The following is a 51,635-nucleotide window of genomic DNA, read 5'->3' on the forward strand; positions in this document are numbered from 1 at the left end:
CTCTTGCCCTGTAAAAAATTCTGTACGAGCGGATTGTCCGATTGCCAAAATGTATCGGCCGGCGCATCCGCGATAAAACGCCCCTGATGTAAAAACGCGAGTCGATCGGCGACGGTTCGCGCCGAATCGAGCTCGTGCGTAACGACCACGCCGCTCGTGCCATATTGCCGCTGCGCGCGGCGGATCAGGCGATCGACGGTCGCCGCGCTGATCGGATCAAGCCCCGCCGTCGGTTCGTCATATAAAACGACTTTCGGTTCAGTCGCCAGCGCGCGCGCCAACGCGACGCGTTTTTTCATGCCGCCGGACAACTGCTGCGGCAACGCATCTTGCCAGTCCGCGAGCCCCACCAGTTGCAAACGTTCGCGCACATGCGCTGCGATTTCATCTTTGCTCAATTCATTTTGCCGCACCAGACCGAAGGCGACATTTTCACCGACGGTCATGGAATCAAACAACGCGGAATATTGGAATACATAGCCCATGTGACGGCGCACTTCATTCCATTGCCGTTCGCTGTAATCCGTCACATCGACCCCGTCGATCAAAACGCGTCCCGAAGTCGGTTTGATCAAACCGATGAGGACGCGGAGAATCGTCGATTTGCCCGAGCCGGATGCGCCCAAAATAACGAGCGTTTCTCCCGCCGCCACGGTCAGATCCACGCCGCGCAGGATTTCGCGTTCGCCGAAGCGCACCGTCACGTCCTGTAATTCAATCATCTTCGCCTCTTAAAATAAAATACTCGACAACAAATAGTTGACGGCAAAAATCATCATAATGGAATACATTACGGTTTCGGTCGCCGCTTTACCGACGCCTTCCGCGCCGGCGGTCGCGAGCATGCCGCGGCTGCAGCCGACGATCGCGACAATCATCCCGAAGACGACCGCTTTAATCATGCCGAGGTAGACATCGCTCGGCGTGACAAACATCTCAATCGAACGCCAAAACGTGTAAGCGGAAATACCGTTATTCAATGTACAGACCAAAACGCCGCCGAAGGTGCCGATGATCAGTCCCAAGACATTTAAAAGCGGCAGCATGATCATGCACGCCGCCATGCGCGGCACCACGAGGTAGCTGATCGGATCGGTCGCCAGCACGCGCAAAGCGTCGATTTGCTCGGTGACTTTCATCGTGCCGATCTCGGCCGTGATCGCCGCGCCGCCGCGGCCCGCTAAGACGACGCCGCATAATACCGGCCCCAATTCTCGGCCCATCCCGAGCGAGACGATCGCGCCGATGGAAAATTGCGCGCCGAAACGCGACAGCTCGGTGGCGATCTGCAAGGTCAGCACCATGCCGGTGAACAACAGCGTCAGCGCGACAATCGGAAACGAGCCGACGCCCAGCAGCGCCATCTGTTTAACGGTCTGGCGCATATTGAGCGAAGTAATGCGCTGCCACGCCGCGATCAACAATTGAACGGCGGCGCCGATCTGCGCCAAAACATATATCGTTGAACGTCCGAGCGAGGTCAGAATTTCGTTCACAACGCGCTTCCTCCTAAATACACTATTATGATTTATTTTAGCACATTTAACGCCCCGACGTCCCCGTATAAAGCGCACTTTTCATTTTTCAGACAGGCGCGCCAGCCGTTTTTTCGAAATTTTAAAAGCAGCTGCGTAATAACAGCTGCTTTTGTATTATTTTGTCCCCGTTTCAGGAGATTAACGAAATGCCGCAATGAGGTCGGTAAACGTTTTTTCATTAATCGTTTCGACCTTGGCGGCTAACGGCTCTTCCGCAAGATCAATCAAATCTTCATAACTCGGACGATCTTTTTCTTCGTAGAGCACGCCGGTAATCAAACCTTCCCGTTCATTCAACAGCGTCAACGCGCGCGCTTTGTCAGCGGGATCGTAATCGGCCACATCGCTCACATCGGTGAGATGTTCTTTGAACCATTCATACGTATTGTATTTATTGTACGTAACGCAAGGCGTAAAGACATTGATGAAAGAGAAGCCGTGGTAATCCATGCCGCGCATGATGATATCCACGAGACCGCGCCGGTCCAGCGCGTATCCCTGCGCCACAAATCCCGCGCCGGCGGCGAGCGCCATCGACGATACCGCCAGCGGCGTTTCCACATTGCCGTGCGGCGTCGTCTTGGTCACGAAGCCGAGCGAACTGCGCGGACTGGTCTGGCCTTTGGTAAGACCGTAGACATGGTTATCGAAAACGATGTAGGTAATATTCAAATTACGCTTAATCGCATGGATGGTGTGTCCCATGCCGATCGCGTACGCGTCGCCGTCGCCCGAGCAGACCACCACTTCCAAGTCGCGGTTCGCCAATTTCACGCCCTGCGCGAACGGCAATGCGCGACCATGCGTCGTATGCGCGCCGTAGCAGTACAGGTAACCGCCGATGCGGCTCGAACAACCGATGCCGGAAATCAGCATTAATTTTTTAAAAGGAATATTTCGTTTCGAAGCGGCTTCCTGAATCGCCATCTGAATGCCGAAGTCGCCGCAGCCGGGGCACCAGTTCGGCTGAATCGCGTTTTTATACTCCCGTGCGTTCGCCATCAGAGCACCTCCTTGACGCGGGCTACAATCTGACTCGGCGTCAGTGTCAGTCCGTCATAACGTTTTAACATGGAAAACGGCGCCAATTCGGGCAAATGCATCGTCAGAAGCTTAGTAAGTTGCCCCGTCGCGTTTTGTTCGAGTACGAGCACTTTTTTCGCCTTTTCGACATACGGGCGCAAGGCTTCGGTCGGGAACGGCTCCAGGAGTCGCAAACCGATGCGATTGACTTTAACGCCTTCCTTGCGTAAAGGCTCCGCCGCCTCCGCGGCCGCGCCGCAGGCGGAATTGATCGAAATCAGCAGCACGTCGGCCTCTTCCGTCGGCGCATCGACGGCGAGCGGCGCGAAATGATCGGCCACTGTCGTGAATTTACGCAAACGTTTATCCGTCTGTACGACGCGATTCGACGGCGCTTCCGCCGGCTTGCCGACCGTGTCGTGTTCCAAACCGGTGGACAGGAACATGCCGTTCGGCGTGCCCGGAATCGTTCGCGGCGAAATGCCCGATTCGGTATCGGCGAAACGCGCGAAATAATCCGGTCGAACCAGTTCCGGCAAATCCTTCGTCTGCAAATTACCGCGTTCAATTTTGACGCGGCTGAGATCGAGCGCCGGTACGCTCTGTTTATTTAAACCCTGCTGCAAATCGGCCAAAACAATGACCGGGCATTGGTATTGCTCCGCGAGATTGAATGCTTCCGCCGTCACGTAGAAGCATTCCTCGGTGGAGGTCGGCGCGACGACAATTTTGCCCACGTCGCCGTGCGCGCTGTAAATCGCCGCCATGATATCGCTTTGTTCGACCTTGGTCGCCATGCCCGTCGACGGGCCGGCTCGCATGACATCAATAATGACCATCGGAATCTCCGCAATCGTCGCCAGCGAAATCGATTCCGCCATCAGCGACAAACCCGGGCCCGATGTCGCGGTGAACGCGCGGACGCCGGCGAAGTTCGCGCCGATCGCCATCATGCAAGACGCCAGTTCGTCTTCCGTTTGCACAACGGCGCCGTGCACGCGGTCAATCGCCTGAATCATGTATTCCATAATTTCGGACGCCGGCGTAATCGGGTAGCTCGCCATGAAGCGGGCGCCCGCCGCGAGAGCGCCGAGTGCGATCGCTTCGTTCCCCATCAAAAACAGCAGGTCGGCATCCGGCGGTTCAGGCAAGGTTCCGGGCGCGGCAAAGTTATCTTTCTGCTCGTCGACCAGACGCGCCCCTTCGTTGAATGCGCGCACGTTGGCCGCGATCACTTCCTGCGTCTTTTTCGCGAAACGTTCCGAAATCGCCGCGATGAAACGTTCGCGCGGGAATCCCAAGTACGCGACCGACATGCCGAGCGCCACAATGTTTTTCATTTGCAGCGAGCCGCATTCTTTGGCGGTATCCGTGATCGGCAAAGCCAGGAGCGTGACACCCGCCGGCAAACGATCGCCTTTCGGCGCAAACTTCGTATCGGCGATCAACACGCCGCCCGAACGCAATTCGTGGCCGTGCTGATCAATCGTTTCCTGATCAAGCGCGATTAAGTTGTCCACGCCTTCGCCGATCGTCCCCAACCGGTGACTGGCGATCCGCAATGCGAAGGTCGTATGACCGCCCTTGATGCGAGACGCGAATAAACGCTGGGAAAACAGGGAGTAGCCGAGCGCGGCGAGCACTTTGGCGAGAATTTCACCGCCGGATTCAATTCCTTCGCCCTGCTGGCCGCCCATCTTCCAGACAAAATCTTCTCTTGTCTGCAAAGTAAAACCCTCCTCCACTGACTGCTATGCTTCAGTTATGTTGCAAGCGCGCCGGAACGACGACTTCCAACACGCCCGTCGCGTACGGAGCAATTTGCGCCGGGTTGAAAATCACCACGGCGTCGCCGTGATCATTCAAATAGTACGGCAAATCATTGTAGACGGCCGTCGCTTTGGCAAGTTCTTCCGGCCAGTATTCGATCGCCCGCGCCGTTAGCGCGCGTTGCACGTAAGCGCGTACTAACCGATTCGTCGCGGCATTGGAGCGCTCTCCTAAAAAGTCCGCTAATGTAACCGTTTGTCCGTTTTGTTTATCAAACACCCAAGCCCGCCATTGCGTGTCTGGATGCGCGCCGCCGTCAAACGAGGTGCCTTTCGCCACCACGGAAAGATAGCGGTCGCTCTGGTAAGTCACTTGCTGGCTGTACATCTGCCAGTGGTCCAATACGGGACCCGTCGCCGGCGCTTCTTTAGCCAGTAATTGCGCACCCGCATGCTGCGCGCGCGCCACATCTTTCGCAAGCATCGCATTGATCTTCGCTTCCACGCGCGGCCGCTCGGAAAGGCTTACACTGACCCCCGCCACATCATTGTAATCGTTGGCGCTCGCCGTGCCGAGCGCGAGCGTCATCATGACGCCTGCCAAAAGAAATATTTTTTTCATAAAGTTCTCCCACTTTCTCTCATTCTATTTATTAATGACCGCCGCCAACAGGCGGCGCACCTGTCCGATTCATTTGCGCAGCGACGATACGTCGATGCTGATCAGTCCCGAAGCGTACGGCGCGATTTCATACTGATTGAACAGCAACATCGCGTGTCCCGCCTGATCGATATAGTAATTGTATGGATCATCCGTCGCGAGCGCCGCCGGCAACTCGTCTTCAAAGTACGCTACATTGCGCGCGTCCAAATCGTTGCGGACTACATCTCCCAGCAGCGTCCGCAACTCCGCGCGGGAGCGGCCGAGATATTGTTCCAGCGTGACTTTCTCGCCCGTCTTCGTGGCGAACACGAGTCCGCGCGTTTCGGTGTAGCCGTGCGGACCGCCTTCGTACGTATATTCCTGCGTCAAAAAGGAAATATATTGCTCCCCGCAGTACGTCGCTTTTTGCGTGTAGTTATGTTCATACGGCCAGCTGCGTTCTGGCATGCTTTGCGCTTCGGCCTGAATTTTTTCGCCATTTTGGCGCGCTTCGCTCGTATAATGAGCCAATGCTTCATTAATGCGCGCGGAAGCGACCGGTTGACCGGATATTTTTACCTCGCCCTGACTCCATGTCGTCGTAGTCGTCGGCATCGCGCAGGCGCTGAGTGAAACCGCGGTCAGTAAACCGCAAAGTAAAGTTAATTTACGTAGATTTTTCATGGGATTCCTCCGTTCTTTTACAAAACCTTCTCTTATAAGTGTACGCTATTTGAAGCAGGTATGCCACCCTAAAGAAATGCTGTAAAAAAACTTTTCATGCGGGCTCTTCGTCAATACGTGCCTAAGCTCGTTACTTTTATTTTACAATGATTTATTTCTTTTTCCAAAGTGGAACAACGGCGGCCGTTCTGTCCAACAGTGCGCGAATGACAAGCGCAGAATACAGCGCCGCTTTTACCCCCGCCGCAGGCGCTGCCCCGACATGCGCACATGATGCCCGGCAGAAAATAAAAAACAGACCGCAAAGGTCTGTTTTTTATTCTATTTATAACTTTGTACATTGCCGCATCGGTTGGCATCTACATTTGCCATAACGGCACGGCAAGCGCCCTCGCTGCAGCGATCGCCTCCGGCGTGACGGCGTCGAAATACACATGCAAAAGGCAGAGTCCCTGCGCCGGCGCGGTCATGCCGAGAAGGCGACGATCCTTGCTCTCCCCGATCGCGACAAGATCGGCCGGCGTTTTGCGGCCGCGTCCGCAATCGACAAGCGCCCCGACAATATTGCGCACCATTTTGTACAGGAAACCGTCGCCCGTCACGTAAATTTTCAGCAGGTCGCCCGCTTCCTCGAGATGAATATCGTAAATCGTACGCACCGGATTGCTCGGCACGGAATTATTGCCGCGATACGCCGTAAAATCATGCGTGCCGCATACTACTTGCGCCGCCGCGCGCATGGTCGCCACGTCAAGCGCGTACCCGAGCCGCCAGACGTAGCGATAACGAAACGGATCATCATCGCGGCCGCGTAAAATCTGGTAAAGATAGGTCTTGCCCGTATTTTGCCGACGCACGCTGTAATCTTCCGGCACTTCACGGCTTTTTCGCACGCGCACGGCCGGCGGTAAAAGCGCGTTCATCGCGGACGCGAACCGTTCGCCGGGAATCGTGCCGGTCGTATAAAACGTGCATTCCTGCGCCCACGCGTGCACGCCCGAATCGGTACGCGCCACGAAGTACAGCGTCGTTTTCTGTCCCAAGATGCGTTGCAGCACGTCTTCGATCACTTCCTGCACCGCCATGCCGTTCAGCTGTCGTTGAAAACCGACGAAGGGACTGCCGTCATACGCGACGGTGATGTGGATATTTCTCAGTGCAGCCATCGCAAAACCGCAAGCGCAAAAACGACCGCGACCGTAGCCGCAAACGCAACTATGTCCAGCTTTTCGTAATGTAATTCATGCAACCGCGTCCGATTTTCACCGCCGCGATAGCAGCGCGCTTCCATCGCGGTCGCGAGTTCATCCGCGCGCCGAAACGCACTCACAAACAGCGGCACCATCAGCGGCACCAACGCTTTGCCGCGGCGAATCAGGTTGCCGGATTCAAAATCGGCCCCGCGCGCTTTTTGCGCTTTCATGATGCGTTCGGTTTCCTGCAGCAATGTCGGGATAAACCGCAACGCGATCGTCATCATCATCGCCAATTCATGCGCCGGCACGCCGATGCCGCGGAACGGATTCAACAGCTGCTCAATGCCGTCGGTCAAAACGATCGGACTTGTGGTGTACGTGAGCAGCGCGGAAAAACTGATTAAATAGACCAGCCGCATCGTCATCATCGTGCCTTGCCGCAAGCCATCTTCCGTCACATGCAACCAACCCCATTGCCAAACGAGCGTGCCCGGAGTGGTGAAGACATGGATCACCATCGTGAAAACGATAATAATCCAAAGCGGTTTGACCGCCTTCCACACGAGGGATAACGGCAAATTCGAAAGCGCGATGCCCAGCAGTACAAATGCCGTCACCACGCCGTACGCGACCCAGGTATCGGCGAGAAAAATCCCGACGATGAAAATCATCGTGCAGAGAATCTTCGTGCGCGGATCGAGACTGTGCATGAATGATGTTGTCGGATAGTATTGTCCCAATGTAATATTGCCCAGCATCATTGTCTCCCCTGTCGCGCGCCGCGAGCCGCTTTGGGCCGCGGTGTTTTTCCAAGTGCCACCAAAATATTGGCCGTTGCTTCTTCCGGTTCAATCGCGCGTTCATCGACCGCGCAACCGCACTCATTGATGCGCGCTAAAAGTCTCGACACCGGAGGCGCTTCCACGCCCGCCGCGGCGAGTTCCGCGCTGTGGTTGATGAAAATATCCAACGGGTTGCCGTCGAGCATGATTTCCCCTTTGTTCAAGACAATCACGCGCGACGCCAAGCGGGAAATATCTTCCATATTATGAGACACCAAGATAACCGTAAAGCGCCGATCTTCATGCCACTCTTTCACGCGATCGAAAATCGCCTGCCGACCGATCGGATCCAAACCCGCCGACGGTTCATCCAAAACGAGGTAGCGCGGGTGCATCGCAATCACGCCCGCGATCGCCACGCGCCGTTGCTGACCGCCGGAAAGACGAAACGGTGAACGTTCCGCGAATTCATCATAAGGTAAACCTACAAAACGCATCGCCACGCGGACCCGTTCATCAATCTTCGCCGCGTCAAGCCCCAGGTTCGTCGGGCCGAACGCGATATCGGCGCGAATCGTTTCTTCAAAGAGCTGGTGCTCCGGATACTGAAATACCATGCCGACGCTGTGTCGCGCCTTGCGCGCCGCGGCATCCTTGCCGGCGAGGTTGACGCCGTCCACCGTGACCGTTCCCGATGTCGGCGACAGCAACCCGTTCAGATGTTGCACCAAGGTCGATTTTCCCGAGCCGGTATGGCCGATAATGCCGACGAATTCGCCTTCTTTAATTTCCAGATTAATATTGCGCAGGGCCTTCTTTTCATACGGAGTGCCGGCGCCGTAGGTATAATTCACCGCTTTGATTTGTATTGACATAGCGCCTCTCCCAATTCTTCATCCGTGATGATGTCTTCCCGCAAAGGCAGGCCCGCCGCGCGCAAATCGTGCGCCACTTCGGAGGCGACCGGAACATCGAGCCCGAGTTCCTTTAAGCGGTCCACATCGCTGAAAATTTCACGCGGCGTGCCGTCCATGACCAGTTCACCTTGGATCATGACGAGAATGCGATCCGCTTGCGCGGCCTCTTCCATAAAATGCGTAATGTACACGACGGTCATACCGCGTTTGTCATGCAAGGCCTGCACCGTTTGCATGACTTCTTCACGACCGCGCGGATCGAGCATCGCCGTCGGTTCGTCAAGAACGATGCATTCCGGTTGCATCGCCAACACGCCCGCGATCGCGACGCGCTGTTTTTGCCCACCCGAAAGCATATGCGGCGCATGCTTGCGATACGCCGTCATATCGACCGCCGCCAGAGCCGCATCGACACGCTCTTGCAATTGTTCCTGCGGCACGCCGAGATTTTCCGGGCCGAACGCCACATCTTCCTCGACGACAGCCGCGACAATTTGGTTGTCCGGATTTTGAAAAACCATGCCGACGCGGCTGCGAATATCCCAAACTCTCGCTTCATCGCGCACCGAGATGCCGTCCACCAAGACGTCCCCTTCCGTGGGCAGCAAAAGCGCATTCAAATGTTTGGCAAACGTCGACTTGCCGCTGCCGTTCGTACCGATGACAGCCACAAATTCGCCGCGTTTGATTTGCACGCTGACATCACGGATCGCGTACCCCGTGTTGCCCTCTTCATCGACATAGGCATGCGCCATATGATGAATATCAAACATTAACGGTTGTTCCATACCGTTCCTTTCCTTTAAAAACAAAATTATATCTTATCCATTTTACCACAATCAACATTAGAAGGTTGTAAAAGATAACAATTAAATAAAATATAAAAAAAGGAGGTCGTGACCTCCTTTTTTATTCTTCCGGTGAAATATCCGCTGAATCGTCTTCGGAAAGCAGCGGGAACTTGATGGTAAATGTCGTACCGGAACCGATTTCCGACGTAACTTCAATCGACGCGTGATGCATGTCGATGATGTCACGCGCGATCGCCAATCCCAAACCGGTGCCGCCTGTCGCTTTGGTTCGGGAGGAATCGACGCGATAGAAACGCGTGAAGATATTCGGTAAATCCGCTTCCGAAATGCCGACGCCTTCGTCCATGATCGCAACAATGTATTGTGCGGTCGTGACGGTTGCCGAAAGCATGATCCGTCGGCCTTCCGGCGTGTACTTCACCGCATTGTCGAGGAAAATGCGCAGCAATTGCTTGAAAAGCGCATCATCCGCCTCAATCAGCGCCGATTCATTCGCCGCTAAATACAGCTCGTGGTGCGGCCCCTGTCGATCCGCGATCTGCAGACCGTTCCACACTTCCCGCACAATCTCCGACGTTTCCAGCGGCCGCAAGCGAATATTGAGTTCGCCGGCGCTCGCGCGCGCGATAAAGAGCAAATGCTCAATCAGCTGCCGCATGTATTCCGTTTCCGCCTGAATCGCCGCCAGCGATTCCGAAAGCGTCTCGGGGTCCTGCGCCCCCCAGCGAATTAGCAGATCCGTATACCCGTTGATCACCGTAATCGGCGTACGCAACTCATGCGACGCGTCGCCGACGAACTGCCGCTGCTGCGCGACCCCGTGCTCGATACGATCGAGCGTGCGGTTAATCGTCACCGCCAATTCGTATTGCTCATCCCGCGATTCCGGCAACGGAATACGGTAGCCCATTTCATTGACTTCGATATGCTTCAGTGGTTCTTTCATCGCGCGCAGCGGGGCGAGCACTTTATTCGTCAGCACCACGCCCGCTAAAATCGTGACGCCCAAGCTGGCGAGTACCGTCACGAGAATCTGGCGGACCAAAAGCTCGATGAAAAAGCGCTCGCGTTGCGCGCTGCGGATAAACTGCAAGTAGTAGACCTTGCCGTCCGCTGATTCCCAGCGTTTGAGATAACGATAGGTCTGTTCATTTTCCGTATCAATAATCTCAAAGTGAGCGCCGGCGGGATCCGTTTCATTCAACTGATGCAGTTGCTCCGGCGTCAGCGACGGCCCGGGCTCGTAGCGGGTAATATTGTCAAGAATCGGCCGCCCTTTGGCGTTGTACACCACAAGATCAACATACGTCAGCACGTTTTGTCCCTGAAAAATACTCGCGTCCACCTGACCGTGATGATCCAGGTAAAAAACAGTTTGACGTGCGCTCATGCGCACGTCAAACTGAAGCTGTCGCATCAAGAGGTAATGAACGCTACCGATCGCAAGGAACGCGGTAAAAATCAGGATGAGAAACATCATCCCGCCGTACATAAACGTCAACTTGACAGACAACGATTGATTAAATTTTTGAAGTTTACGCAGCCATCCCTTAATCGCGGGCGACATAACCGATGCCCCGCACCGTATGGATGTATTTCTTGCCGACTACTTCATCCACCTTGCTGCGCAGATAACGGATATACACGTCGACGATATTGGTGTCGCCGACATAATCATAACCCCAAACATCTTCCAGAATGCGATCGCGTCCCAACACGATGTTTTTGTTTTTCGCAAGATACGTCAACAATTCGAATTCTTTTTTCGTCAAATTGATGATCGTCGTGCCGACCTGCACTTCATGCCGGTCCGGGAAAATATACAGATCTTTGATGTGGTACGAAGATTCGTTGAGTTTGTCGCCGCCGACCTTTTTGCGCAGCAGCGCGCGAATACGCGCCAAAAGTTCTTTGCTCGAAAACGGCTTGGTGAGATAATCATCCGCGCCGAGATCCAAACCTTTCACCTTGGAGTCGACATCGTCTTTCGCGGAAAGCACGAGAATCGGTATATTGCTCATCTCGCGCACGCGTTTGATAATCGAAAAACCGTCTTCCTCCGGCAACATTAAGTCCAGCAGAATCAAATCGAAGTGTCCCTGGCCGATATGGTCGATGACGGCGCCACCGGTAAAATCGAGCACGCATTCATAGCCGTCGTGTTCCAATTCCAGCTGTAAAAAGCGGGCGATTTTCTTTTCGTCTTCTACAATTAAAATTTTTCCGTTCATTTCGGTTCCTCCTAACAGGTTCCTACTCCGTTCCGAATAAGTAATAGCAATGATTCGATAATAGTCAGGGCATCTCCTGAGAAGTGCCGCTTCTGTGTTTACTATACCGAACCGCCGGCGATAATTCAATCGCATTTTTTAAAATTCGTTTGTTTATTAAAAAATATATGTTTACAATATTTTTATAAAAAAGCAGGGCGTAACCCTTTCATTCCTTATATTACGTGTCAAAAATAAGCGCCGCGGACTTTTTCCGGATTTATTTTCATCCCGCGAGGCAAATTGACCGGTGTATAATGAGCGTTTTTTCTCAGAAAAATATTCTTGACTTTTTATTTTATTTTACGATAAAAAATTTATTCACCGCAGCGGCCGCCCATATTTTACGCGCGCGTTTGCGTCCCACCACCGCGGCCGCTCTGCGTAACCGCGTTAGCAATAAAGCTTGCGCCGACGTTGCTTACCGTTTTCAGCCGTCGAAAACTCCGTTGGCGCACAATCTTGACTGCAGTCATTTTTTAACTTGGAAAAACGGCATTACTCGCTTCCCTTATATATTTATATAATATTATATATTTATATAATATTATACATTATTATCTGAATATAATTGCATTATTACGATCTTCATGTTATTATGCCTTTGGGCAGAAGGCAAGTGGAGAAAAAAGAGCATGTACATGCTCTTTTTTTCTGTCCCGATTTTTCCGAACGCCGCTTGCGGCGTTCGGAAAAATCGGGACAGAAAATGAAAAAGATTTCGCCTTTTTGTCTGCTATAATAATTCCGAAAGGAGGAGCGATGAGTACCACAACTTTGCATCAATATCTGCAACACTATTTCGGCTTCACATCATTTCGTCCGGCGCAGGCCGACATCGTGCAATCGCTCCTCGCGCGACGCGACACGCTCGCGATTTTACCGACCGGCGGCGGCAAGTCGCTTTGCTACCAATTGCCAGCGCTCGTGCAAAACGGGCTGACGCTTGTCATCTCGCCGTTAATCGCGCTGATGAAAGACCAGGTCGACGCCTTGGTCGCCAACGAAATTCCCGCGACGTATTTGAATTCCAGCTTGGACGATGAAACGTATCGGGAACGCATGCGCGCGCTTTTGCGCGGCGCGTATCGGCTACTCTATATCGCGCCGGAACGGCTGACCTCATCATCATTTCTCAATTTTCTCGGTAAACTCAATGTGACGATGTGCGTGGTCGATGAGGCCCATTGCATCAGCGAATGGGGCCACGATTTTCGACCGAGCTATCGCACCATCGCCGCCGCGTTGCAAACGTTGCCCGAGCGGCCGGTCATCGGCGCCTTTACGGCCACGGCGACACCACAGGTGCAACAGGACATCATGACGTTCCTGCAGTTAGAGAAGCCGGCGATTTTCGTGACCGGTTTTGACCGCCCCAATCTATATTTCGGCGTGGTGCGCGGCGCGAAGAAAAAAGATTACGTGCGCATGTATGTCGCGGCGCATCAAGGCGAGGCGGGCATTATTTATTGCGCGACACGCAAAGCCGTCGATGAAGTGTACCATGACCTCACCCGCGCCAATGTGCCCTGCGTTCGCTACCACGCCGGCTTAAGCGAGACGGTGCGCACGCGCGCGCAAAACGCGTTTGTGCGTGACAAAGCGTCCGTGATCGTGGCGACGAACGCGTTCGGCATGGGCATTGATAAACCCGATGTGCGCTACGTGCTCCATTACCAATTGCCGAAAAGCATCGAGGCGTATTACCAGGAAGCGGGTCGCGCCGGACGTGACGGCGCGCCGGCGGAATGCATTCTTTTGTACAGCGGTCAGGACGTGCGCACGCAACGATTTTTAATCGAACAAACGGAACAGGAAACCGGCGTTACCGATACCGCCGCCCGCGATCGTCTGGAGGAAATGGAAATGTATTGTCAGACGAACCGCTGCCTGCGCGCGCAGATTCTCCAACACTTCGGCGCGACCGACACCGCGCCTTGCGGTCATTGCAGTCAATGCGAAACCCCGACGGAAACCTGCGATGTGACGGGCGACGCGCGCACGGTTTTCAAAACCGTCGAAGAAATTAAAGAGCGCTACGGTATCGCGACCGTAGTTCGCATTTTACGCGGCGCGTTACAGGCCAAAGATCGCGCGCGCGAATTTGAATACTGCCGCTACTACGGCGCGCGCAGCGGAGAAAGCGAGCGTGATTTGCGCCGGGAAATCGAGCAGTATATCGCCGACGGTTATTTATATAAGCGCGGCGCCAAGTACCCGCTGCTGGCGCTGACCGTAAGCGGTGAAGAAGTATTACGCGGCACGCAGACGGTGACTATGCCGATCCCGCAAAGTCCGCGTCGACGCGGCGCAACGGCCCTGCCGAAAACGCACGCCGCGCCGCGTAAAGATCCGCTTTTCACCCGTCTCGCCGCGGCGCGCAAAACGCTGGCCGAAAAACGCAACGTCCCGCCCTACGTCATTTTCAGCGACGCGACGCTGCTCGAAATGTGCGAAAAACGGCCGCAAACGCTGAACGACATGGCGCAAGTCAGCGGCGTCGGTCCGTTTAAGCTGATTAACTACGCCCCCGTCTTTCTCGATCTTATTCAAAACCATCCGGAGGAATCCCTATGAGCCTTGCCGATCAGCAATACCTCAACATTGTCGAAGCCATTTTGAAAACCGGCGCACACGGCAACAACCGCACCGGCATGCCGGCCTATAAACTGCCGCACCAAATCATGCAATTTGATCTGGCGCGGGAATTTCCGATTCTCACGACAAAATTTGTCGCGTTCAAAACCGCCGTCAAAGAACTGCTCTGGATTTGGCAGAAGCAATCGAACGATGTGCGCGTTTTGCAGGATTGGAACTGCCACATTTGGGACGAATGGATGCAACCCGACGGCACGATCGGCAAAGCCTACGGCTACCAGTTAAAAAAATACGGTCAGGTCGACACGCTATTGCAAACGCTCCGCGAAGATCCGGAGAGCCGCCGCATGGTCGTGTCGCTTTGGAACGTGGAAGACTTGCCGGAAATGGCGTTATACCCCTGCGCGTTCCTCACCATGTGGGACGTCGCCGACGGCCGCCTGAATTGCATGCTCGTGCAACGGTCGGGCGACATGGGACTCGGCGTGCCGTTCAACCTCACGCAGTACGCTGTACTCGTGCACTTGATCGCGCGGCACGCGGGCTTGCAGCCGGGCTTGTTCACGCATGTCATCAACAACGCGCATATTTACGATAATCACGTCGACGCGCTCACCTCGCAACTCGCGCGCCGTGATCAGGCGCTGGCGGCGCCGCGGCTGGTCCTCAACCCCGACGTGCAAAATTTCTATGAGTTTACGCCGGACGATATTTATTTGGAAAATTATGAGCATCTCGGCAAATTGGCCATGGAGGTGTCCGTCTAATGTTGCACATCATCGTCGCGGTCGCGAAAAATCAGGCGATCGGCAAAGACAATCAACTGCTTTGGCACTTACGCGATGATTTGAAACGCTTTCAAAAAATAACGACCGGACACCCGATCATCATGGGCCGTAAAACCTTTGAAAGTCTGCCGGGCATGCTGCCGGGCCGCGCGCACTGGGTGCTCACCCGCGACCGCGACTGGGCCGCGGCGCACCCCGAGGTCCGATGTTTCGCGAGCGTCGACGAAGTGCTGCAGGCGCTTCAGCAAGACGAGGATTACTTCGTCATCGGCGGCGGCGAAATTTATCGCGCCTTTTTCCCGCACGCGGAGCAACTGCACATCACCGAAGTGGACAGCGAACCGGAGGCGGATACGTATTTCCCCGTCATTGACGAAACCGCCTGGGAAAAAATACGTGTCGAAGAAGGCGAAGTAAATGCCAAAAATCCGTTGGCGCATCGTTTCGTGACCTACATGCGCCGCGCATGAAAAAAGACCGCAACGCGGTCTTTTTTGTTTGTTTTTTTATGTAACAAGCTATAAAGTCAAAACGGCTTTCGCTAAATAGCGGGCAAAATATTCACGATCCGTATCGCTTACCAAAAGCAGCACGCCCGCCAACTGATTATCGCGGCGCACGAAGTAACATTGCGCATAGTACGGCAGCACCCAGCCGCCGTCAATCTCCGGCGCCAGCCGCGCGCCCACACGGTACATCACTTCATGCGCTTGCGTGACCGGCACGAGCGAATCGATCTCGCGGATGCGCACATAAAGGGGCGGCTGGTTTTGCATTTCGTTCGCGCCGCGTAACTGCGGATTGTCTTTCACCATACTCTCCCAGTGCGCGGCGATTTGCTGATTTAATTTCGTTTCCAAACCATAGAGCATACCATTAAAATGCGCCAATGCAGCGCGCTCGTTATCCCCCAATGGCGAACGGAAAAACGGCTCGAACTCAGCGGGGTCGTCCATCGGCACGGCAAAGCCAACCAGCCACGCCGTCGCCAATCCTTCCGGTCGCTCTGCCTGCAACTGGTAAACGGACCAATCTTCCGTTGGCGTCAAACTTTCAGCCGCCGCCATTGGCTCCTGCGCAAACGACCCTTTCTGCGAATCCATGAAGCCGTCCGTAAGGGACGCCGCCGTGATCGTATCCGGCCATTGCAATGTGCCCATCGGCGGCACCGCGATGGGCGTCGCCGCGTACGCGGCTGTCGTTAGCGCGAGCAAGCCGCTGAGCAGCCATGCCACTTTACGCATCGCGATCGCCTCCTATTCCCACATATCGGTTCCAAATTCGCGCGAAATACGCGTACTCCGTATCCGCCGTAATCAGCCACGTGCAATGAATATTGTCCGCCGTCTTGCGCACATCGGAAAATACGGCGATCGGCCAAACGACTCCACCCGTATCGATGACGAAGCGCATATGTTGCCCGTAGTAAACGCCGCCCTGCCCGTCACGATAACGAATCAGCGGCTGGTACGAACGCAGTGTCAATGTCGGCACGAGCGCCGCCGCCTCGGCGTTTGCCGCGACAAGCGAAGCCTTCGCCCGATCCAATTGCGCCTGCATCGCTTCTTTCGTGCGCGGTTGCGTCAAGAAATATTCCGGCAACTCCCGCGCGTCGGTATTTTCAAACGCGGTGGCCCAAAACTCGCCCGCGCGATTTCCTTTCGCGGCTTGGTTCTGCGCCATGAGATCCAACGGCACCTGCGCCGTCACCACGTACGCCACATGCACGCCGCGATGATCCTCCGCCTGCCACTGCGTCAACATCAGCGAATCCATTACCGCTTTGACGATACGCGGCGTAACTTCGTCCTGGCCTATTCCTCCACTGGCCGCGGCGGCAGATGAAAGCGCCGACGCGTACGCCATTTTGAATACGTCGCTTTGCCACAGTTGCTTACCCCAATAGCCGTCCGTCACGGCATACGTTTTCACCGGCGCCGGCGCGTCCTTCGGCAACGCCGCCTGCGCGCAGCCGTTGCCCAACAGCGCCAGCGCCAAGCTCACGCTCCAGAATATCCGATGCATGCCCGCTCCTCCTTTATCGCGATACGATTTGATGTAATTTCGTTTTGCAAGACGATCAACGCCTGCATCATATCGGTCTCTTAGCGTTTTCATCATACTCTATCGCTTTTCACATCGCAAATATAATACATGCAATAAGAAAAGCAAAAGACAAAAACGAACCGCTTACCTCTTGGTGGATGTGCCCTTTATTCGCGCGTTAAAGAATGTCCCTTGACACCTTTCAACAATCCGTGTATAGTAACGGTACTAGAGGTGACCGGCTCAACTAGGTGGTTTAAAACCCACTTTTGAGCGGTCGCCTCTTTTCTTGTTGCCCGATTATGTTTTATTTACCCGTTTTCTTGCTTTTATCCTTACTGTCGCCGTCAATGATGGTATACGCGATAGCCCAGCCGTCTTCTCGCGGGAACAATTGCGCAGTAATGGTCACGACCGCTTCCGCCGGCGGCACGCCCGGTTTCGTAATCACCCGCTCACGGTAGCGCGCGCTTTGCCCCCAATACGGCTGGCCGTTTGCCAAGCGGCGCGTCAGCGGCGTATACGCCGTGATTTTCGCATCGGCGATCGGCGCGAAATCGGCGCGCATTTGCAATATTTTTCCTTCGGTTCGGACCTGCATGAGCGCGGCGGCGAAAAGATCCTCCGTCAACCGTTCATTAAGGCGCTGCACCACGCGGTCCAGTTGTTTCTGCACGTCGTCGCGACTTGGCGCGAGCCTTGCGAGCACCTGCTTCGCGGATGCGCTCGGCGCCGGTCCCAAGCCGTCGCGCAAAGCCTGCGCGGACCGTTTTCCCAACGCCCGCTGAAATTCTGCGGTCGTCATGCGCATCACAAATACATCCGCCACGTTGCCGTCGGCGAATGTCGCTTGAAGCACCTCGGCGTTTTGCCAAAAGGTTTCGCGTTGCGCCGTCGTCATATATTGCTGCGGCGGCAACAAGCCGCTGTCGGCATATTCCGCCAGCGCGCGGGCCAATTCTTTACCCGCGTCGGGTCCCCGCCAAGCCGATTGAAAGTAGGTCGCTTTCATGTCCTGTTTACGCGTTACGACTTGCGGTCGTTGGGCTTGCCAAGCGGCTTGCCAGACGGTCTGCGCCGTCGCGTTTTCGCTCGCGTTCGCAACCGCCGCCGGTTCCATCACGACGACAGGCGCCGCCGCGTAACTCGCGTTGGTCGTGACCGCCAAGGCCGCGAGTAATGCCGCGGTAAGATATGTCAAATGCTTTGCCATGCATTGCCTCCTTTTCTCTTCATTATACAGAATTTTACCATTCCGCGAACGAAAAAAGCGTTGCCGCGCGGCAACGCTTTTTTCAATGCAGGCTATCGACCTGTTCGTGAATCAATTTCTCTTTCAATTGTTGCAATTTCGGAGAACGGTTAATTTCAAGTATTTCGGGATTGTCCAGGCGCGTGTATTCCGGCCAAAGCTGCTTGAATTGCGCTTCGGCATACGTCTTGATTGCAGCGAGGCTCGGCAGTTCGTACACGAGTTCGCCGCCTTGCATGATCGGCTCCAGCATGCGACGCACGTCGAACGAATTCGCCGCCAATTTTTTGCGCCGCCACGGATATTCGTACGTGATCAGTTCGTAATCTTCCGCCGGAGAAATGTCTTCATCCGCCAACGCCAACACATCGGTGATCAATTTCCCGTTGTCGCGATGGGAAATGCGGAATACTTCTTTACGACCCGGGTCCGTCATTTTTTCCGGCTGATCCGAGAACTTCATTTTCGGAATCAATACGCCGTTTTCTTCCTGTCCCGCCAATTTATAAATGCCGCCCAACGCCGAGGTACCGTCCGCGGTAATAATCTTGGTGCCGATGCCCCAGGAGTTAATCGCCGCCCCCTGCTGTTTCAAACTTAACACGGTGCGTTCATCAATGTCGTTTGATGCCGTAATGCCGGCCGTGGTAAATCCCGCCGCATCGAGCATTTCACGCGCCTTGCGGGAGAGGTAGGCGATGTCGCCGCTATCCAGACGGATACCGTATTTCTCCGGCAAACGATTCGCTTCCTGCAATTCCCTAAAGACGGTGATGGCGTTCGGCACGCCCGACTCGAGCGTGTTGTACGTATCGGCGAGCAGCGTCGCGTTATCGTACTGCCGCGCGTATTCGCGGAACGCGGTGAGTTCGTCGGGAAAGCTCATGATCCAGCTATGCGCCATCGTGCCGACCGCCGACAAACCGAAACGCCGCGCCGCTTCGACGTTGCTCGTCGCGTTGAAGCCGCCGACAATCGACGCGCGCGCGCCATAATGGCCGGCGGATTCTCCCTGCGCCCGACGCAAACCGAATTCCATCAAAAAATCATCGCCCGCCACCGAACGCACGCGGCGCGCTTTGGTCGCGATCAATGATTCGTGATTCATGATCATCGTCAGACCCGTTTCGAGCAAGAACGCTTGCGCTTTGGGGGCTTCCATTCGCAGCAGCACTTCGCCTGGGAACGCAATCGTGCCTTCGATCATCGCGTAAATGTCTCCCGTAAAACGAAAATCGGCGAGCCATTGTAAAAAGCCCTCGTCAAAAGTATGCAACGAGAGTAAGTACGCGATTTCGCTTTCGCCGTACCGGAAATTTCGAATGAAATCGACCAAGTGTTCCAGACCCGCGACGACGGTATACCCGCCACCGAACGGATTGTTGCGATATGTGCGGTCAAATACGCAGGGCACATCATGCGCGCCGATGCGCCAAAGTCCCTGCGCCATTGTCAATTGATAAAAATCCGTGACCAAGCCTGTATTCATCATATCCCCTCCACATGTTTCACTTATTATAACCGTCTGCGCACGGTTTCACAAAACGCAAGTAAAAAAAATCCCCTTATGCAAGGGGATTTTTTTTGCTCGTTTTATTTCAAAAGATCGTTGACGTCTTTGCATTCTTTGTTGAGCGCTTCCGCTACGCCTTTGAACGTAACGTATCCGTCCAACGTGTTCAAACCGTTCGCCAGACCCTTGTCGTCTTTGAGCGCCTGTTTCCAACCTTTGTTGGCAATCGCGATCGCATACGGCAGCGTCGCGTTCGTCAACGCGTAGGTCGAGGTGTTGGCTACCGCGCCCGGCATGTTGGCCACCGAGTAGTGAACTACGCCGTACTTCATGCGGATCGGATCATCGTGCGTGGTCGGACCGTCAACCGATTGCACCGCGCCGCCCTGGTCGATCGCCACGTCGACGATGACCGAACCCGGACTCATTTCTTTGACCATTTCCGTGGTGATGAGCTGCGGTGTTTTCGCGCCCGGAATCAATACCGAACCGATCACGACGTCCGCTTCTTTGACGGATTGCGCAATGTTGAGCGGGTTCGACGCGAGTGTATGCACGCGAGCGCCGAAGATGTCATCCAACTGACGCAGACGGTCGAGGTTGTTATCAATAACGGTGACGATCGCGCCCATGCCGACCGCCATTTTCGCCGCGTTCGTACCTACCGTGCCGCCACCGACGATGGTGACTTTGGCCGGTTGTACGCCGGCAACGCCGCCCATTAATTTACCTTTGCCGCCGTTGATTTTTTCGAGGAAATGCGCCGCTACCTGGATCGACATGCGACCCGCGACTTCACTCATCGGCTGCAAGAGCGGCAAGCTGCGGCCGTCACGACCGAGAACCGTTTCATACGCGATGCTGATGACTTTATGTTTCAACAGCGCTTCGGTCAATGCCGGTTCCGCCGCCAAGTGCAGGTACGTGTACAAGATCTGACCTTCGTGGAAGAGATCGTATTCTTCCGCGATCGGTTCTTTAACTTTAATGATCATTTCGGAATCGTCGAACATTTTCTTTTTATCCGCGACGATTTTAGCGCCGACCGCTTCGTATTCACTGTCTTCAATGAACGAACCGAGACCGGCTCCCTTTTCGACGAATACTTCATGTCCCGCTTCTACTAACGCGTGTGCGCCGGCCGGGGTAAGACCTACACGAAATTCGTTATTTTTGATTTCTTTTGCTACACCAATACGCATGTTGTAACCTCCTAATGAAATAGAGTATGCTATTAACAAAATTATTATAGCACTATTTTGCGCGCGTAAACAACATGACAATACTATTTTTCAAGTATTTTCTAAATTCGCATGCGATGCGAGACATATAATAAAAATGCATACCATAAAAACAGCGTACTCTATTTTATCCAAACAAAAAGCCGCCGCGGCGGCTTTTTGCAGATGTTGATTTCAGATGTTTATTTCGGATGTACCATCTCGGCGGGTACGACGATCTCATCGTACTCGGCGGCGGTGACATAACCGAGGTCGAGCGCGGCGCTCTTGAGGTCGGTGCCTTCATGATGCGCTTTTTTGGCGATCTCCGCAGCTTTTTCATAACCGATTTTCGGCGCGAGCGCCGTGACGAGCATGAGCGAGTTCTGCACGTTTTGCGCGATGCGTTCGCGATCCGGTTCCAAACCTTCCGCGCAATGGATAGCGAACGAATGCAACGCCTCGCCCAGCAGACGCACGGATTCGAGATACGCGTCGACAAGCACCGGTTTATACACGTTCAACTCAAACTGACCATGCGCCGCCGCCATCGCGATCGTAGCGCTGTTGCCGTGAACGCGGCAGGCCACCATCGTGAGCGCTTCGCATTGCGTCGGATTCACTTTGCCCGGCATGATCGAAGAGCCCGGTTCATTTTCCGGAATCGTGATTTCCGCCAACCCCGCGCGCGGTCCGCATGCCGCCAGCCGTACGTCGTTGGCGATTTTAAACGCGTTCATCGCGAGCGCTTCCAAGGCGCCGTGGCTGTACACGAATTGATCGTGAGCGGTCAGCGCGTGAAATTTATTGGCGGACGAAATGAAATCATAGCCCGTCGCGCGCGCGATTTCTTTCGCCACGCCTTCCGCGAACCCCTCCGGCGCATTGAGTCCCGTGCCGACGGCGGTACCGCCCAACGCGAGGGGGTAGAGATGCGTTTCGCTTTCCTTGATCATTTTTTCCGCAGCTTCCAGCATCGCCGCCCAACCGGAAATTTCCTGGCCCAATGTCAAGGGCGTCGCGTCCTGCAAATGCGTGCGACCGATTTTGACGATGTCCATGAATTCCGCGCTCTTTTGCTCTAAAATGCGACGCAGTTCCGCCAGCGCCGGATACAATTTTTCATGCAACGCCACGACCGCGGCGATATGCATCGCGGTCGGGAACGTGTCGTTCGAGGACTGCGAACTGTTCACGTCATCATTCGGATGAATCCGCAACGAATTGCCCTCAGCGGCCAATTTTTCATTGGCGATATGCGCGATCACTTCGTTCACATTCATATTGGATTGCGTGCCGGAGCCCGTCTGGTACACGACCAGCGGAAATTCATCAGGCCATTGACCCGCTAAAATTTCATCGCACACGGTTTCGATAACGTCCGCTTTCTTCGCGTCCAATTTGCCGAGATCCGCGTTCACTTTCGCCGCGCATTTTTTCAATACCGCAAATGCCCGAATAATTTCCTGCGGCATCCGCTGACCGATTTTGAAATTTTCAAACGAACGCTCGGTTTGCGCGCCCCATTTCCGTTCCGCGGGAACCCGCACTTCGCCCATGGTGTCATGCTCTACTCGATAAGTCACGCCTTTCCCTCCCCTTGGCCATGCGGCGCCGACGCGTTCCGTCATCTGCGTAACAACGGGTCGGACTCGCATGATCTTCACCACCAAAATTTTGATTTGGCTTAATTGTACGCAGAAAGTATTTTTTTCGCAAATTTTTCAGAAATATAAAAACCGCTTGATATTTTATTGTCGTGTATGCGCTTTTGTGATAAGATGAATTCGATTTATACATATGCATTTACCAGGGAGACGAGCGTATGATGACAGAACACTTTTTATCCGATCTTCTCATGTATTGGTCCCAATTCGTTGATTCCGTCAACGAGGTACTGTGGGGCTCCGTTCTCATGTACGGCTTAGTGGCCGTGGGATTATTTTTTACGCTGTATCTCGGCGCGCCGCAATTTATCCGTTTCGGGCCGGCGGTGCGTCAGGTCTTCGGTAAGTTGTATAAATATCAACATACCGATCGCGACGGAAAATCGATCTCCTCGTTCCAAGCGCTGGCCGTCGCGATTTCCGCGCAAGTCGGCACCGGTAACGTCGCGGGCGTAGCGACCGCCATCATGGCGGGCGGTCCCGGCGCCATTTTCTGGATGTGGCTGTCGGCGCTCTTGGGCATGAGCACCATTTTCGCCGAAGCGGTTTTGGCGCAAAAGTATCGCGTGGAAGTCGCCGGCAAATTTATCGGCGGTCCGGCATTTTACATCTCGCGCGGCCTGCAAAGCTACATCGGCCGAACGAACGCCAAAATATTCGCCGGCATCTTCGCGGTCATTGTTGTTATCTCCGTCGGCTTTATCGGCAGCATGGTGCAGTCCAACTCGATTGCCACCGCCGTGAACAACGCGTTCGGTATTTCGCCGCTCGTGTGCGGCGTGCTCATCGCTCTGTTCGCGGGCGCGATTTTCATCGGCGGCATTCATCGGATCGCGCGTTTCGCGCAACTAATCGTACCGATAATGGCCGCAGCGTACATCCTCTGCGCGGTCGTCATCCTATTCCTGTTTGCCGAGCATATTCTGCCGATGATTCAACACATCTTCATCGGCGCGTTTAATCCGCAGGCATTGGGCGGCGGTTTACTCGGCGTCACCATGAAAGAAGCCGTTCGCTTCGGTGTCGCCCGCGGCCTCTTTTCGAACGAAGCCGGCATGGGCACGACGCCGCACGCGCACGCGACGGCGCTGGTCGCTCACCCGGTGCTGCAAGGCTTCACCGCATACATCGGCGTCTTCGTGGACACCATCCTGGTGTGCACCTCGACCGCGTTAATTATTTTGCTTACGGGCGCTGATCAGCTCGGTTTAGACGGCGCGATGGTCACGCAAGAAGCATTTCACATCGCGTTCGGCGCCATCGGACCGAAAATCATCGCGATCTGCCTCACATTCTTCGCCTTTACGACCGTCATCGGCTGGTATTATTTCGGCGAATCGAACGTCCGCTATTTATTTAAATCAAACGCCGTTCTTTACACGTATCGGGCGCTGGTCCTGGTTTTCATCGTGCTCGGCACGCTCGGCACGGTCGACCTGATCTGGAGCATGATTGACATGTTCAACGGCATTATGGTCCTTCCGAACTTAATCGCCCTCATCATCATGCACAAAGAAGTCAAAGGCATCTTGCGCGATTACGATAAAAAACGCCAGGACGGCATCCCTCTCTACGATTATGACAGCGTCGCATAAAAAAACGCCCCGTACGGGGCGTTTTTATTATGTCTTTTGGGGCAAGCAGTATGTTACTTTTCCGTTCATAAATTAATCCACATATTCATCCGCGCCGCGATTGAGCCAAGCGTAGACGAGTCCGATCAGCAGTCCGCCGCCGATATAGTTTCCTAGGTAGGCCAGTCCCCACTGTCGCAAAATATTGCCGAAGGTAAATCCCGCGGTCGTGGCGGGCGAAAAGTGCAGCAGCGCGAACGAACCGAAGTTGGCGACGACGTGTTCAAACCCCAGGTACACGAACATGACGATAGCCGACATGACGGTCGCCATGCGTGACGCCTGGTTCTCAATCAATAGCCATGACAGAATGGCGATATTGACAAGGAGATTGGCCAAGGTTCCCGCGAAGATGATTTCCATGCCGGATTTCGCGAGTTTTCCTTCGACCATGGTCGCCGCCATGCCCATCGCGTCGTACCCTTGCAGCGCCGACGTGTAGGAAGCGAGCCACGCGACAAAATACGCGCCGACAATGTTTCCCACGGTACACAAAATGACCATTTTAAGCGCCTTGCGAGGCGCGATCCATTGACGATAGAGTCCTGCGGTTAAGTACATCATATTGGAGGTGATAAGCTCTCCGTTTAGAAACAAAATATAAATCAGTCCCCAACAAAAAACAAAGGGGAAAACAAATCTTCCCAAGGTGGGATGGAGCGTATTCAACACATCGCCCATGGCAAAACCCGCCAAGGAAGTCAACGTTAAAAATCCCCCGGCAAACGCGGATCGAACCAGGTACCTGGCCGGACTCTTATCGATAAGGGCCGCTTTTTTCCCGCAAGCTCCGGCGACATTTTCATTGAATTGACTGACGCGCATTGTATCCCCCCTTTACTGTTGCACTCTATTGTACTGGAGTATGGCAAAAATATATAGGGTTATTTTTATTTTGGCAAATTTTATTTTCGCGTACCGAGCGCGCAAAAAAGACTTTGCAAAAAGCTGACTCGCATCTGCGATGCATTGGTTCAAACATATTTTTCCTGTGAAGGGCAAAGTTGAATCGCATGACGTAAACAAGGCGCGGGAGGATGAAAAATACTGTCGATAACTATTTGGCAAAATAAATTATTTTCTCCTTGCCATTTTTTTATGATCGTGATACACTTAATCCAATTTATTTGTATTTTTAACAAGGTCAATTGTTTTTATGGGGGAGAATATTTATGGCTGAACTTTTGGGACTGTGGTCCCAATTCGTGGCATCCGTCAATGAAATTTTGTGGGGTTCCGTACTGATGTACGCGTTGGTCGGCGTCGGTCTGTTTTTTACCGTGTATCTCGGCGCGCCGCAGTTCCGTCGTTTCGGTCCGGCCGTGCGGCAGGTATTCGGTCGCTTGTATAAAGAGCAGCATACCGATCGCGACGGTCGTACTATCTCCTCTTTCCAAGCGCTGGCGGTGGCTATTTCCGCCCAGGTCGGCACGGGCAACGTCGCCGGTGTCGCGACCGCGATTATGGCGGGCGGTCCGGGCGCGATTTTTTGGATGTGGCTGTCCGCGCTGTTCGGCATGGGCACGATCTTTGCCGAAGCGATTTTGGCGCAAAAGTATCGCGTGGAAGTGGCGGGTAAATTTATCGGCGGACCCGCGTTTTACATCTCGCGCGGTTTGGCGCCTGTCATCGGCAAAGGCTGGGCGAAATTTCTCGCCGGCTTCTTCGCCGTTTCGATTATCATCGCGCTAGGCTTTATCGGCATCATGGTGCAGTCCAATTCGATCGCGGGCGCCGTCAACAACGCTTTCGGTCTGGACCCGCTGATGATCGGCGTCGTGATCGCGGTCTTCGCAGGCTTAATCTTCATCGGCGGCATTCATCGGATCGCGCATTTCGCGCAGCTCATCGTACCGCTGATGGCGGTGATTTACATTTTGTGCGCGCTGGTGATTCTGTTCCTCTATGCGGGAGAAATCTTGCCGATGCTTAAGCATATCGTTGTGGGCGCATTCAACCCGCAGGCGCTTGGCGGCGGTCTCTTGGGCGTCACGATGAAAGAAGCGATTCGCTTCGGCGTCGCCCGCGGCCTCTTTTCGAACGAAGCCGGCATGGGCTCTACGCCGCACGCGCACGCGACCGCGCTCGTCGCGCATCCGGTGTTGCAAGGCTTTACCGCGTTCATCGGCGTCTTTGTCGACACCATGCTGATCTGCACTTCGACCGCGCTGATTATTCTTTTAACCGGCGCGGATCAACTCGGCCTCAACGGCGCGCTCGTCACGCAGGAAGCATTTCACACCGCCTTCGGTGAAGTCGGTCCGATGATCATCGCGACTTGCCTCACGTTCTTCGCCTTCACTACGGTCATCGGCTGGTACTACTTCGGCGAGTCGAATATCCGCTTCCTTTTCCGCTCGCCCGCGGCTCTGAATGTTTATCGCGTGCTCGTGCTCGCCTTTATCGTGCTCGGCACACTGGGCAAGGTCGAACTCGTTTGGGATATGAGTGATATGTTCAACGGCATCATGGTGCTCCCGAACTTGATCGCGCTGATTCTCTTGCATAAGGAAATCAAAGCCGTGTTGCGCGATTATGATGAAAAACGCCAAGACGGTCTGCCGCTGTACGATTACGACAATGTGTAAACTTTCTGTATACCAAAAAAGCACTCCGCGGAGTGCTTTTTTATTGCGTATTTTATTCTACACGGCAACCCAAAACGGATTCCATTTGAGAAAGCGCAAAGGCGTGCGCCTCCGCGTCAAAGCTTGCGACCAAATGGCTCGGCACGCGCACCTCATAGCCGAAGTTACGCGCGTCAGCGGCGGTGAAAAAGACGCAGATATTGGTGCAGACGCCGCTCAACGTGAGTTCGGTCACGCCGCGTTCCCGCAGGCAAAGATCCAAACTCGTGCCGAAAAAGCCGCTGTAACGACGTTTCGGTAAGACGATATCGTCGGCCTGCGGCGCGAGCTCCGCGATGATTTCCGCGCCCGGCGTACCCGCCACGCAATGCGGCGGAAACATTTGAAACTCCGGATCATCTTCCCGGTGATTGTCGCACAAATAAATGACGGGAGTGCCCGCTTTACGTGCCGCCGCGATTTCCGCTCGCAACGCCGGCACAATCGCCTGTCCCGCCGGCCCGCAAGTCAATTTTCCGTCCGGCGCGATAAAATCTTCGAGCATATCAATCACAATCAGTGCTTTCCCCATCTCTTAACGCGCCTCTGCCGGTTCATTCAGCTGCGATGTGCAGTGCGGGCAACGAGTCGCGGAAATCGCAATCTTCGTTTTGCAGAACGGACATTCTTTTTCCGTTTCTTCGACCGCTTCCGGTTTTTTGAATTTCATCAACGCGCGCAAAACCAGGAAAATGACTGCCGCGATAATCAGAAAATCAATGCAGTTATTGATAAAAAGGCCGTACTTGATCACCGGCGCGCCGGCGGCTTCCGCGTCCGCGAGCGATGCGTAATGGGTCTTCGACAAGCTCATATACAGGCCCTTGAAGTCGACGCCGGCCAAAAGCACTCCGATCGGCGGCATCACAATGTCGTTGACGAACGAACTGACGATTTTACCGAATGCGCCGCCGATAATGATACCGACGGCCATGTCGATAACATTGCCGCGCATGATAAACGCTTTAAAATCATTCCACATAGTAGCTCCCCCTTTGAAGTGAACGAAAAAGGTTCATTTGTTCTCATTGTAGAATACCGATGAAATATTTTCAATCAAATTTTATAAATATTCTAAAAACGCGCCGTAACCGATCAGCGCCAGCCATGCCAGCGCGCCGATCACCGCGCCGACGTACGCTCCGTTGATGCGTATCTTCGCCAATTCATCGGCCACTTTAGTGAAAATAAAATGATTCAGCATCTTCTCGTCGTAAACGCTGAGCACCTGTTCCGCCACCTCGCCGAGACGGCCGTGTTCGCGCGCCAGCCATTCCGCGAAATACCCGCGCAGCGCTCGATCGAGTCGGGCTCGCTGCTCCGCGTCGGCAAAGAAACGGTCGATGCCGTGCAAAACCGCATCCGCCACCACTTGTGAAAAGCGTGATCCGTACGCGCTCGGCGTGAGATATTTTTCGGCGAAATCGTCCCCGATGACTTCCCACCACTTCTCGAGTGGCAGCAGCGCCGCCGCCTGGCGCTGCCACAACAGTAAATCGTTCGCGTGCGCCGGCGTTTGCCATTCGGTTTGCCACTGCGACCAATAGCGCAAGACTGCTTGCGGTATGGTGTCTTGTTTTCTCAATTTCTCCTGCAGTAATGTCTGCAAGGTTTGCGCCAGCGCGTCGTAATCGACCATGCCCGTCGCTTCGCCGACGATGCGCACCCACTTCGTCACGCCCTCTGTTTCTGCGCGCGCCAGCCGACGCAATTCGCCGGCCAGCCGCACGGTAAAAGCGGGTGTCGCAACGGCCTGCAACAGACGCTTGCGCAAGGGTTGCCAAACCACATTTTCGGCGTCCTCTTGCGATACTTCCGCGAGCGCCGTGGCGGCCATCGGCACCGTCCCGAGCACCTGCCGCGTCCAGGCGGCCAGCGTGCGCGCCCACTCCTCCGGTTGCGGCTGCGGCAAACGCTGCTCGACTTGCCGTCGCGCGCACTCCCAAAAGGCGCGGCGATGTTCCGGATCGCGCCACCACTGCGCGAGATAGTCAGTCGGTTGCCATTGATTGAGTTCTGATTCCCAAAGTTCACGACGCAGCAATTTTTCTTCCAGCAATTGCCGCAAGCCGCGAATTAATTTTTCCCGCTGCCGCGGGATCAGCGCCGTGTGAAACGGTATGCCGAGCGGTTTCGTGAAAAGCGCCATGACCGCGAACCAATCGGCGACGCTGCCAATCAGCGCCGCTTGCGCGATATAGTAAAGCCATTCGCTCCACCATTGCCGCGTCCAGGCGAATAAGGCAAACGCCGCGGCGAAAAAGAGGACGCTCCCCCACAAAAAACGTTGGGCCAGTTGCCATGTACGCATCAGAAACCGCCTCCCAACATCGCGTGCCCGAGCACATAAAAAACCGCTCCCAACACGCCGCCGATCAACGTGCCGTTGAGGCGGATCATCTGCAAATCGTCACTGACTTTGGCTTCGATCAAGTCGGAGAGTTCGCGCGCGCTGTACGGCGCTAACGCCGCCTGCGCCCATGTTCCGAAATACGGCTGCACCAGCGGCAACATTTTGGCAAGCGTCACAAAGAGCAGTCGTTCCAACTTACGAATCCGCACCGGATCCTGCCGCGCCGCGGTGAGCCAGCGCACCGCCAATGTCGCGAGCGTCTGCGCAAACGCGTGACGACGCTTCGGCGTAACGATCAGATCAAATAAAACCTGACTGTCCATCGGTATGTTTGTCGCCAAAAGCGGCGCGACCGCGTCCGTGATTTGCCGACGCAAACGCCGATCGTTTTGCAGGCGCGCGACCGCCATCGTCACCATGTCGTCAAACGCCGCGCCGATCATCGTCGTCGGCCGCGCCAAATCCGCCGCGGCGCGGGCCAGTCGCTCCTGTAAAAAGACGCCGACCGTGCTCGGCGTTTCCCCCTGCGTGCGCAGCGCTTCCCGCCAAAGTTTCGCGCGTACGGGATGTTCCGCCGCCAAAAGCGTCATGAATTGCTTGTATTGCGCAGTCAAAAATTCCGCCGTCGACGCCGCGTTAACGCGGGACTGCAGCCATTGCGCCAATCGTTCGCGACCGCTTGCATTGTCTTCTTTTTGCCAGAGCAATAACGCTTCCGCCGCGACATCCGCCGGCCATTGCGCGGTCAAAATCCGCAAGCGCTGCGGCTCCCATTCATACTGCAAGAGATCCGTCGAAAGGCCGTCGGGAAGGGTTTCAAAAAGCGTTGTAAGCGCCCGAACAAAGCGTTCCGTATCGCGTTCCCAAAGAGTGATCAGGTACGGCAACGGAGAATGCGTTTTCAACGCCCGATAGAGATGACGCGGTGTCAACAATTCATCTTTAACCATCGTGCCCGCCATCGTCATGATTTTTTCCCGACTGCGCGGCAACCACTCTGTTTGCCACGGAATCCCCAGAGGACGACGAAAAAGAGCGGTCACGGCGTACCAATCCGCCAGACCGCCCACCAATGCCGCCAGTGCCGTATGCACGCCAAAACCGCCCCAAAACGTAAACCGCGCGGGGTAGCAGGAAAGCACGATGACAGCGCACAACAGAAGCACGCCCGTCGCCATCCTTCGACGCGTCATCAGCGACTCCTGCCGCCGCCCGCCATCGACCAAATAAAGAGCGCGATAAAGGCGAGGTTGGCCATCATGCTCGACATCCAGCCGAGCGCCGCCAAAATATTAATCACCGTCAAGCCGAAAATAAACAGCATGCCCGCCCGCATATCCACGCGCGGATCGCGCCGCAAAATAAAATAACTCGCGATAAAAATACCCACATTGACCCCGATCGCCACGACCAGCGTCGGGTACATATGAATAATGAAACTTCCGGCCAGCATGACGACCAGAATATATAACCAACTGTTTGTCATCTTACACTCCTTTACGCACATCGCCGTCGTTAAGACCCGTCCAGACCGCGACATCGGCGAAACGCCAGGAAAAATACAGCGACGGCTGCCACGGCGCGCCGTTGCGATGGATCGGCACCAATAAACGCGCCGGCGTCTGCTTTTGCAAATATTCAATAACGCCCCATTCCTGCGCCGGACCTTGGCGATCATCCACCGGAAAGAAAACGATATCCGCGCCATGTTCGACCGCGGGCGCAAGTTCCCGGAAGAAAAGCGCGCGCATGTCCCGATTCGCCGCGTCCGTATCGCCGGTCCAGTGCCACCAGTTCAAATCGCCCGCGTGAAACACGCTCAACTCCGACCAACTCACATGGTACGACGCGCCCGCGTCCGTCGAGCCGTACACGCGGATCGTCATATCAGAAAGCGTCAGCGTATCGCCCGCGCTGACATACTCCGTCTTGGCCGCGGGATACGCCGCATCGCGGCAATCTTTTTCCAGCACGAAACGGGCCGCGCGTTCGCCGTATTCTTTCCCGTAGCGCGGCGCGAAATGATCGCCGTGCGCATGCGTGACAAAAAAATACAAGGTTTTTTTCGTCCGGGCCAACCTTTCCAAATGCCTTGCGGGATCCTGCCAGGGATCAAACACCAACACGCGATCGTCCGTTTCCAGCGCGACGCCGCTGTGGGCCAATAAATAAATATTCATTCCATTCTCCATAGTGGACCGCCAAGCGTTTTCGCGGATGCGGAAAAGCGCAGCGCCGCGTAAATTCACGATCCGCCGACAATATCACTTTATTTTTCTATTTATTATAACACAGCAACCTCATCGCACTTTCCATCTGTCGCACACAACAGGTGATAAATAAAATATATTGTGATAGAATAAGAGTACTCTTGTAAGAGAATTTTGTTCACATAAGGAGGATTTTTTCATGAAAGGTTTTGCAATGCTTGCCCCGAACGAAGTCGGCTTTACCGAAAAAGATCGTCCCGCGCTCTGCGCCAAAGACGCGTTGGTACGGCCGTTGGCGGTATCGCCTTGCACATCGGATATTCACACCGTTTACGAAGGCGCTCTGGGGGATCGCCATGACATGATTTTAGGCCACGAAGCGGTCGGCGTGATCGTCGAAGTCGGCGCGGAGGTCAAAGATTTTAAGCCGGGCGACCGCGTCATCGTGCCCGCGATTACTCCGGACTGGGGCGCGGAGCGCTCGCAGGCGGGATTCCCGATGCACTCGGGCGGGATGCTCGCCGGCTGGAAATTCTCCAACTTTAAAGACGGCGTTTTCGCCGACGTTTTCCACGTGAACGACGCGGACGCCAACCTCGCTCTCTTGCCGGATTGGCTCGCTCCGGAACACGCCGTCATGCTCTGCGACATGGCCACCACCGGTTTGCACGGCGCGGAACTCGCCGATATCGGTTTCGGTCATTCCGTCGTCGTCATCGGCATCGGTGCCGTCGGTTTGATGGCCGTGCAGGGTGCCGCGTTGCGCGGTGCCGGTCACATCTACGCCGTCGGTTCGCGACCCATTTCGGTCAAAGTGGCGCAAGCGTTCGGCGCCAACACCATCGTGAACTATAAAGAAGGCCCGATCGCCGAACAGATCCTCAAACTGACGAACGGCGCGGGCGTCGATCGCGTCATCATCGCGGGCGGCACAACGAAAACGCTCGGCCAGGCGATTGAAATGGTCAAACCGGGCGGCATCGTCAGCACCGTCAACTACTACAGCGGCGCTGATTATCTCGAAATCCCGCGTGAAGCGTGGGGCGCCGGCATGGCGCACAAACAGATCCGCGGCGGTCTGACGCCGGGCGGTCGTCTGCGCATGGAACAGCTGCTGGACATGGTCGAATCGGGACGCTTACGCATCGCCGAACTCGTCACTCATGTGTTCCGCGGCATGGAACATTTACCGGAAGCGCTTGAGTTGATGCACGACAAGCCGAAAGACCTGATTAAACCGGTCGTTTTAATCGACGAAGCTGATAAATAAAAAGCAAGCATAAAAGGCAGTCCTCGGACTGCCTTTTTGCTTACGCGAATTTTACAAAATACTGCATTCTTTGGTCAACACGGTCCTTCCCTGCGTAAATAATTGCGGAAATTCGCGCCGTCTTCGGCGAAAACGGCGCATTTTTGAATACTCATTCAAATTTACAAAGAAACGGTGAAAAATTTACCGTATTTTGGTGACAGATTGCTATTATACGTTTAGCGAAAATGGATTTTCCATTAAGGGGAGGTTACTATGAACGCACGCAGTATTACCAAATGCACCTTGCGCCTGTTCCTGGCCGCGGGAATTTTCTCGTTGGCGATGCCCGCCGATGTAAGTTTCGCGTCCGAACCGATGCCGACTTACATGTCGCAGCAGGCCAAAGCGGACTGGCAGCACGGTCAAAAGCTCGCATCCCGCAGCGCGGCCCGCACGGGAATCGCGATCATGCCGATCGATCAGGCGAAATTTTTAAAGGGTCAACGCTTTGACTTTGAAGTCGAAGTCAACGGCAATAATCCGACGGCGTTAAACGTCACCGTCAACGGCAAAGACGCCGCTAAATACTTCGGCAAAAAGCCGGTGATTACGGTACATGACGACTACACGTCGTACCGGATCGACAACGTCAGCTTCAAAGCGCGCGGCGAAATCGACATCGCTGTCGCCGCCAATACTTCCAAAGGCGCGCTCAAACGCCAAATCAACTACAAAGTAGTCGATGAAAAGGCGAAGAAAAAAGCGAAAAACGTCATCCTCTTTGTCGGCGACGGCATGAGCCCGCAGATCAAAGAAGCGGCGCGCATTCTTTCCAAAGGGATTTACGAAGGCCGCTACAACGGTCATCTGTCTATGGAAAACTTGCCGAACATGGCCTTTGTCACCACATCGGGTTACGACTCCCTGGTCACCGACTCCGCGAACTCGGCATCGGCCTACAACACGGGTCATAAATCCGTCGTCAACGCGATGGGCGTGTATGAAAACCGCACCAAAGATCCGATGGATGATCCGAAAGTCGAAACGATTGCCGAGATTATTAAACGAACCAAAGACATGGGCGTCGGCATCGTATCCACGGCCGCCATTACGGACGCGACGCCGGCCGCGGTAACCGCCCACACCCGTCGTCGCGCGGAACAGCCGGCTATCGCCGCCGACTATCTCGCCGCGTACCACCGTCCGGATGTCATCCTCGGCGGCGGCGCGCAGTTCTTCCTGCCGCTTTCCACCAACGGTTCCAAACGGAAAGACGAACAGAACGTCATTGCCGATTTCGAAAAAGCGGGTTTCCAATTCGCCGGCAACCGTCAGGAAATGTTGGCGGCCAACGACAATAAACCTCTGCTCGGCCTCTTCACGATGAACCACATGAACGTCTACATGGATCGTGAATTTAAAAAGAATCCGGAAGTTCTGAAAAACTTCCCGGATCAGCCGAATTTGATTGAAATGACCGCGAAAGCGATTGATATTCTCTCGCATAACCCCAACGGTTTCTACCTGATGTCCGAAGGTGCCTGCATCGATAAGCAGCTGCACACGATGGATTGGCAGCGCGCCGCTTACGACACGATCGAATTGGACCAGGCCGTAGCCTACGCGACCGACTGGGCGAAAGCGCATGGCGATGATACGTTGATCGTTGTCATTGCCGACCACTCGCACGGCGTATCGCTGACCGGCACGTACCACGAACATGACGGCGTGAAAGGTCGCGACGCGGTTCGCACGTACGCGGAAGCCGGCTGGCCGACATTCTCGGACCGCAACGCCGACGGCTACCCGGATGATCCCGATGCTGACGTAACGCTCGCTCTGCAATACGCCAACTTCCCGGACCACTACGAAAACTATCGCTTCCAGGCGAAACCGACTTCACCGGCGATTACCGGCGAGAACGGCAAGATTATCGGCAACCCGTATCGCGCACCGAAAGGCGCTCGCTACATTGAAGGTTCGTTGCCTTCGACCAAGGAAACGCAAGAAGTCCACTCCGCGGATGACATCGTCGTCATGGCCGGCGGTCCGGGCTCGGAAGAATTCCACGGCCTGATGGACAACACCGAAATCTTCTTTGCGATCATGCGTGCTCTGGGTATTGACGCAACGAAGTAACAAACAACATAGTACGAGAGGAGCATGACCATGCAACGTCAATTATTGCATCTCGTTCTTGCTCTGGTTGTGGCTTTAAGCGCAAGCAGCGGAGTGGTTCACGCCGCTGCTTCGCTTTCTTTTGGGCAAATGTACGCGGGCTCTACCGTTCGCGGTTTGGTTTTGTCCGATTATTTGCAAAGTCTCGCCGGGCAGGAAGTGGAGATGACAGGCTTTATGGCCCCGCCGTTAACGCCGACCATTAATTTTTTCGTGTTGACGGAAGTACCGATGTCTGTTTGTCCGTTCTGTTCGACAGATGCCGATTGGCCGAATAATATTGTGGTCGTAAAATTGCAGGAACCCGTTGTCGCATTGCCTTTTGACGCGCCTATCACGGTGCGCGGTTCGCTCGAACTCGGTTCGGCGGTCGACGCGGAAACGGGCTTTGTATCATTGGTTCGCATTAACGCCCACAGCGTTACAGCGCAATAGGAGTAAATGTATGATCAATTTACGCAATGTGAAAAAATCATATCGTGACGGCAATCACGAACGCACCGTATTGGCGATCGACGTGCTGGAGCTTGGCGACTGCAGTCAATGGGCGCTGGTCGGTCCCAGCGGCAGCGGCAAGTCGACGTTGCTGCACTTACTGGCGGGGTTAACGCGCGCGCAGGAAGGCGTAATTCAGATCGACGGCACGGATCTTACGGCTTGCCGTGAGTCCGAACTCGATGAATTTCGCGCGGCGCATGTCGGCTACGTCATGCAAAACTTTTCTTTATTGCCGACTTTACGCGCGCGGGATAATATCCTGGCCGGCGCTTTTTTCGCCCGCACCTCTGATCGCGACCGTGCCGACGCGGCGGAAGAACTTTTGCGCTCGGTCGGTTTACCGGAACGCGGTCATCAGTTGCCGCGCGAACTCAGCATGGGAGAACAGCAGCGCGTAGCGGTAGCGCGCGCTCTCATCAAAAATCCCGATTATATTTTCGCCGATGAGCCCACCGCCAGCCTGGATCGCGCCACGGGTATGGCCGTGATCGAACTTTTACAGCAACGCGCGCGCGCGGCGGGCGCCACGCTGATTGTAGCGACCCATGATAAAGACGTCGCTGCGAAGCTCGACGGCACGATTCGTTTGGAAGGAGGCCGCCTATGCTGCGCCAAATAGCTTGGAGCGAACTGCGCCACCGGCCGTGGCAAACGCTTTTGCTGACGCTTTTAATCGCGCTGGCGATCGCCTCCTCCGTATTTATCGCCGCGCTTTCGTTCGGCATGCATTACGGACTCACGAAAGCGACCGAACCGTTCCAGCAAATTGTCGGCGCCAAAGGCAGCGCCAACCAGTTGGTACTCAACACGGTATATTTGAAAGACCGTCCGATTGGTAACGTCACCGGCGATGTTTTTCAAGAAGTAAAAGCCAATCCGTTGGTAAAGCAGGCGATCCCGCTGGCGTTCGGTGACAACTGGCGCGGTTTTCGCATCGTCGGCACCGAAAATACGATTTTCGATTATCGCGTCAAGCCGCAAAGCGAACCATGGCTGAAAGTTGCGTCGGGCCGCCGTTTCAACGCGCCTTTTGAAGCGGTCATCGGCGACGGCGCCGCGAAACTTTTGGGCGCTAAAATCGGCGACACATTTCAATCCATTCACGGCGCGACCGCGCACGGTCATGTCCACAAAGATCAAATCTACACGGTCGTCGGTATTTTGGCGCCGGTGGAAGGTCCGTACGATCACGCCGTTTTAACGGATATCCGCAGCGTCTGGCTGGCGCATGAACACCACCATGATCACGAACACGAAGCCGCCGCGCACGAAGAAGAACATGAACATGAACACGAAGCCGCCGCGCACGAAGAAGAACATGAACATGAACACGAAGCCGCCGCGCATGAAGAAGAACATGAACATGAACATGAACATGAACACGAACACGAAGCCGCCGCGCAAGACGTGAACGACGGTGAGCACGCCGCGACCGCGGGACAGGTGACGGCCGTATTGATTCAGCCGCAAGGCTACGGTCAGGCGTTGAAACTCGCCATGGAGTTCCAGCAGCGCAACGACGCGCAACTGGTCTTTCCGGCGCAGGTCATTATTCAACTTTTCTCCCTGATGGGCCAAGGCGAAAAAATGTGGTGGTACATCGGCGCCTTTTTCATCGCCGCCGCTCTGTTAGTCGTTCTTTCCACGCTCTATCTTTCCGGTCTGCAGCGTTTACCTGAACGCGCGATTCTGCGCGTACTGGGCGCCAAACGTTCGGAACTTTTGACCGTGACACTCTGGCAAAACGGTTTGATTATAGTCCTCGGCGGAATTCTCGGCTACGTTCTCGGTTACGCGGGTTATCTCGGCGTCCGTTCGCTGATGGCGACGAATACGGCGATCGCTTTGCCGCTGATATTTCTGAAAGAGCCGCTGTTGATCGCGCTGGGTACCATGGCCGTCGGCTTGCTGGCTTCATTAATTCCCGCATGGCTGCTGGCGCGCAAAGATACGCTTTCTAAACTGTAAGCAGTCCACGCAATCAAAAAGACGAAATCAAAATGATTTCGTCTTTTTTCTTTGCCGTTTTTTCTCACAGCGGCAAAGGAATCTCCAAAGGACTGAATTGCAAGTAATCCGCGCTCGTGAGATAAAGAGGCACGCCGTGGATTTCCCGCGGCAAATAACGGAAATTTTGCTCGTCATGGATATGTCCGTAAATATATCCGAGCGCTCCGTATCGCTTCGCGATGTCCGCCATCTCGGTCGGTTCGCGCGCTTCATTGAACGGCGGATAATGCGTGGCCACGAGCAGCTTGGTAAAACCGGCTTCCCGCGCCAACGTCAACGAACGTTCCAGACGTTGCAATTCGCGCGCCCAAACGACTTCGTCTTCCGGCTTCCACTGCGTATCTCCCGGCGCGATCCAGCCGCGCGTGCCGGCGATAGCCACCGTGTCGGTCAGCGGGATAAAGTTATTGTGTAAAAAAAGCAATTCATGATCGGTCGCGCGTTGCATTTTCGCAAGTCCCGCCCACCAATAATCATGATTGCCCCGCAAAATGATTTTACGTCCCGGCAACGCCCGAATAAAATCCAAATCGGGAGCGGCCTCTTCGAGCTTCATCGCCCACGAAACATCGCCGCCGATCAACACCGTATCTTCCTGCGCCACCTGCTGGCGCCAATTCGTTTCCACTTTCTGCCGATGGTTCCGCCAGCGATCGCCGAAAACATCCATCGGCTTTTGCGGCGGATCGCCCGACAGGTGCAAATCGCTTAATGCCCAAAATCGCATCTATCGTCTCCTTGTCGCCGTCCAAAGCGGCATAAGTTCCTCACGGATCCCCTGCCGCGCCTTCGCATCGGGCGCTTGCGTGAGCATGTAGCCCAAAAAGAGCGGGCTCGTCACGCCGCGCGCGATAATTTTACAGTATTCATAGTCGGCCGCGTAGAAAAACAAATTATAGCTGGCATATCCCCAGCCGTTCGGATCGACAATCACTTTCACAAGTTTTTGAATGCTGTCGGCAAATTCATCCAAACGCCTCGGATCTTTCAGACGTACATTAAATTCACGCAACCCGCAGATAGGATGATCCGACAGCGTCACGCGCACGCTGTTCGTTTCATGCAAAACTTCGCCGTCAAGCTGATCCAACCGCACATTTTGCATGTAGTCAAACGATTCGCAACCGATAATTTGCGAATGCGGATGCCGAATGGAACCGCCCGAAGTCGGACCGAAGTTGCGGTAATAAATCACGGAGCGGAAGCGGCGTCTGGCAATCGTTTCACGCCATTTTTCCATGCTGAAGCGTAAAATATTTTCCCATTCTTCCGGCGCGTACGTCGCGATATCGCTGTCATGTTTCGCCGTTTCGATCAACACGGTCTGCCAGGTTTTTTCCATGACGGGATATTTGTTGACGAGCCAAATCATATCGTCTTTTTGTGCGAGGATATCAGTCAAATGCTCGCGGGCGCAAAACGGACAGGGATCATGCAAAACGCTGCGCGGTTTCTGCGCGGCCACGCGCGGATTAAATAAAATCGGTTCTTGCACAATAACCTCCTTCAGCGCCTCTGCGCGCGCTCCTGACGACGTTTGTCGAACAGACCCTTGAGATCCGGCGGCGTCGCCGCTTGCCAGCGGTATGCGGGAACGGCGGCCGCCGCTTTTTCTTTGGCCGCCAGTAAATCGTAGTATACCTGCCACTTCGCTTCCTTTTCCGCCTGCCCCGTCAAACGCAACAGGTACGCGGGATGAAACGTCGGCATGACGGGATAGACTTCGTTCGTGCCCGGCAGGGTCCACTGCAACCATTGACCGCGCGAACGTACCATGCCCAATTCGCGGCCGGCGAAAAAACGCAGCGCGACTTTTCCCAAAGCGACGATCGCGCGCGGTTTCCCCAGCGCGATTTCGCGGCAGAGCCAGCGCGCAGCGCAAATATCCGCCTCCGCAGCTTGCGGCGTGCGATTATTGCGCGGTCGACACTTGACGATATTCGTCACATACACGCGGTCGCGCGTAATGCCTACCGACCAAAGCACGCGGTCTAAAAGTTGCCCGCTCGGGCCGACCAACGGCACGCCGTACGCGTCTTCCACACCGCCCGGTCCCTCGCCGACCAGCATCAACGGCGCGTCGATCGGACCGGTCGCGCCGGTCGGACCGTGATTCGGTTCCGCGCCGAGGCGACAATGGCGGCAATGCTTCACCGTTTCGTACCAACGTTCCGTAAACGACTCCGCGCTGTCCGGCAAGGTCTGCCAATTTGTCGGCGCGGTATCCTTCCACCAATCGATCTCGCTCGTCCCGTCCGTCATGAATTACTGCGCCTCCGCCTCATCGTTGCGGTTCGTCATATCGACAAAGCGCGTCCACTGACCATGGAAGTACAACTGAATCGTGCCCGTGGCGCCGTTTCTATGCTTGGCGATGATGACTTCCGTGATATTTTTACTGGAATCTTCAATTTCCTGCTGGTAGTAACCTTCCCGATAGAGAAACGCGACGATATCCGCGTCCTGCTCCAAGGAACCGGATTCGCGCAAATCGGAAAGCATCGGGCGTTTCACTTGGCGCGATTCGACGCTTCGGCTCAACTGCGAAAGTGCGATCACCGGCACTTTGAGTTCACGCGCCAAGCTTTTCAGCGAGCGGGAAATTTCGGAAATTTCCTGCTGCCGATTTTCCGCCTGTCGACGACCCTGACTGCCCTGCATCAATTGCAAGTAATCGACGATAATTAAATCGAGTCCTTTTTCCGCCTGCAAGCGCCGCGCCTTGGAACGCATTTCCGCGACCGTAATCCCCGGCGTATCATCGATGAACAGCGGCGCGTCGTATAAAGCCGTCGCCGCCTGCATAATACGCGACCATTCATCCTGCGAAGTGATGCGGCCGGTGCGCAATTTTTGCGAATCGACAAGCGCGGTCGAGCAGATCATACGCAAGCCCAGCTGCTCCTGCGACATTTCCAAGGAAAAGAACGCTACATTTTTATGCTCTTTCAGTGCCACATGCTGCGCGATGTTAAGCGTCAGCGCCGTTTTACCCATGGACGGACGCGCCGCCACCAAAATCAGATCGGACGGCTGCAGGCCGCTCGTAATATTATCGAAACCGGAAAATCCGGTCGGTAAACCGGTAATTCCGCTTTTATTCGTGTATTTATTGGCGATATCATCCAACTGTCCCTGGACGATCTCACCGATCGCCGTCATCTCCTGACGACGTTCATCTTTCGCCACTTCCAAAATACGCCGTTCGGCGGCATCGACGATATCCGTCACTTCGCCTTCGCCGGCGTACGCTTCTCCCGCGATTGTATCGGCCGCGAGAATCAGGCGGCGCAAACGCGCTTTTTCCAGCACGATCTGCGCGTGCCGTTCCACGTCGAGGGAGGAAACGAGATGATTCGGCAAGTCCGTCACGTAGCTGACGCCGCCGACATTATCCAGTTGCCCCATGCGACGCAGTTCTTCCGTCACCGTCAAGACGTCAACATTTTGGTTGTGAAAAATCAGATTATTGATCGCTTCAAAAACGACTGCGTTGGCTTCCCGATAAAAATCGGCCGCCTGTAGTACGTCGGTCGCTTTGATCGCCGCTTCTTTATTGGTCACCGCCGCCCCTAAGACGGACAGTTCCGCGTCCACATTTTGCGGTGGAATCCGTTCGATCATGCCTTACCTCCCGCGGTCATTTCCCGCCACGCGTCTTCGATGGTTTTGACGCGAACAATCGGCAATCCCGCGTACTCGGCGCCGATATCATCCCGATTTTCATCCGGAATGAGCATTTTTTTCATGCCGGCCTGTTTGGCACCATAGGCTTTCGCGTGCACACCGCCGATCGGTTTGATCGCGCCGTTCAGCGCGACTTCTCCCGTGACGGCGATATCCTGCCGCAACGGAATGCCTGTAATCGCCGAAAGCAGCGCGCAGGTCACCGCCACGCCCGCCGAAGGGCCGTCAATTTGACCGCCGCCGATCACGTTCACATGCAAATCATATTCACGCGTATCCGCGCCCGCGACGCGACGTACCGCCGCCGAAGCGTTGAACACGGAGTCTTTCGCCATCGAGCCCGCCGTATCGTTGAAACGCAATTCACCTTTGCCGGGAATGCGCGCGGGAAAAGCGACGGCTTCCACTTCAATCACCGAGCCGACATAACCCGCCACGCCCAAACCGAAAATATGTCCGACTCGCGGCTGTGCCGAGGCCTGATCATGACGTTGCGGCACGAGGTGCGCCGCCTGCGCCACCCGTCGTAAATCCTGCAAGGTGACGGTCAAGCCGTCGGCGCGTCCCGCATGGTACATCGCCAAACCGTACGCGTCCGCCAGCAGCTGCACCGCTTTGCGTCCTTCGCCGGTGTATTCGGCAATCGCCGCCGCGACACCGTCCGCCAATACTACGCCGAGTTTTTGCGCCGCGTCCGTGACGATTCGCGCGACATCATCCGTCGCCAACGGAGCGAAAAAGACTTCCGCGCAACGCGAACGGATCGCCGGATTGATTTCTTCCGGCGCGCGCGTTGTCGCACCGATCAAAATAAAATCGGCCGGCGCGCCGTCGCGGAATAATTTTTTAATATACGCCGCCACCTGCGGATCGTCTTCATCATAGTACGACGACTCGAAATACACCCGCTTATCTTCCAACACCTTCAGAAGCTTATTGAGCAGCAGCGGGTCCATTTCCCCGATTTCATCGATAAATAAAACGCCGCCGTGCGCCTTGGTCACCAGCCCCGGCTTCGGCTCGGGAATCCCCTTATCGGCGAGATCGCGCTGCGCCCCCTGGTAGATCGGGTCGTGCACGGAACCGATCAGCGGGTTCGTCATGTCGCGATTATCCCAGCGCAACGTCGTACCGTCCGTTTCCACAAACGGCGCGTCCTTTTGAAACGGCGTGAAATCGAATTGCTTCGCCGCCTCTAAGACGACGCGCGCCGCCGTCGTCTTGCCGACACCCGGCGGTCCGTATAAAAGCAGGTGCTGCGGATACTTCGTCGCGAGTTTCGCGAGCAAGGCTTCCAACGCGTCTTTTTGGCCGACAATATCCGCCAAGGTTTGTGGCCGCACTTGGGCGGCGATCGTATCCGTCAGACGAATGTGGTCCAGTTTGTCCAGCTGCGCCAATTTTTCACGAGACTGCGGCGTTTCAAAATCGCCCGTCTCTTCATTCAAAAGTTCCAGGCGTAAATCATTGACATATTCCTGATGCTTTTCTTCCAGCGCATCATTAATTTTTTGTTCCAGCCGCTCTTCGACCGCCTGCCGCGCCAAGAGATCGCTGATGCGATTTTCCGTTCGCTCCAGCAGCACCTGCGACTGTTCTTCACCGGGCACGGGAATATCCGGATCTTCCAGCACGATGCGCGCCAAACCCGCCAGCCGTTTTTGGGGATCTTCCGCGTGCAGGTAGGAAAGCGCGTTATAATGGCTGCCCGCCAACAAAAAACGCTCCGCGCCGATAAGGCCTGAATACACGCCCGAAAGGACGGCGATTTGCCGCCCGAACTCCGCTTCGCTCTCGGCGCCGGTCTGTGAATTACGACTCCACAACCGCCGCCAGATATCTTTCATTATCTAATTATTCCTCCGGAACTACATGCACCTGGATTTCCGCGGTCATCTTCGGATGGATCCGGATGGCGACGGGAAAACGCCCCACGGTGCGAATCGGTTCTTTCAATTCGATTTTCTTTTTATCCACGGTAAGTTCATGTTTGGCCGCGAGCGCTTCTCTGATCGTCTGCGCGGTGACGGAGCTGAACGCGCGTCCGTCGGCGCCGAGTTTCAACGGCACTTCGACCGTTACTTTTTTTAATTGCGCCGCGAGAACTTTGGCTTCGTCCTCTGCGACCTGATCTTTATGTTCCTGCGCGGCATTTTTCTGGCGCGCGTTGTTCAAATTTTCCGGCGTGCCTTCCAACGCCAGACCGCGGCGCATCAGGTAGTTGCGGCCGTAGCCGTCGGCGACTTCGATGATTTCCCCTTTTTTACCGACTTTTTTGACGTCCTGTAATAAGATCACTTTCATTTCGCATTCTCCTCTTTTTGCGCGCGAATCTGCGCGACAATTTTATTTTTGATTTCTTCCGGCGTTTCTTCCGGCGCGAACTGTCCGCCGGCCACCGTCTGATGACCGCCGCCGCCGAGCTCTTCCATCACGCGCTGAACATTAATTTCACCGTCGGAACGCACGGATGCGCTGTAGCCTTCGCCATTATAGTAAATGGCGATACTCGTATGTATATTTTCAATATTGATCATCATATCGGCCACTTGTCCCGCGAGAATCTGCGCGTTTTCCGCATCGTCGGGAATGGTCGCGCACACGATGTCGCCATCAATTTTTTCGGCGCGCGTCAGCACGTCCGCCCGCGTCAAAACGGTCTCGAAATCGAGCGCGAACAGATCGCGGACGAGTTCCGTCGCGGCGCCGCTGCGGCGCAAATAACTGGCCGCGTCGAACGTGCGAATGCCGGTCTGCACGGCGAAGTTCTTCGTATCGACGACGATACCGGCGTACAACGCCGAGGCTTGTGTCTCGTTCAATTCGATCGTATCGGAATAGTACTGTAAAAGCTCGGTGACAAGTTCACATGTCGAAGAGCTGGAGGGTTCGAGATAGACGAGCAGCGGATCGGGAATAAAAGTATTGCTGCGTCGATGGTGATCAATGACGACGCGGTTTTGAATCATTTCCACCAAACTCGGCGCCGCCGTCATTTCCGGTTTATGCGTATCCACTACAAAGAGTACCGTCTGCGGCGTCACCAATTCTTGCGCGGCCTCTTCCGAAATCAGCAAATCTTCCATGCCCGGTGTCGCCCACACCTGATCGACCAGCTTTTCCACCGTTTCCTGATCTTCGCTGATGACGACATGCGCCGGCACGCCTTCTGAGGTCGCCATGTACGCGACACCCACTGCCGCGCCGAGGGAATCGTAATCTTCCCTGGCATGGCCCATGACGAGCACCATGTCCGCCTGGCTGATCAGTTCGTGAATCGCCTGCGCCACCACGCGGGCGCGCACGCGCGTATTTTTCGCCAAGGCCTGGCTCCTACCGCCGAAGGTCTGCGTTTCGCCGTCCGCCCGGATGACGACCTGATCGCCGCCGCGGCCCAACGCCAAATCGAGCGCCAAACGCGCTTCCCCTTCCTGCTCGGCAAAGGATTCTTCCCCGTAAGCGCAACCGATCGAAAGCGTCACCGGAATCCGGTTCACCGTGTGAATCGAGCGGACTTTTTCCAAAATTTTGAAGTTATCGTCAATCAATTGCTGCAGCGATTTGCGGCTGATGCAGGCGATGTAGTTATTGCGCTCGTAACTTTTGATAAAACCGTCGATCTTGCCGAATTCGTCGAGCACCATCGTATTGACTTCCGCCCAGAGCGCCGAACGCTGTACTTCCGTCAAATCGGACGAAACCTCGCCCAGATTATCCAACTGCACATAGCAGAAAACCGGCAACGCCGCTACGCTTTCCTGCTTGCTGCGTTCCGCCTCCGTCACATCGTCAAAATACAGCACCATGTAGGCTTCGCCGGGATTATCGTTCTCTGCGGCATTGATGCCGCTGGCGCGGTCGAGGAATTTATAGATGACGCGGTAATAACTGTCGCCGATCCGCGCGGAAAAATAACCCGATTTCCCCCACAGTTTGGCCAGTTGCGTTTGCGGCAACAACTTTTGCAGGCGGTCGCCCTCTTTCAGCTCCTGCACCCAGTCGCGAAACACCGAGTTGCTCCAGACGAGCATGCTTTTTTCATCAATAATCGCAATCCCGATCGGCAAATTCTGCGTCGCGTATAAAGACGCTTCCGTCACCGAGGCGGACACCGCATTCAGGTAATGCCGCCACACGCGTTCCTGCTCGATCTCCGTTTTGCGCAAAACGAGGTACACGCCGAACGCAACCAGAGTACACAACCCCGCCACGATCGGATTCAACCAGGCCAGCACTAAAATGAGCAGGATCACAATTGCCGCGTACGCGCGATCACTGCGATTTTTGAACCAGAAATTACGATATTCCATTCGTCGGAGTATATCCTTTCCGCTTACGATAATTGATGCCCATATCAATTAAACCGATTAAAAATAAAAATCCTAAAAATGTCGGAATGATAAAGCTTCCGATCACGATCCCCCAGCGCATGAAAGCCAAGCGCGGATGGCGTCGGGCCCACCAAAAAACGACCGCGATCCCCTGTAGCCAAATCAGGTACATCGCCGCGACTTGAATATTCATCGCTATTTCCGCCGGCAGTTGCGGGAAATATTGCGGCCCGAACCAGCCGAGCAACAACGCGAATACATACAGGTACAGCGCTGCCCGCGGCATTTCCCATTCCGCCACCGGCGGAAACTTCGGTAAATCAATCTGCAGACGACGTAAAATCGCCCGCGCGATAACGATGTTAAGATACGACAACAACAATCCCGCCGACACCACAATGAACGGCGCCACCTGACGGATTTGCGCCTGTTGCGCCAAGTATTGCGACTTCGCCTCCGCCAGGTCAATCGAATTGTACCCCATGCCTTCCAAGGTTCGGAACGCCTGTTCCGTCGATTGGCGCATCGCGTCTTCGTACATCGCGAAAACGTTCACGCCCATGACGTAAAAGGACAGCAGGAACTGAATCCCGAAACCGAGCAAAAAAACAATCGTCGCAACCGTTAAGATGCGTCCCGCCGACCATTTCTGACGAAATCCCTCGCCCAGCGTCAAGGCCATCGAGCCGAAGGTGAGTCCGATGCCGGCCGCCACCACCGGTCCCGTGAAAAGCGTCAAGATAAATAAAGTCGCCACCGTTGCCAGCAGCGACCAACGCATGCCGTACCGAACGCCCAAATAGGCGATCGGTACCGGCCACAACAACAGCGCTACTGCCGAGAGGATCGGTACGTACGTCCCCACCAGCGACAACACCACCGTGAGACCGACGAGCAGGCCCGCTTCCGTAAGCGCGCGGGTAGATCGTTGCGGCATTAATGAACCTCCTGAATAATCGGCAAAATCATCGGACGCCGACGGGTCTTTTCAAAGATGTAACGCGACAAGGTATCGCGGATCTGCATTTTAATCACATTCCATTCCGTGATATTATTGTCCGCGCAGCGCTCGATAACCGCATCGACGCGCCGCGTCATTTCACGGATCAAGGCTTCCGAGTCGCGCATGTAAATGAAGCCGCGGGACACGATATCCGGTCCGGCAAGCACTTGCGTGGACCCCTTTTCAAGCACCAGCGTCACAATGACCATACCGTCCTGCGACAGTTGCTGACGATCACGAATAACGATATTGCCGACATCGCCGACGCCCAAGCCGTCCACATAGACTTTGCCCGCCTGCACTTTGTCCGCGAGCCGGCCTTTGCGACCGGTGAATTCAAAGATCTGTCCGTTTTCGCCGATTAAAATATTATCGCGCTTCACGCCCAAACTTTCCGCGATTTCCGCATGTTTATGCAGCATGCGGTATTCCCCGTGCATCGGAATAAAGAAGCGCGGACGAATCAGCGACAACATCATCTTCAACTCTTCCTGCGAGCCGTGGCCGGACACGTGGACTTTCTTATCCGAACCGTGCACCACGCGCGCGCCCAATTTCACCAATTTATCAATCGTGCGGCCGACGCTTGTTTCGTTGCCCGGAATCGGCGACGCCGAGAGAATGACCGTATCGTTCGGATGAATTTGGATCTGTCGGTGCGCGCCGTCCGCCATCCGCGAAAGCCCCGCCATCGGTTCGCCCTGGCTGCCGGTCGTCAAAATGCAAAGCTGGTCCGCCCGATAGCGATTGATTTCATCACTGTCGATAATCGTTCCTTTCGGCGCCGTAAGATACCCGATCTCGAGCGCGATCCCGACGACATTCACCATGGAGCGACCGAACACCGCCACTTTGCGTTGATTCGCCACCGCCGCATCAATCGCCATCTGCACGCGGGACACATTCGATGCGAACGTCGCCAAAATAATTCGGCCGCGCGCCTGCGCAAACTCCCGCATCAGCGCCGCGGAAACCGTTTTTTCCGAAGGCGTGTGCCCGGCGCGTTCCGCGTTCGTCGAGTCCGCGCAATACACGAGCACGCCGCGATTGCCGAGCTCCGTAATTTTTTTGAAATCCATCATCTTGCCATCCACCGGCGTGTAGTCGATCTTAAAGTCCCCGCTGTGCACCACCGTTCCTACCGGCGTGCGGAAATAAATCCCGCAGGAATCCGGAATCGAATGGTTCACATGGAAAAACCCTACTTTAAAAGCTCCGGCCGTGATTTCATCACCGGATTTAACGACATTCAGCTGGTACTTGCCCACGCGATTTTCTTTCAACTTGCCTTCGATCAAACCGCAGGTCAGGCGCGTCGCGTAAACCGGCGCCGAAACTTCCTTCAACAGGTACGAGAGCGAGCCGATATGGTCCTCGTGCCCGTGCGTGATCACAATCGCGCGTACTTTATCCTTATTTTCAATCAAATAGCTGAAATCCGGGATGACAATATCAATCCCCAACATTTCGTTATCCGGAAATGCCAAGCCCGAATCCAGCACCACAATATCGTCTCCATAACGGAATACCGTCATGTTTTTACCGATCTCCCCCAAACCTCCGAGGGGGATGATCTGCAATTTTTCTTTCGCCAAAATAAAACCTCCCAATATGTAGATGTCCCGAACATTCTTGCTGATCTTGCTATGGACAATCAAAATTGTCCGGTCCGCTCACAAACTCCTGTTCTTATTATACCATATTCACTGTTCTATACCGCCCGCGCCGTACGGCCATTTCCCGCTGCCGCGCTTTGTCAAAAACGAGTGAAATACAGCGCGCCAAAAAGGTGGCGCGTTACCGATTATTTGCCGTTTCGCGTGAAATTTTCCCGTCATCATGCCAAAATCATGACAATATTTTTACTTGTAAAATATCCGTGTAAAATTTCATTCGGTCACTTTTCGTTTTCGCATTCACACCTTATCGCTTCCAATAAAAAAGCCCGCCGAAGCGGACTTTTATAATGTTTCCGAAGGCTGCGGACCGTACTTATTCGTACCTTTTTCCGACGGCTTTACCAAGAAATAAAGCAATACCAACGTACCGATGAGCGGCACAATCTGCCACAAAATCCACCAGCCGCTTTTGCCGATATCATGCAGACGACGAATTTGCGCCGTAAACGCCGGCAGGAATAACAAAATCGTCACGATCGTCGTGATCGTTCCTCCCATTCCGGTCTCGTCTACGGTGTGCGGAAAAAGTCCCACGTCCAATGCCTGTGCAATGAGCAAAATAACCACATAAATCAGCATGAATTTCCAATATTCCGCACGTGACGCGCGACCGCTGAAGGCCACGTACTTTTCTCGTACGCAACGTTCAAAGGCGCGCTTAAACGTCATTTCTTCCACGACTTGCGCTTGTTTCATTTCATTCATTAGAATCCCCGCTTTCATATAATGAAGTAAAGTTTTATTTTATTTTATTTCATTATATCACGCTTATCTTTTTGCCATCTTAAATCCATCCTTGAACGGTCTGAAGTTGCGCGCAAAACGATCCATCGTATGGATCGTTTTGCGCGCAACAAATATTGCAATAAGAAAGCTTTTATTTTTTTCTTTTCTTTCTTTGACCAACTCTTTTCGAGAATGTATACTATATACAATTGTAACCAATATAGTTGCAGTTGTATGTAATTGTTATCATTTATTATTTATTTCTGAGGAGGCCTTTATGGTAAAAAGGAAACTCATACCGCTCGTCTTGGCTATGGTTGCCGGAACGAGCATGGCGTATGCCGCACCGCAGTACGATCATCGTCACCGCGACGCGGCTTGAGGAAAAAACGCAACATGTGCCGGCATCCGCCAATGTCGTCACGGCGGAAGAAATGAAAAAACGGCCGGTGCAAAACCTCGCCGACGCGTTAGCGCATACGCCCGGCGTCTATCGTTCGCCGGTCGCGGACGGAGGCATGTCTTCCGATTTGATGATGCGCGGTTTCGGTTCCGCTGAAACCCTGATCATGCTTGACGGACAACCCTTGAACTCCGGCTGGAACAGTACCGTCGACTGGGCCGTCTTACCGACCACGGATATTGAAAAAATCGAAGTTGTCCGCGGCGCCGGCTCGTCGCTTTACGGCGGTCGCGCCGTCGGCGGCGTCATCAACATCATCACCGCGAAATCGCAGGAAGAACTCAGCGGCAATGCCGTCCTTTCTTACGGAAGCGATAAAACGAAGCGTTTCGGTTTAAACACAAAGGTGAAAAAAGATAACTGGCGCATGGGCCTCGGTTATGAAAAACGCTCCACGGACGGCTATGTCGGCTACTACATCGACAAAAGCGCCCAAAAACAAGATCCAAAAAAACCGGTCACACCGACGCACCAAGTCAACTTGGCGCAATCGGCAAGAGGTTACTACATCATCGGCTCGCGTGGCGAAAAATTGAACGACACGGAAACATGGTCCTTTTCCTTGGGCTATGATTTCGATGAAGATCGCAGCTTAGACTACGCCTTCACCCGCTCGAAGCACAATTACGACTACCGCAATCCCTTCACCTATGTTTACGATAAAGACGGCAACCCCGTCTTTGGCGGCGTTTGGGAATTGCCCGACAAGAGAATTTTGACAATCGCCCCGTCTGACTATCTCGGAAACTACGGTGTCCGCGATATGGACGTCCATCGCCTGCAATTCGCCGATCGTAAAAATCAACTCTTCGCCCATTTCGGATACACCGATCGCTTCAACGACGGCTTCAGTTCTTCCGGCAAAGTCACCGGTGTCGTCAACACGGACACTTTGAATGCGTGGAACGGAAAGGGCGATTTCTCCTACTATCCGAGCAAGACGTATAACTTCGATATTCACAAAAACATCGAGCTCAAAGACCATACGCTCACGGTCGGCTACAACTACAATCGCGAATCCTTCGCGCAGACCCGCTTTGACCTGGAGCACTGGCGGGACCGCGATAACGGCCGCAGCCCGTACGAATATAACGGCGGACGCGGAATCCTGCACGCGTTGTATCTCCAAGATAAATGGCAAGTCGCGGATACGACCGATCTCTACTTGGGCATGCGTTACGACCGCTACAAAAAAGAAAAAGGCTACAACAACACCTTGCAAGATGACGGTACCTGGAAATATAATAACTTCGCTTCCGGAACGTATGACGAATGGTCTCCGAAAGTAGCGGTGGAACATCGCTTCGATGAGAACAACTCCGCCTTTATCAGCTACGGCCACTCCTTCAACCCGCCGATACTTTACCAGGTATATCGAAACAGTGGAACGATTTCCCCGAATCCGGACTTAAAGCCGTAAACGACCAATACTTGGGAAGTCGGTTACAAACACTATGATCAGAACCTGACTTGGGATGTGACGCTCTTCCATGCCAAAACAAAAGATCTCGTCGCTCTGAAACCGAAAAACGTCAAACCACGTTATTATTACAACACGGACGGCGATCTCGTTCGCCGCGGCATCGAATTCGGTACGCAGTACCGCTTCAACCAAAACTGGTCGGCCTACGCCAACTACGCTCTGACCGATGCCAAAATAGATGGCGATCGGTACTACGATATCCCGCGTCACCTCGTTCACTTCGGCGTGCAATGGGATGCCAAGCCCTGGCAAGTCCTCTTGGACAACACCTATGTCAGCGAAAGACAGCGTCCGGATCGCGACACCGGTGAATACAAATCGGAAGACTCGTACTTCGTCACCAGCCTTTCCGCCAACTATGAAATCCAAGAAGGTCTCGTCTTACAAGGCGATATCTACAACCTGTTCGACAAAAAATTCTACGCAGGCGAGGCCGCTCGTGAAAGAACCTACACAGTCTCCTTGCAATACCGATTCTAAGCATTTTCAAAAAAAGAGGGCAATCGCCCTCTTTTTTCTTTCCCTTTTTCACATTTCAGGTGAAGCCAATTCGCATTCGAGTACCCTCCGCTACTCTCGTCACATGCCGATCTGATGCGACCGTTACCGACAATGCCTTGCCGCCGGTTATAAGGCGATATATGGACGTCACTTGAAGTTCTTTGAATGCCATCTGCTTGCAATAAAAAAGAGACCGTCATTCGACGGTCTCTTCGCGTAATCAGCAGCTACCTATGCTCCCGGGCCGTTTCCAGCCAAGTACTTTCGGCGTTTACGAGCTTA

Annotated in this window: 45 protein-coding genes and 1 pseudogene (1 of these 46 only partly in view); 11 read left to right on the top strand and 35 right to left on the bottom strand. The window is 54.6% G+C overall.

All coding sequences use genetic code 11. The annotated features are described in order from the left end of the window. From KIB08_RS02820 to KIB08_RS02875, 12 genes are all read right to left on the bottom strand, one after another. Window positions 1–722 carry the 5' portion of an ABC transporter ATP-binding protein gene (locus KIB08_RS02820; protein WP_303989330.1) on the bottom strand. It extends 31 nt beyond the left edge of the window, so 722 of the gene's 753 nt are visible here — the first part of the coding sequence; it begins with the start codon at window positions 720–722; the stop codon falls past the left edge of the window. A gap of 9 nt (window positions 723–731) precedes the next feature. Next, the gene (locus tag KIB08_RS02825) at window positions 732–1,496 is read right to left on the bottom strand and encodes an MlaE family ABC transporter permease (protein WP_303989333.1); all 765 of its coding nucleotides are present in this window, start codon (window positions 1,494–1,496) and stop codon (window positions 732–734) included. Between the two features lie 180 nt (window positions 1,497–1,676). Then, complete coding sequence (locus KIB08_RS02830; RefSeq protein ID WP_303989336.1) at window positions 1,677–2,540, bottom strand: 2-oxoacid:ferredoxin oxidoreductase subunit beta; 864 nt, start codon at window positions 2,538–2,540, stop codon at window positions 1,677–1,679. Further along, window positions 2,540–4,288 (bottom strand): 2-oxoacid:acceptor oxidoreductase subunit alpha, encoded by a 1,749-nt coding sequence (locus tag KIB08_RS02835; protein WP_303989339.1) that lies wholly within the window; start codon window positions 4,286–4,288, stop codon window positions 2,540–2,542. The genes KIB08_RS02830 and KIB08_RS02835 overlap by 1 nt, the downstream gene beginning before the upstream one ends. A gap of 31 nt (window positions 4,289–4,319) precedes the next feature. Next, window positions 4,320–4,952, bottom strand: a complete 633-nt coding sequence (locus KIB08_RS02840) for a DUF3298 and DUF4163 domain-containing protein (protein ID WP_303989342.1) — start codon at window positions 4,950–4,952, stop codon at window positions 4,320–4,322. Window positions 4,953–5,021: 69 nt separating this feature from the next. After that, a complete protein-coding gene (locus KIB08_RS02845) occupies window positions 5,022–5,657 on the bottom strand; it encodes a DUF3298 and DUF4163 domain-containing protein (RefSeq protein ID WP_303989343.1) in 636 nt (211 codons plus the stop codon). 359 nt (window positions 5,658–6,016) lie between these two features. Then, on the bottom strand, window positions 6,017–6,823 hold the full coding sequence (truA, locus tag KIB08_RS02850; RefSeq protein ID WP_303989345.1) for a tRNA pseudouridine(38-40) synthase TruA: 807 nt from the start codon (window positions 6,821–6,823) through the stop codon (window positions 6,017–6,019). Further along, on the bottom strand, window positions 6,811–7,611 hold the full coding sequence (locus KIB08_RS02855; protein WP_303989435.1) for an energy-coupling factor transporter transmembrane component T family protein: 801 nt from the start codon (window positions 7,609–7,611) through the stop codon (window positions 6,811–6,813). Before KIB08_RS02855 ends, truA begins: the two co-directional genes overlap by 13 nt. Then, entirely contained in the window at window positions 7,611–8,510 is a 900-nt protein-coding gene (locus KIB08_RS02860) for an energy-coupling factor transporter ATPase (RefSeq protein WP_303989348.1), read from the bottom strand. Before KIB08_RS02860 ends, KIB08_RS02855 begins: the two co-directional genes overlap by 1 nt. Beyond that, entirely contained in the window at window positions 8,486–9,340 is an 855-nt protein-coding gene (locus tag KIB08_RS02865) for an energy-coupling factor transporter ATPase (RefSeq protein ID WP_303989351.1), read from the bottom strand. The genes KIB08_RS02860 and KIB08_RS02865 overlap by 25 nt, the downstream gene beginning before the upstream one ends. Window positions 9,341–9,461: 121 nt before the next feature. Continuing rightward, window positions 9,462–10,931, bottom strand: coding sequence for a sensor histidine kinase (locus tag KIB08_RS02870; protein ID WP_303989354.1), 1,470 nt, complete (start codon window positions 10,929–10,931; stop codon window positions 9,462–9,464). Then, window positions 10,915–11,595, bottom strand: coding sequence for a response regulator transcription factor (locus KIB08_RS02875; protein WP_303989355.1), 681 nt, complete (start codon window positions 11,593–11,595; stop codon window positions 10,915–10,917). Before KIB08_RS02875 ends, KIB08_RS02870 begins: the two co-directional genes overlap by 17 nt. Window positions 11,596–12,396: 801 nt before the next feature. Here KIB08_RS02875 and recQ point away from each other — a divergent pair. From recQ to KIB08_RS02890, 3 genes are read left to right on the top strand one after another with little or no spacing between them, the layout of a single operon-like run. Next, window positions 12,397–14,211, top strand: coding sequence for a DNA helicase RecQ (recQ, locus tag KIB08_RS02880; protein WP_303989357.1), 1,815 nt, complete (start codon window positions 12,397–12,399; stop codon window positions 14,209–14,211). Further along, window positions 14,208–14,999, top strand: coding sequence for a thymidylate synthase (locus tag KIB08_RS02885; RefSeq protein ID WP_303989359.1), 792 nt, complete (start codon window positions 14,208–14,210; stop codon window positions 14,997–14,999). Before recQ ends, KIB08_RS02885 begins: the two co-directional genes overlap by 4 nt. Next, window positions 14,999–15,490: a dihydrofolate reductase gene (locus KIB08_RS02890; RefSeq protein ID WP_303989361.1), complete on the top strand. Its 492-nt coding sequence runs from the start codon at window positions 14,999–15,001 to the stop codon at window positions 15,488–15,490. Before KIB08_RS02885 ends, KIB08_RS02890 begins: the two co-directional genes overlap by 1 nt. A gap of 48 nt (window positions 15,491–15,538) precedes the next feature. Here the strand turns inward: KIB08_RS02890 and KIB08_RS02895 are convergent, their stop codons facing one another. From KIB08_RS02895 to fumC, 6 genes are all read right to left on the bottom strand, one after another. After that, window positions 15,539–16,264, bottom strand: coding sequence for a hypothetical protein (locus KIB08_RS02895; RefSeq protein ID WP_303989362.1), 726 nt, complete (start codon window positions 16,262–16,264; stop codon window positions 15,539–15,541). Then, a complete protein-coding gene (locus tag KIB08_RS02900) occupies window positions 16,257–17,045 on the bottom strand; it encodes a hypothetical protein (protein WP_303989364.1) in 789 nt (262 codons plus the stop codon). The genes KIB08_RS02895 and KIB08_RS02900 overlap by 8 nt, the downstream gene beginning before the upstream one ends. 328 nt (window positions 17,046–17,373) lie before the next feature. Further along, window positions 17,374–18,279: a hypothetical protein gene (locus tag KIB08_RS02905; protein WP_303989366.1), complete on the bottom strand. Its 906-nt coding sequence runs from the start codon at window positions 18,277–18,279 to the stop codon at window positions 17,374–17,376. An 82-nt stretch (window positions 18,280–18,361) separates the two neighbouring features. After that, entirely contained in the window at window positions 18,362–19,810 is a 1,449-nt protein-coding gene (locus tag KIB08_RS02910; RefSeq protein ID WP_303989368.1) for a nicotinate phosphoribosyltransferase, read from the bottom strand. A gap of 101 nt (window positions 19,811–19,911) precedes the next feature. Beyond that, complete coding sequence (gene ald / locus KIB08_RS02915) at window positions 19,912–21,033, bottom strand: alanine dehydrogenase (protein WP_303989370.1); 1,122 nt, start codon at window positions 21,031–21,033, stop codon at window positions 19,912–19,914. A 221-nt stretch (window positions 21,034–21,254) separates the two neighbouring features. After that, window positions 21,255–22,637: a class II fumarate hydratase gene (fumC, locus tag KIB08_RS02920; protein ID WP_303989372.1), complete on the bottom strand. Its 1,383-nt coding sequence runs from the start codon at window positions 22,635–22,637 to the stop codon at window positions 21,255–21,257. Window positions 22,638–22,876: 239 nt separating this feature from the next. Here fumC and KIB08_RS02925 point away from each other — a divergent pair, with 239 nt between their 5' ends. Then, window positions 22,877–24,313, top strand: coding sequence for an alanine/glycine:cation symporter family protein (locus tag KIB08_RS02925; protein ID WP_303989374.1), 1,437 nt, complete (start codon window positions 22,877–22,879; stop codon window positions 24,311–24,313). Between the two features lie 72 nt (window positions 24,314–24,385). Here the strand turns inward: KIB08_RS02925 and KIB08_RS02930 are convergent, their stop codons facing one another. Continuing rightward, window positions 24,386–25,177, bottom strand: coding sequence for a formate/nitrite transporter family protein (locus tag KIB08_RS02930; protein ID WP_303989376.1), 792 nt, complete (start codon window positions 25,175–25,177; stop codon window positions 24,386–24,388). A 347-nt stretch (window positions 25,178–25,524) separates the two neighbouring features. Between KIB08_RS02930 and KIB08_RS02935 the strand changes: the two genes are divergently transcribed. Then, window positions 25,525–26,940 carry an alanine/glycine:cation symporter family protein gene (locus KIB08_RS02935; RefSeq protein WP_303989378.1) on the top strand — a complete coding sequence of 472 codons (1,416 nt, stop codon included), beginning with the start codon at window positions 25,525–25,527 and terminating at the stop codon, window positions 26,938–26,940. Window positions 26,941–26,992: 52 nt separating this feature from the next. On the opposite strand, the gene KIB08_RS02940 is transcribed toward KIB08_RS02935, so the two are convergent. From KIB08_RS02940 to KIB08_RS02965, 6 genes are all read right to left on the bottom strand, one after another. After that, window positions 26,993–27,511 (bottom strand): cysteine hydrolase family protein, encoded by a 519-nt coding sequence (locus KIB08_RS02940; protein WP_303989380.1) that lies wholly within the window; start codon window positions 27,509–27,511, stop codon window positions 26,993–26,995. A gap of 3 nt (window positions 27,512–27,514) precedes the next feature. Then, the gene (gene mscL, locus KIB08_RS02945; protein ID WP_303989382.1) at window positions 27,515–27,961 is read right to left on the bottom strand and encodes a large-conductance mechanosensitive channel protein MscL; all 447 of its coding nucleotides are present in this window, start codon (window positions 27,959–27,961) and stop codon (window positions 27,515–27,517) included. 81 nt (window positions 27,962–28,042) lie between these two features. After that, window positions 28,043–29,290, bottom strand: a complete 1,248-nt coding sequence (locus tag KIB08_RS02950; RefSeq protein ID WP_303989384.1) for a DUF445 family protein — start codon at window positions 29,288–29,290, stop codon at window positions 28,043–28,045. Next, complete coding sequence (locus KIB08_RS02955; protein ID WP_303989385.1) at window positions 29,290–30,525, bottom strand: DUF445 family protein; 1,236 nt, start codon at window positions 30,523–30,525, stop codon at window positions 29,290–29,292. Before KIB08_RS02955 ends, KIB08_RS02950 begins: the two co-directional genes overlap by 1 nt. After that, a complete protein-coding gene (locus KIB08_RS02960) occupies window positions 30,525–30,818 on the bottom strand; it encodes a hypothetical protein (RefSeq protein WP_075939360.1) in 294 nt (97 codons plus the stop codon). The genes KIB08_RS02955 and KIB08_RS02960 overlap by 1 nt, the downstream gene beginning before the upstream one ends. A gap of 1 nt (window position 30,819) precedes the next feature. Continuing rightward, the gene (locus KIB08_RS02965) at window positions 30,820–31,512 is read right to left on the bottom strand and encodes an MBL fold metallo-hydrolase (protein WP_303989387.1); all 693 of its coding nucleotides are present in this window, start codon (window positions 31,510–31,512) and stop codon (window positions 30,820–30,822) included. Between the two features lie 229 nt (window positions 31,513–31,741). Here KIB08_RS02965 and KIB08_RS02970 point away from each other — a divergent pair, with 229 nt between their 5' ends. The 5 genes from KIB08_RS02970 to KIB08_RS02990 all read left to right on the top strand — a co-directional run bounded on the left by KIB08_RS02970 (window position 31,742) and on the right by KIB08_RS02990 (window position 37,438). Then, complete coding sequence (locus tag KIB08_RS02970) at window positions 31,742–32,812, top strand: NAD(P)-dependent alcohol dehydrogenase (RefSeq protein ID WP_303989389.1); 1,071 nt, start codon at window positions 31,742–31,744, stop codon at window positions 32,810–32,812. A 255-nt stretch (window positions 32,813–33,067) separates the two neighbouring features. Further along, window positions 33,068–34,933, top strand: coding sequence for an alkaline phosphatase (locus KIB08_RS02975; protein WP_303989391.1), 1,866 nt, complete (start codon window positions 33,068–33,070; stop codon window positions 34,931–34,933). Between the two features lie 30 nt (window positions 34,934–34,963). Then, window positions 34,964–35,407: a hypothetical protein gene (locus tag KIB08_RS02980; protein WP_303989393.1), complete on the top strand. Its 444-nt coding sequence runs from the start codon at window positions 34,964–34,966 to the stop codon at window positions 35,405–35,407. Between the two features lie 10 nt (window positions 35,408–35,417). Beyond that, window positions 35,418–36,089 (top strand): ABC transporter ATP-binding protein, encoded by a 672-nt coding sequence (locus KIB08_RS02985; RefSeq protein WP_303989396.1) that lies wholly within the window; start codon window positions 35,418–35,420, stop codon window positions 36,087–36,089. Next, entirely contained in the window at window positions 36,074–37,438 is a 1,365-nt protein-coding gene (locus tag KIB08_RS02990; protein WP_303989397.1) for an ABC transporter permease, read from the top strand. The genes KIB08_RS02985 and KIB08_RS02990 overlap by 16 nt, the downstream gene beginning before the upstream one ends. Before the next feature lie 64 nt (window positions 37,439–37,502). Here KIB08_RS02990 and KIB08_RS02995 read toward each other — a convergent pair whose 3' ends face one another. From KIB08_RS02995 to KIB08_RS03040, 10 genes are all read right to left on the bottom strand, one after another. Beyond that, entirely contained in the window at window positions 37,503–38,207 is a 705-nt protein-coding gene (locus KIB08_RS02995; RefSeq protein ID WP_303989399.1) for a metallophosphoesterase, read from the bottom strand. Next, window positions 38,208–38,975 carry a DUF4931 domain-containing protein gene (locus KIB08_RS03000; protein WP_303989401.1) on the bottom strand — a complete coding sequence of 256 codons (768 nt, stop codon included), beginning with the start codon at window positions 38,973–38,975 and terminating at the stop codon, window positions 38,208–38,210. It lies immediately after the preceding gene. An 11-nt stretch (window positions 38,976–38,986) separates the two neighbouring features. Further along, the gene (locus KIB08_RS03005) at window positions 38,987–39,742 is read right to left on the bottom strand and encodes a uracil-DNA glycosylase (protein ID WP_303989403.1); all 756 of its coding nucleotides are present in this window, start codon (window positions 39,740–39,742) and stop codon (window positions 38,987–38,989) included. 3 nt (window positions 39,743–39,745) lie between these two features. Continuing rightward, entirely contained in the window at window positions 39,746–41,104 is a 1,359-nt protein-coding gene (gene dnaB, locus KIB08_RS03010; RefSeq protein WP_024048035.1) for a replicative DNA helicase, read from the bottom strand. After that, the gene (lonC, locus tag KIB08_RS03015) at window positions 41,101–43,014 is read right to left on the bottom strand and encodes a Lon family ATP-dependent protease (RefSeq protein WP_303989408.1); all 1,914 of its coding nucleotides are present in this window, start codon (window positions 43,012–43,014) and stop codon (window positions 41,101–41,103) included. The genes dnaB and lonC overlap by 4 nt, the downstream gene beginning before the upstream one ends. Before the next feature lie 7 nt (window positions 43,015–43,021). Beyond that, window positions 43,022–43,471, bottom strand: coding sequence for a 50S ribosomal protein L9 (rplI, locus tag KIB08_RS03020; RefSeq protein ID WP_303989410.1), 450 nt, complete (start codon window positions 43,469–43,471; stop codon window positions 43,022–43,024). Then, the gene (locus tag KIB08_RS03025) at window positions 43,468–45,477 is read right to left on the bottom strand and encodes a DHH family phosphoesterase (protein ID WP_303989413.1); all 2,010 of its coding nucleotides are present in this window, start codon (window positions 45,475–45,477) and stop codon (window positions 43,468–43,470) included. The genes rplI and KIB08_RS03025 overlap by 4 nt, the downstream gene beginning before the upstream one ends. Further along, window positions 45,464–46,435, bottom strand: coding sequence for a YybS family protein (locus tag KIB08_RS03030; RefSeq protein ID WP_303989416.1), 972 nt, complete (start codon window positions 46,433–46,435; stop codon window positions 45,464–45,466). The genes KIB08_RS03025 and KIB08_RS03030 overlap by 14 nt, the downstream gene beginning before the upstream one ends. After that, window positions 46,435–48,099 (bottom strand): ribonuclease J, encoded by a 1,665-nt coding sequence (locus KIB08_RS03035; protein WP_303989438.1) that lies wholly within the window; start codon window positions 48,097–48,099, stop codon window positions 46,435–46,437. Before KIB08_RS03035 ends, KIB08_RS03030 begins: the two co-directional genes overlap by 1 nt. Window positions 48,100–48,462: 363 nt before the next feature. Further along, on the bottom strand, window positions 48,463–48,885 hold the full coding sequence (locus KIB08_RS03040; protein ID WP_303989419.1) for a DUF805 domain-containing protein: 423 nt from the start codon (window positions 48,883–48,885) through the stop codon (window positions 48,463–48,465). A gap of 359 nt (window positions 48,886–49,244) precedes the next feature. Between KIB08_RS03040 and KIB08_RS03045 the strand changes: the two are divergent. Next, a pseudogene (locus tag KIB08_RS03045) lies at window positions 49,245–51,332 on the top strand (TonB-dependent receptor plug domain-containing protein). Window positions 51,333–51,635: the final 303 nt, after the last annotated feature.

This window comes from Negativicoccus succinicivorans, assembly GCF_018372215.1.
Classification (GTDB): Bacteria; Bacillota; Negativicutes; order Veillonellales; family Negativicoccaceae; genus Negativicoccus.

What these genes read in the sequence shown, in the direction of transcription:
- KIB08_RS02830 (WP_303989336.1), bottom strand. Translation starts at nt 2,540, where the DNA reads ATGGCGAACGCACGGGAGTATAAAAACGCGATTCAGCCGAACTGGTGC.
- KIB08_RS02840 (WP_303989342.1), bottom strand. Translation starts at nt 4,952, where the DNA reads ATGAAAAAAATATTTCTTTTGGCAGGCGTCATGATGACGCTCGCGCTC.
- KIB08_RS02845 (WP_303989343.1), bottom strand. Translation starts at nt 5,657, where the DNA reads ATGAAAAATCTACGTAAATTAACTTTACTTTGCGGTTTACTGACCGCG.
- truA (WP_303989345.1), bottom strand. Translation starts at nt 6,823, where the DNA reads ATGGCTGCACTGAGAAATATCCACATCACCGTCGCGTATGACGGCAGT.
- KIB08_RS02855 (WP_303989435.1), bottom strand. Translation starts at nt 7,611, where the DNA reads ATGCTGGGCAATATTACATTGGGACAATACTATCCGACAACATCATTC.
- KIB08_RS02860 (WP_303989348.1), bottom strand. Translation starts at nt 8,510, where the DNA reads ATGTCAATACAAATCAAAGCGGTGAATTATACCTACGGCGCCGGCACT.
- KIB08_RS02865 (WP_303989351.1), bottom strand. Translation starts at nt 9,340, where the DNA reads ATGGAACAACCGTTAATGTTTGATATTCATCATATGGCGCATGCCTAT.
- KIB08_RS02870 (WP_303989354.1), bottom strand. Translation starts at nt 10,931, where the DNA reads ATGTCGCCCGCGATTAAGGGATGGCTGCGTAAACTTCAAAAATTTAAT.
- KIB08_RS02875 (WP_303989355.1), bottom strand. Translation starts at nt 11,595, where the DNA reads ATGAACGGAAAAATTTTAATTGTAGAAGACGAAAAGAAAATCGCCCGC.
- recQ (WP_303989357.1), top strand. Translation starts at nt 12,397, where the DNA reads ATGAGTACCACAACTTTGCATCAATATCTGCAACACTATTTCGGCTTC.
- KIB08_RS02885 (WP_303989359.1), top strand. Translation starts at nt 14,208, where the DNA reads ATGAGCCTTGCCGATCAGCAATACCTCAACATTGTCGAAGCCATTTTG.
- KIB08_RS02890 (WP_303989361.1), top strand. Translation starts at nt 14,999, where the DNA reads ATGTTGCACATCATCGTCGCGGTCGCGAAAAATCAGGCGATCGGCAAA.
- KIB08_RS02895 (WP_303989362.1), bottom strand. Translation starts at nt 16,264, where the DNA reads ATGCGTAAAGTGGCATGGCTGCTCAGCGGCTTGCTCGCGCTAACGACA.
- KIB08_RS02900 (WP_303989364.1), bottom strand. Translation starts at nt 17,045, where the DNA reads ATGCATCGGATATTCTGGAGCGTGAGCTTGGCGCTGGCGCTGTTGGGC.
- KIB08_RS02905 (WP_303989366.1), bottom strand. Translation starts at nt 18,279, where the DNA reads ATGGCAAAGCATTTGACATATCTTACCGCGGCATTACTCGCGGCCTTG.
- KIB08_RS02910 (WP_303989368.1), bottom strand. Translation starts at nt 19,810, where the DNA reads ATGATGAATACAGGCTTGGTCACGGATTTTTATCAATTGACAATGGCG.
- ald (WP_303989370.1), bottom strand. Translation starts at nt 21,033, where the DNA reads ATGCGTATTGGTGTAGCAAAAGAAATCAAAAATAACGAATTTCGTGTA.
- KIB08_RS02925 (WP_303989374.1), top strand. Translation starts at nt 22,877, where the DNA reads ATGATGACAGAACACTTTTTATCCGATCTTCTCATGTATTGGTCCCAA.
- KIB08_RS02930 (WP_303989376.1), bottom strand. Translation starts at nt 25,177, where the DNA reads ATGCGCGTCAGTCAATTCAATGAAAATGTCGCCGGAGCTTGCGGGAAA.
- KIB08_RS02935 (WP_303989378.1), top strand. Translation starts at nt 25,525, where the DNA reads ATGGCTGAACTTTTGGGACTGTGGTCCCAATTCGTGGCATCCGTCAAT.
- KIB08_RS02940 (WP_303989380.1), bottom strand. Translation starts at nt 27,511, where the DNA reads ATGGGGAAAGCACTGATTGTGATTGATATGCTCGAAGATTTTATCGCG.
- mscL (WP_303989382.1), bottom strand. Translation starts at nt 27,961, where the DNA reads ATGTGGAATGATTTTAAAGCGTTTATCATGCGCGGCAATGTTATCGAC.
- KIB08_RS02950 (WP_303989384.1), bottom strand. Translation starts at nt 29,290, where the DNA reads ATGCGTACATGGCAACTGGCCCAACGTTTTTTGTGGGGGAGCGTCCTC.
- KIB08_RS02955 (WP_303989385.1), bottom strand. Translation starts at nt 30,525, where the DNA reads ATGACGCGTCGAAGGATGGCGACGGGCGTGCTTCTGTTGTGCGCTGTC.
- KIB08_RS02960 (WP_075939360.1), bottom strand. Translation starts at nt 30,818, where the DNA reads ATGACAAACAGTTGGTTATATATTCTGGTCGTCATGCTGGCCGGAAGT.
- KIB08_RS02965 (WP_303989387.1), bottom strand. Translation starts at nt 31,512, where the DNA reads ATGAATATTTATTTATTGGCCCACAGCGGCGTCGCGCTGGAAACGGAC.
- KIB08_RS02970 (WP_303989389.1), top strand. Translation starts at nt 31,742, where the DNA reads ATGAAAGGTTTTGCAATGCTTGCCCCGAACGAAGTCGGCTTTACCGAA.
- KIB08_RS02975 (WP_303989391.1), top strand. Translation starts at nt 33,068, where the DNA reads ATGAACGCACGCAGTATTACCAAATGCACCTTGCGCCTGTTCCTGGCC.
- KIB08_RS02980 (WP_303989393.1), top strand. Translation starts at nt 34,964, where the DNA reads ATGCAACGTCAATTATTGCATCTCGTTCTTGCTCTGGTTGTGGCTTTA.
- KIB08_RS02985 (WP_303989396.1), top strand. Translation starts at nt 35,418, where the DNA reads ATGATCAATTTACGCAATGTGAAAAAATCATATCGTGACGGCAATCAC.
- KIB08_RS02990 (WP_303989397.1), top strand. Translation starts at nt 36,074, where the DNA reads ATGCTGCGCCAAATAGCTTGGAGCGAACTGCGCCACCGGCCGTGGCAA.
- KIB08_RS02995 (WP_303989399.1), bottom strand. Translation starts at nt 38,207, where the DNA reads ATGCGATTTTGGGCATTAAGCGATTTGCACCTGTCGGGCGATCCGCCG.
- KIB08_RS03005 (WP_303989403.1), bottom strand. Translation starts at nt 39,742, where the DNA reads ATGACGGACGGGACGAGCGAGATCGATTGGTGGAAGGATACCGCGCCG.
- dnaB (WP_024048035.1), bottom strand. Translation starts at nt 41,104, where the DNA reads ATGATCGAACGGATTCCACCGCAAAATGTGGACGCGGAACTGTCCGTC.
- lonC (WP_303989408.1), bottom strand. Translation starts at nt 43,014, where the DNA reads ATGAAAGATATCTGGCGGCGGTTGTGGAGTCGTAATTCACAGACCGGC.
- rplI (WP_303989410.1), bottom strand. Translation starts at nt 43,471, where the DNA reads ATGAAAGTGATCTTATTACAGGACGTCAAAAAAGTCGGTAAAAAAGGG.
- KIB08_RS03025 (WP_303989413.1), bottom strand. Translation starts at nt 45,477, where the DNA reads ATGGAATATCGTAATTTCTGGTTCAAAAATCGCAGTGATCGCGCGTAC.
- KIB08_RS03030 (WP_303989416.1), bottom strand. Translation starts at nt 46,435, where the DNA reads ATGCCGCAACGATCTACCCGCGCGCTTACGGAAGCGGGCCTGCTCGTC.
- KIB08_RS03040 (WP_303989419.1), bottom strand. Translation starts at nt 48,885, where the DNA reads ATGAATGAAATGAAACAAGCGCAAGTCGTGGAAGAAATGACGTTTAAG.